Source organism: Pedobacter sp. GW460-11-11-14-TSB4 (assembly GCF_059423705.1).
In genome coordinates, this window is record NZ_JBWKYI010000022.1 from 1 (window position 1) to 57,671 (window position 57,671).

Annotated in this window: 36 protein-coding genes, 1 tRNA gene and 1 riboswitch (1 of these 38 running past the window's edge); of the genes, 29 read left to right on the forward strand and 8 right to left on the reverse strand. The window is 40.2% G+C overall.

All coding sequences use genetic code 11. The annotated features are described in order from the left end of the window. Nucleotides 1–157: 157 nt before the first annotated feature. The 4 genes from AC07YT_RS18630 to AC07YT_RS18645 form a co-directional block, all read right to left on the reverse strand. Nucleotides 158–784: a carbonic anhydrase gene (locus AC07YT_RS18630; RefSeq protein WP_086544787.1), complete on the reverse strand. Its 627-nt coding sequence runs from the start codon at nt 782–784 to the stop codon at nt 158–160. Nucleotides 785–844: 60 nt separating this feature from the next. Next, the gene (locus AC07YT_RS18635) at nt 845–1,354 is read right to left on the reverse strand and encodes a flavodoxin family protein (protein ID WP_086544788.1); all 510 of its coding nucleotides are present in this window, start codon (nt 1,352–1,354) and stop codon (nt 845–847) included. Between the two features lie 295 nt (nt 1,355–1,649). Then, entirely contained in the window at nt 1,650–2,261 is a 612-nt protein-coding gene (locus AC07YT_RS18640; RefSeq protein WP_086544789.1) for a hypothetical protein, read from the reverse strand. Nucleotides 2,262–2,571: 310 nt separating this feature from the next. After that, nucleotides 2,572–3,213 (reverse strand): Crp/Fnr family transcriptional regulator, encoded by a 642-nt coding sequence (locus AC07YT_RS18645; RefSeq protein WP_086544790.1) that lies wholly within the window; start codon nt 3,211–3,213, stop codon nt 2,572–2,574. 78 nt (nt 3,214–3,291) lie between these two features. Here AC07YT_RS18645 and AC07YT_RS18650 point away from each other — a divergent pair, with 78 nt between their 5' ends. The 8 genes from AC07YT_RS18650 to AC07YT_RS18685 all read left to right on the forward strand — a co-directional run bounded on the left by AC07YT_RS18650 (nt 3,292) and on the right by AC07YT_RS18685 (nt 12,099). Further along, nucleotides 3,292–3,987 (forward strand): HAD family hydrolase, encoded by a 696-nt coding sequence (locus AC07YT_RS18650; protein ID WP_086544791.1) that lies wholly within the window; start codon nt 3,292–3,294, stop codon nt 3,985–3,987. Continuing rightward, on the forward strand, nt 3,984–4,628 hold the full coding sequence (locus tag AC07YT_RS18655) for a chloramphenicol acetyltransferase (RefSeq protein WP_086544792.1): 645 nt from the start codon (nt 3,984–3,986) through the stop codon (nt 4,626–4,628). The genes AC07YT_RS18650 and AC07YT_RS18655 overlap by 4 nt, the downstream gene beginning before the upstream one ends. Nucleotides 4,629–4,699: 71 nt before the next feature. Then, nucleotides 4,700–4,906 carry a hypothetical protein gene (locus tag AC07YT_RS18660; protein WP_086544793.1) on the forward strand — a complete coding sequence of 69 codons (207 nt, stop codon included), beginning with the start codon at nt 4,700–4,702 and terminating at the stop codon, nt 4,904–4,906. 82 nt (nt 4,907–4,988) lie between these two features. Continuing rightward, nucleotides 4,989–5,065: transfer RNA gene (locus AC07YT_RS18665), tRNA-Ala, on the forward strand. A gap of 220 nt (nt 5,066–5,285) precedes the next feature. Further along, a riboswitch (SAM riboswitch) is annotated at nt 5,286–5,385 on the forward strand. A 242-nt stretch (nt 5,386–5,627) separates the two neighbouring features. Further along, nucleotides 5,628–6,755 (forward strand): TlpA disulfide reductase family protein, encoded by a 1,128-nt coding sequence (locus AC07YT_RS18670; protein ID WP_086544794.1) that lies wholly within the window; start codon nt 5,628–5,630, stop codon nt 6,753–6,755. Between the two features lie 443 nt (nt 6,756–7,198). Then, nucleotides 7,199–10,189, forward strand: a complete 2,991-nt coding sequence (locus tag AC07YT_RS18675; RefSeq protein ID WP_086544795.1) for a SusC/RagA family TonB-linked outer membrane protein — start codon at nt 7,199–7,201, stop codon at nt 10,187–10,189. Between the two features lie 16 nt (nt 10,190–10,205). Next, nucleotides 10,206–11,654, forward strand: a complete 1,449-nt coding sequence (locus AC07YT_RS18680; RefSeq protein WP_086544796.1) for a RagB/SusD family nutrient uptake outer membrane protein — start codon at nt 10,206–10,208, stop codon at nt 11,652–11,654. Nucleotides 11,655–11,667: 13 nt separating this feature from the next. After that, the gene (locus AC07YT_RS18685) at nt 11,668–12,099 is read left to right on the forward strand and encodes a hypothetical protein (RefSeq protein WP_086544797.1); all 432 of its coding nucleotides are present in this window, start codon (nt 11,668–11,670) and stop codon (nt 12,097–12,099) included. Between the two features lie 166 nt (nt 12,100–12,265). On the opposite strand, the gene AC07YT_RS18690 is transcribed toward AC07YT_RS18685, so the two are convergent. The 3 genes from AC07YT_RS18690 to AC07YT_RS18700 form a co-directional block, all read right to left on the reverse strand. Then, nucleotides 12,266–13,261 carry a hypothetical protein gene (locus AC07YT_RS18690; protein ID WP_086544798.1) on the reverse strand — a complete coding sequence of 332 codons (996 nt, stop codon included), beginning with the start codon at nt 13,259–13,261 and terminating at the stop codon, nt 12,266–12,268. Next, nucleotides 13,258–14,337 (reverse strand): carboxypeptidase-like regulatory domain-containing protein, encoded by a 1,080-nt coding sequence (locus tag AC07YT_RS18695; protein ID WP_086544799.1) that lies wholly within the window; start codon nt 14,335–14,337, stop codon nt 13,258–13,260. The genes AC07YT_RS18690 and AC07YT_RS18695 overlap by 4 nt, the downstream gene beginning before the upstream one ends. A gap of 235 nt (nt 14,338–14,572) precedes the next feature. Then, nucleotides 14,573–15,889, reverse strand: a complete 1,317-nt coding sequence (locus AC07YT_RS18700) for a DUF5690 family protein (RefSeq protein WP_145954181.1) — start codon at nt 15,887–15,889, stop codon at nt 14,573–14,575. A 415-nt stretch (nt 15,890–16,304) separates the two neighbouring features. On the opposite strand from AC07YT_RS18700, the gene AC07YT_RS18705 reads away from it, so the two are divergent. From AC07YT_RS18705 to AC07YT_RS18800, 20 genes are all read left to right on the forward strand, one after another. Then, on the forward strand, nt 16,305–16,877 hold the full coding sequence (locus AC07YT_RS18705; RefSeq protein ID WP_086544801.1) for an RNA polymerase sigma factor: 573 nt from the start codon (nt 16,305–16,307) through the stop codon (nt 16,875–16,877). 105 nt (nt 16,878–16,982) lie between these two features. Beyond that, nucleotides 16,983–18,140: a FecR family protein gene (locus tag AC07YT_RS18710; protein WP_086544802.1), complete on the forward strand. Its 1,158-nt coding sequence runs from the start codon at nt 16,983–16,985 to the stop codon at nt 18,138–18,140. A gap of 146 nt (nt 18,141–18,286) precedes the next feature. Beyond that, the gene (locus AC07YT_RS18715; RefSeq protein ID WP_086544803.1) at nt 18,287–21,865 is read left to right on the forward strand and encodes a TonB-dependent receptor; all 3,579 of its coding nucleotides are present in this window, start codon (nt 18,287–18,289) and stop codon (nt 21,863–21,865) included. Between the two features lie 18 nt (nt 21,866–21,883). Beyond that, nucleotides 21,884–23,638, forward strand: a complete 1,755-nt coding sequence (locus AC07YT_RS18720; RefSeq protein WP_086544804.1) for a RagB/SusD family nutrient uptake outer membrane protein — start codon at nt 21,884–21,886, stop codon at nt 23,636–23,638. A 95-nt stretch (nt 23,639–23,733) separates the two neighbouring features. Beyond that, nucleotides 23,734–24,825 carry an alkaline phosphatase family protein gene (locus AC07YT_RS18725; RefSeq protein ID WP_086544805.1) on the forward strand — a complete coding sequence of 364 codons (1,092 nt, stop codon included), beginning with the start codon at nt 23,734–23,736 and terminating at the stop codon, nt 24,823–24,825. A gap of 556 nt (nt 24,826–25,381) precedes the next feature. Further along, nucleotides 25,382–26,350 (forward strand): metallophosphoesterase family protein, encoded by a 969-nt coding sequence (locus tag AC07YT_RS18730; protein WP_086544806.1) that lies wholly within the window; start codon nt 25,382–25,384, stop codon nt 26,348–26,350. 18 nt (nt 26,351–26,368) lie between these two features. Next, nucleotides 26,369–27,298, forward strand: a complete 930-nt coding sequence (locus tag AC07YT_RS18735) for a metallophosphoesterase family protein (RefSeq protein WP_086544807.1) — start codon at nt 26,369–26,371, stop codon at nt 27,296–27,298. Further along, nucleotides 27,298–28,050: a DUF2490 domain-containing protein gene (locus AC07YT_RS18740; protein WP_086544808.1), complete on the forward strand. Its 753-nt coding sequence runs from the start codon at nt 27,298–27,300 to the stop codon at nt 28,048–28,050. The genes AC07YT_RS18735 and AC07YT_RS18740 overlap by 1 nt, the downstream gene beginning before the upstream one ends. Nucleotides 28,051–28,135: 85 nt before the next feature. Beyond that, nucleotides 28,136–29,158: a LacI family DNA-binding transcriptional regulator gene (locus tag AC07YT_RS18745; protein WP_086544809.1), complete on the forward strand. Its 1,023-nt coding sequence runs from the start codon at nt 28,136–28,138 to the stop codon at nt 29,156–29,158. A 472-nt stretch (nt 29,159–29,630) separates the two neighbouring features. Continuing rightward, on the forward strand, nt 29,631–30,932 hold the full coding sequence (locus tag AC07YT_RS18750; RefSeq protein ID WP_086544810.1) for a M12 family metallopeptidase: 1,302 nt from the start codon (nt 29,631–29,633) through the stop codon (nt 30,930–30,932). 274 nt (nt 30,933–31,206) lie between these two features. After that, nucleotides 31,207–33,474 carry a catalase/peroxidase HPI gene (gene katG / locus AC07YT_RS18755; RefSeq protein ID WP_086544811.1) on the forward strand — a complete coding sequence of 756 codons (2,268 nt, stop codon included), beginning with the start codon at nt 31,207–31,209 and terminating at the stop codon, nt 33,472–33,474. Nucleotides 33,475–33,669: 195 nt separating this feature from the next. After that, a complete protein-coding gene (locus tag AC07YT_RS18760; RefSeq protein WP_086544812.1) occupies nt 33,670–38,808 on the forward strand; it encodes an FG-GAP-like repeat-containing protein in 5,139 nt (1,712 codons plus the stop codon). Continuing rightward, on the forward strand, nt 38,778–40,631 hold the full coding sequence (locus AC07YT_RS18765; RefSeq protein WP_086544813.1) for an NHL domain-containing protein: 1,854 nt from the start codon (nt 38,778–38,780) through the stop codon (nt 40,629–40,631). Before AC07YT_RS18760 ends, AC07YT_RS18765 begins: the two co-directional genes overlap by 31 nt. Next, complete coding sequence (locus tag AC07YT_RS18770; RefSeq protein WP_086544814.1) at nt 40,619–41,314, forward strand: fibronectin type III domain-containing protein; 696 nt, start codon at nt 40,619–40,621, stop codon at nt 41,312–41,314. Before AC07YT_RS18765 ends, AC07YT_RS18770 begins: the two co-directional genes overlap by 13 nt. 567 nt (nt 41,315–41,881) lie before the next feature. Further along, nucleotides 41,882–42,472 carry a hypothetical protein gene (locus AC07YT_RS18775; RefSeq protein ID WP_494945461.1) on the forward strand — a complete coding sequence of 197 codons (591 nt, stop codon included), beginning with the start codon at nt 41,882–41,884 and terminating at the stop codon, nt 42,470–42,472. Between the two features lie 231 nt (nt 42,473–42,703). Beyond that, nucleotides 42,704–43,084 (forward strand): hypothetical protein, encoded by a 381-nt coding sequence (locus AC07YT_RS18780; protein ID WP_494945462.1) that lies wholly within the window; start codon nt 42,704–42,706, stop codon nt 43,082–43,084. An 88-nt stretch (nt 43,085–43,172) separates the two neighbouring features. Next, nucleotides 43,173–47,537 (forward strand): CusA/CzcA family heavy metal efflux RND transporter, encoded by a 4,365-nt coding sequence (locus AC07YT_RS18785; protein ID WP_086544817.1) that lies wholly within the window; start codon nt 43,173–43,175, stop codon nt 47,535–47,537. Nucleotides 47,538–47,543: 6 nt separating this feature from the next. Then, nucleotides 47,544–48,677, forward strand: coding sequence for an efflux RND transporter periplasmic adaptor subunit (locus AC07YT_RS18790; RefSeq protein ID WP_086544818.1), 1,134 nt, complete (start codon nt 47,544–47,546; stop codon nt 48,675–48,677). Between the two features lie 693 nt (nt 48,678–49,370). Next, complete coding sequence (locus AC07YT_RS18795; RefSeq protein ID WP_494945463.1) at nt 49,371–52,571, forward strand: SusC/RagA family TonB-linked outer membrane protein; 3,201 nt, start codon at nt 49,371–49,373, stop codon at nt 52,569–52,571. 26 nt (nt 52,572–52,597) lie between these two features. Next, entirely contained in the window at nt 52,598–54,154 is a 1,557-nt protein-coding gene (locus AC07YT_RS18800) for a RagB/SusD family nutrient uptake outer membrane protein (protein WP_086544821.1), read from the forward strand. A 289-nt stretch (nt 54,155–54,443) separates the two neighbouring features. Here AC07YT_RS18800 and AC07YT_RS18805 read toward each other — a convergent pair whose 3' ends face one another. Then, nucleotides 54,444–55,427 (reverse strand): aldo/keto reductase, encoded by a 984-nt coding sequence (locus AC07YT_RS18805; protein WP_086544822.1) that lies wholly within the window; start codon nt 55,425–55,427, stop codon nt 54,444–54,446. Between the two features lie 520 nt (nt 55,428–55,947). Here AC07YT_RS18805 and AC07YT_RS18810 point away from each other — a divergent pair. Next, on the forward strand, nt 55,948–57,671 hold the 5' portion of the coding sequence (locus AC07YT_RS18810) for a SusC/RagA family TonB-linked outer membrane protein (protein WP_086544823.1). Its footprint extends 1,420 nt past the window's final position; the window shows 1,724 of its 3,144 coding nt (coding positions 1–1,724); the start codon lies at nt 55,948–55,950; the stop codon falls past the right edge of the window.

Genomic DNA, 57,671 nt, shown 5'->3' on the forward strand with positions numbered 1-57,671 from the left:
GTGAACGTTGCAATTTTTTTAAATTATTATTGACCATTTTGTTAAGATTTGGTCAACCTTTTTTAGGACTCCACAAAGATAATAAAACCCCGCAAGTTTTAAACCTGCGGGGTTTTTATGTCATTAGGACTAAAGACTTCGCACTTATGACTATGGACTAATAAAGGTTATAAATCTCCTTAATGTCTTTCAAAATCTTTTCAAAATCGATTTTTAGATCAATTAAACGACCGGTGTGGATGTCAAATACCCAACCATGAACGGTTAAGCCGCGTCCGGCAATTGCTTCCTGCACGGCTGCGGTTTTTAACAGGTTAACACATTGCTCCTGAACGTTAAGTTCTACCAATCTGTTGTAACGAAGACCTTCGTCCTCAATGGCATTCAGCTCTTCTTTGTGGATACGGTATACATCGCGGATATTTCTTAACCAGGGATTTAATATGCCCAAATCTGCAGGTTGCATGGCTGCTTTAACACCGCCACAATTGTAATGGCCGCAAACAACAATATGGTTTACTTTTAAATGGCGTACGGCATAATTTAAAACCGTCATTACATTTAAATCTACGTTGTTTACCAGATTGGCCACATTTCGGTGTACAAAAGCCTGACCTGGCTGTATGCCCATTAAATCTTCTGCGGTAACACGGCTATCTGAACAGCCGATGTACAAAAACTCAGGGCTTTGACCTTTCGATAATTCAGTGAAATAATCAGGATTAATGGCCAGTTTCTCGGCAATCCATTTTTCATTATTCTTAAAAACTTCTTCTACATTCATGCTTTTGCTTTAAATAGAATTTTTGGATATATAAATTATGATGCGTGCTAAACAAGGTGTTTATACAGCTATAAAACTAAAAAAAGATTTCCTGATTTCTGCATGTTCTTCCTCGCTAATTGTTAGATCCGAATTGAAATAAACATGGCCTTTAAAATCCATCTCCATGTAATTGGCCGTCATAAAAAATGGTGTTGTAAAACCGTCGGGTAAATCGCCATCCGTTCCTACGGCAATTAACTGTACTGTTTTTCCTTTTAGATTTCGGCCCACTTCTTTATTCAGGGTTACCCAATCTGTCAGGCGATCGAACAGGTTTTTCATTCGCCCGCTCATGCTGTACCAATACACAGGTGTTGCAAAAATAAGGTGTTTATGATATAGGATTTCTTTTGCAAAGGTTTCGAAACCATCTTCAACCGGATATTGGTTTTCGTAATTATACGGCAGAAAATAATGCTCCACTAAATTTAGCTGATCAAATGCAATTTCCTGAGTGAGTTTGCTGATAAACTTTTGTGTATTTCCATTCAATCTGGCGCTACCGTTTATAATTAAGATATCGGGCATACTGGTGTTCGTTTAATTAAACAACAAGTTTTAAGCCTTAAATGTTTAGTGTCCGCTCAGGCATTGAGAAACAAAGCGCAGTTGGGCGTTTGTGGAGAGATGTAGCTTAGATATCTCGCAGGAAAGCTATTAATCCTAAAGATTTGAGACTGTGTGATGACGCGTTAAATATTGATAACGACCAATAACTCCAGGGAGCGTATTAAAGTGATGATGAAGGTAAAAAGAAAAGCCAATATCAATATCTTAAGATATATAAGAAGCATTGATATTGGCTTTAGAAATTTAATTTTTTTTAGCTCGCAACGGCTACCGCATTTTTGTTGATGTGGTTAGGCAGTTCTTCAAGTGTATATAAGTTTACCAACGATTCTCTTAGTGCGTTTTTAGCATTGTACCACACATTCTCCTGGGTAAAATGACAAACGCCATTGGTTAATTCTGTAATAATCGCACCAATTAAAGTTGCAAAATGGTTTTCAAAAACATCACCTGAATGATATTTTAAAGAAAATACTTTATTGTACTGCTGTAATTGTGTTTCAACCTCTGCACTTAATTTTACAGGTTTGGCTACTTTCTTTTTTTTCTTCTTCTTAAATAACCCAAATATTTTTTGAACAGCGCTTTGTTTGATAATTTTTTCTTTAAAAAGCTTTTTCTTGTATTCTTTAAGATCGAAAGATTTTAGTGAAACACTAAAATTTAATTTCAAATTATTTTCGTTGAATATTTCCAGGCTTGGCTTGTCCCACTTAAAAACAATTGGAAGAGTCCCGTTTGTATTTCGAAATGAAAAGGATGAGTTAATGTCCAGAACATTTTCATGTTCGTTTAACCGTTTTAAAATTGTTGGAATTAGATCGTCTGTTAAAGAATTGGTGTAGATGTTAATATAAGCACTCATGTTTAATTAAGATTAGCTGAATCAATGTAAATGGCAGAGGTGTTGCCTGCGCCTTATTTAAATGATAATTAAGGATATCGTTTTATTGCAGAGTAAGCTGGTACTCCAGAATATCGATTAACTTGGGAATCTTAATGTGAATTGACGTTTGCAGTTTTTCATTATATATGTGGTTTTTTTGTGTGGCATTGTTTTCCGCAAAAATGCGGCCTTGTTAAATTTCAATTACTTAAACGAATCAAATTGCCGAAACGTTACAGTTAATTTTTAAATACCTTCGAAGCAATAATTATACCACAAATAACGTTGGTTATTTTAATCGTTCGAGTAGCTTTTTCATATTGGTGAGCTGGAGTACATGCTTAAATTCGGGGGTATCAAAACCTCCTTTATCAATCACTTGCTTTAAGCTTCTGTTAAAGCTTCTTACGGAAATGCCCAGATAGGCAGCCATGTCTTCTTTCGAGATGGAGATGTGCTCATCGGCCTGCAGTTTGAGCAATTTTAAAAGCGCATATTCTAAGGTATATAGCTGCTGGAAGGATGCCCGTGTACTGGTTTGTATAATTCTGGTAGACAATTCCTGGAGTAAGATTGTAGTAAATTCACTACTTTTATGAATCAGTGAAAGGAAAAGATGATCGGGAATAACGTAGGCCGAAACATCACTTATTGCCGCTACATTACATAAGCAATCTATCTTTTTTAAAGCCTCCAATTCGCCTACCACTTCGCCTTTACCTAAAAATTCGATAATAAAATCTTTACCGTTTTCTTCAGAAATAAAACACTTGCTAATGCCATCCTTAATGATGTAAATATTGTTGATTTTTTCACCCTGTTCAACAAAACGATGTCCTGCTTTAAAGTTTTTAAGTGTTATGGCTTCTCCTTTATTTTCGGAAGAAAAACGTTCGATAAAGGATAAGAAAGTAAGATTGGTGCGAAGCATATTTATTTAATCGAGACAAATGTCCTTTTTTAACGGTATCTGTTGCTTTACTTTTGTGCTACTAAAGTAAGCATAACCATGAAAAATCAAATTACTGTAATTGCTTTTGATGCTGATGATACCCTTTGGGTAAACGAACCTTATTTCCGCGAAACCGAAGAGCAGTTTGCAGGTCTTTTAGAAGATTTTATGCCCCGGCACAGCATCTTGGCAGAACTTTATAAAACAGAAATAGCCAATTTACCGCTTTATGGTTACGGGATTAAAGGTTTTGTTTTAAGCATGATCGAGACCGTTTTAAGGATAACCGAAGGTAAAATAGATCCTGTTGTGATTAGTAAAGCGATAACACTTGGACAGGAAATGCTCAATAAACCTGTTGTATTGCTTGATGGGGTAGAAGAGGTATTAAAAACCTTACATGGGAAATACAAACTGGTGGTCGCTACCAAAGGTGATTTACTCGACCAACAACGAAAACTGACCAAATCAGGGCTGGACCACTATTTTCACCATATCGAAATTATGAGCGATAAACAGGAAAAAGATTATCAAAAACTGATTAAACATCTGGATTGTAAACCTGAGGCCTTTTTAATGTTGGGCAATTCTCTAAAATCGGATGTTTTACCCGTATTGAATATTGGCGGCCATGCTGTTCACATTCCTTTCCATACCACCTGGGTGCACGAAAGTATCGATCATACCATCGAACATGCAAACTTTTATCAGATGGAAAATCTATCTGAGGTTTTACCAAAATTAATTGAATGAAAGAAAAAATAGATATAAACACCTGGATCAGAAAAGATCATTTTAAATTTTTTAGCGCCTTTGAAGAACCTTTCTTCGGCGTAACCGTAGAAGTTGACTGTACGGCTACCTACAAAGAAGCAAAAGAACATCAAGTTTCTTTTTTTCTGCTTTACCTGCACAAATCGCTTGTTGCTGCCAATCAGGTAGAACCTTTTCGTTACCGCATTATTGATGGCGAGGTTTGGAAGTATGAAAGCGTGCATGCTGCAGCCACAATTAACAGACCAAATGGCACATTTGGATTTGGCTACATGGATTTCTATAATGACTTTGAAGATTTTAGAACAGCGGCCAATAAAGAGATTGAAAAGGTGCAGGCCAGCACAGGTTTAATCCCTTCCTCATCAGGCGGAAATGTAATTCACTATTCGGCACTACCCTGGTTAAATTTCACTTCTTTATCACATGCCCGCAATTATGCTTATCACGATAGCTGCCCTAAAATATCTTTTGGCAAGGTTAGAGATGAAAACGGGAGAAAAATAATGTCGGTTTCCATACACGTAAACCATGCCTTGATGGATGGCTATAACGTGGCCCAATTTGTAGATTGTTATCAGGAGCTGTTAAACAAAAAAGAAGTTAACGAATATATTTAACTCACAACTTTACGCAATTAAACCTAAAGCATATTTAATGTTCGGTTAATATTAGGAATTTATTTTCGGCGATGTTTATAGCTGCCGTTATTATTCCTTTTTACCTTTTGGCTGTTGTAGCCATGTGTTATATGGATACCGCTTTTAAGGCCATTATGTTTTTTGTACTGTTGCTTATTGCCACATTTGTACTTTTTCTGTTCATCAATTATCCTATGCAATCGGTGTTTGCGGTAATCTGTTTAATGGCCTTGTTTGCTTTTAAACCTAAAGATTAATTAAAAAGTGAATTATCATTTGCATTCGAGAAAGTATTTGCTATTTTTGCTGCTCGGGCAGGAAGCTTGAAAATTTAAAATTGGGGGATTAGCTCATTTGGCTAGAGCGCTTCGCTGGCAGTGAAGAGGTGATCGGTTCGAATCCGATATTCTCCACCACATTAAAGGCTACCTGTAAGGTAGCCTTTGTCATTTAAAGGGTTTCTTCCCTGGCATAGTAGCTTAAATATCCACCAAAGTTTGTTACATCAACAGTCATAGATATGCAATTTTCATGAGTGTTTTTACAGGTATAACCACTTTTTTTAGACTTTAAATAAAAAGACTACAAAATCTATAGGAATTATATATATTTGCTCCTGCAAGGAATAATTTTGCAGACTTATCCAGAAAGACTGAGGGAAAGGCCCTGTGATGTCTTAGCAACCTGTTGCCAAATAAGGTGCTAAATCCTTCCTCTAACCAAGGAAAGATAAGAAAGATTTCGCTAAAGAATCTGAATGAGCCTGTGGTAAATTTTAAAGATTAAAAAATGAACATTTATTTAAACACCAGCGCTGACGATATCACTCCCGAAAAAGTTTTTGTAGGGATGAAACCTGATATCTTCCAGCTGAAAGGCAACAACTATTTCGAGCGTGTTTTCAGGTAGTTGAGCTTACATGCTGTTTCAACTTTGAACTTAATTATTTTATAAAAAGAACCCATAAAACCAAAAACCATGAAAAAATCACTACTAATTGCCATTAGTATCCTTCCGGTTGCAGCAATAGCACAGAAACCGTTCTCCATTGAGGGAACCCTGAAAAAATCATCAGCCCCCGAAAAAGTATACCTCAGTTATGCTCAGAATGGACAATCGCTTACCGATTCTACAGAATTAAAAAATGGATCATTCTCCTTTTCTGGCCATGTAGCCGATCCGGTTAGGGCATCGCTCTATAGAAAACCAGTTGAAAAAAACGGAAAAAGGGATGTATTGTCCTTTTATCTCGAAACAGGTACCCTTAAACTTGCCACGGCAGATTCTTTAAAAAATGCTTCAATTTCCGGATCGAAAGTAAATGCCGATAATGATAAGTTAAAAGCGTTAACCAAACCTGTACAGGATAAACTTGCAGCCATAAGCGGCGAATTTGGTAAACTTAGTCCTGAACAGAAAAAAAATAAGGCACTAACCGATTCGATTTATAAACGTTATGAAGCAGCAAGTAAGGCGCTGGAGCCAATATACCTTGATTTTGCAAGGAAAAACCCTAAATCTTACATAAGCTTAAACGCAATTCAGCAGATTGCCACCAGTGAATCCGTACAGGCAGAAGCGGAACAGGTTTATGCTGGATTAGATGGGACGGTAAAAGAGAGTAAAGCTGGTAAAGATGTTTCAATTTACTTCAACGCGGTAAAGAAAACCAAAATTGGACTTCAGGCAATCGATTTTACACAAAATGATGTAAACGATAAACCGGTAAAATTATCTGATTTTAAAGGAAAATATGTTCTGGTTGATTTTTGGGCTTCATGGTGCGGACCTTGCAGACAGGAGAATCCTAATGTAGTAGCAGCCTATAATCAGTATAAAGATAAAGGGTTTACCATATTGGGTGTTTCTTTAGATCAGCCTGGGAAAAAAGAGGCCTGGTTAAAAGCCATTGCCGATGACCAGTTGACATGGACACATGTTTCTGACCTAAAATTTTGGGACAATGCGGTAGCAAAACAATATGGAATCAGATCTATCCCGGCAAACTTTTTAATTGATCCAGATGGAAAGATTATCGCAAAAGGACTTCGTGGAGAAGCATTGAAAGAAAAACTGGCGTCGCTTCTGGAGGCTAAAAGTAAATAGATAAGAATACGGTTCAATAAAAATTAATTAATAAGTTTTAGAAATAATAAGAGAAAAAAGACAGCTGCCCTTTTATGCAAAGTGTACAAAAGGTTACCAGATAAATAATAACAGGGGCGATTGAGGCCGCCCCTGAATCAAGTGATTTATCACGGTATGTGACCAATAATGCGACTTAATGTTTAACCACTCAAACAAATATAATGAAAATATCCTAAAAAATTAGTTCGTCAATTAAATGGATGTCCCTTAGCCGTAAACGATTGTATTACTGCTTAAACTATCCTATTCTCCCAAATTACCCCATTTTTCTTCTTAAAGCATTGTGTTGATTTAAGGCTAGGCAGTTTTTCTGTTAGCAATGAAATCGCTGTGGGTAAAATTTCAATATCTGCCATGAATTGGGAACTGGCATCAACATTCATTAACTAAAACCATCATAAATGAAACGAAAGTTATTTTCGCTTATTATACTGTGCCTTTTTGCAGTCTTTAATGCAAGGGCACAAACCAAAGTTATTACAGGAAAGGTAATAGCTGTGGCAGACGGGCTGCCCATTCCTGCTGTTTCTGTAAGAATATCGGGCAGTAAAATTGCCACGCAAACTGATGCAGACGGGAGGTTTTCCATCGTTGCTCCATCATCGGCAAAAACAATTGAGTTTAGCTACCTCGGTTTTGTAACGCTAAGGGAGAATATTGGTGACCGTAAGGCAATCAATATCAGCTTACAAGCCGATCAAACAGGTTTAGAAGAGGTTATCGTAACTGGTTTCGGCCAAACGGTTAAAAAAAGAGACATTACAGGTGCGGTTTCCAGTATTTCGGCAAAAGAGATTGAAAAAGTGCCTTTAATAAGTTTCGATAGGGCCATGCAGGGTAGGTTACCCGGGGTTAGGGTAACCACCAATTCAGGAACACCAGGTGCTTCGGTAAGTGTATTGATCCGCGGAACGGGCTCATTTAACGCCAGTACTGCACCACTTTACATCGTGGATGGTATCCAGATCAATTCGGGAGATTTATCCAGAAGCTTATCTACATCTAATATTTTAAACAACCTGAATCCCGATGATATCGAAACTATTGATGTATTGAAAGATGCTTCATCTGCATCTATTTACGGCTCACAGGCCGCAAACGGCGTAATTATCATCACAACAAAACGAGGGAAAGCAGGGAAAACCGAATTCGATTTCAGTAGTTACTTTGGTTACGCAGAAGAGGTTAACAGACTTGATGTACTTTCTGGACCTGAGTGGCTATCGGTGTACACAGAAGAATATGTTAACCGGTACGGTGCCAATAGCAGCCAGGTTGTTGGTCCTTCTGGTATCAAAACGGTTTTTGGTTCTGATCCGTCTGCCGCACCATCTTATAGCTGGTATGATGCCGCCTACCGGAAAGGCCAGACACAAAACTATCAGTTAACTGCCCGGGGAGGTGACGCCAAAACCAAATTTTATATTTCTGCAGGTCTGTTTGATCAAAAAGGGCAACAGATTCAGCAGGATTTCAAAAGAGGTACCTTTAAAACCAATCTTGAGCACAATGTAAATGACCGGTTATCGCTGGAGGCAAATTTAAACCTGAGTACCTTTACCCAGAATGGAACGCTGAGTGGTTCAACATTTGCAAACCCTTCATTTGGAGCAAACTTTCTGATTCCAACCCAGGCCATATACACCGCCTCGGGCGATTACAATGAACCTTTGCTCGGTGCAGTAGCCACCAATCCAATCAAATCTGCAAATTACGATATTAACAAAGGGACTACCAACCAGCTTCAGGGGATTTTTGCCTTGAATTATAAAATTATTGATGACCTGAAGTTTAGGGCAACAGGTTCGATCGATTATGGAGATATCAAAGAGGACCGTTTTCAGGATCCAAGAACAAGAGATGGTGCCGCACCAAACGGAAGATATACCTTTTTAGATACCGAGTTTAAAAATTACCAAACCAACGCAACTTTAAATTACAGCCACCTGTATGGAGCTAAGCATAAAGTATCTGCTTTGGCAGGTTTTGAGTATCGCCATCAGGTAAACAACTCCGTAACTACCCAGAAAACAGGTTTTCCAAACTATTTATTCAGGACATTGAACGGAGGTACTGTTCTGGCTTCTATTTCGTCGAGCTTTACAGAGTTTAAAAACCTGGGATATTTTGCCCGGGCAGAATATGCTTTTGATGATAAGTATATTGTTAACGGAACAATCCGTTACGATGGAAATTCAAGGTTTGGTGAAAACCAGAAATTCGGGCTCTTTGGATCGGGATCACTTACATGGCGACTTTCAAGAGAGAACTTTTTAAAGGATGTTAAATGGCTGAATGACTGGAAAATCAGAACCAGTTATGGTAAAGTTGGGAATTCGGGTATCGGAAACTTTGCCTCTCTTTCCACCTTTGGTTCGAACTCAGGTTATAATGGTGTAGGCGGGATTTCGCCGGGCGGCCTTCCGAATGTAGAACTTACATGGGAAGACAGTTATACCCTGAATCTTGGTACCGATGTGTCAATATTGAACAATAGGTTAAGTTTTACTGCCGAATATTATAATAAACTGAATAAAAACCTGCTTTTAACGCGTACACTGCCCAGTACAAGCGGTTATAGCGGAGTGAGCGATAATGCCGGTAAAATGCGTAACCGGGGTTTCGAATTTCAGATAAATTCTGAAAACCTGGTCGGTAAATTTAAATGGAGCAGTTCATTCAACGTCTCGTTTAATAAAAACAAAGTACTCGAACTTATTACCGATGATCTTGATCCACGATTCCAGTTGGTTGGCAACTCCGTAAGCAGGATTCTTTCTTACCAGTATGCGGGGGTAAATCCGGCTGATGGAAGACCGCTTTGGTTAGATGCAAACAATAACCTGACCTATAACCTCACCACCAACGACAGGAAAATTATAGGCGACAGCCAGCAGAAATATTTTGGTGGGTTTACCAATAACTTTTCATACGGTGGAATTGGCCTTGATATCTTCTTCCAGTATGCTACAGGCTTTTTGCTGATCGATCAGAATAAAAACTTCCTGGATAGTTATGCAAATGCATCAAACCGGAGTACGGATGTTTTTAGAAGATGGACAACACCTGGGCAGATTACAGATGTGCCGCTTGCCTATACCGGAGGAAATTATGTAACCGGGGGAATTGCCTCTACTGCATACAGTACGCTATCAACCCAGTGGTATAAGCCAGGAGATTACCTGCGACTAAAAGAAGTGAGGTTGTCTTACAAATTTTCTAAAAATTTCATTTCCAAAGCAAAGCTTAATAATGTACTTCTTTATGCGACCGGTACCAATCTGTTAACCTGGACCAAATATACAGGGACTGATCCGGAAAGCGTACTTTCTGATAATGGGGGAGTACCGCAGGCGAGAACTTATACTTTAGGATTCCAGATCGGATTGTAGATAAAAATAAATCAAAATGAAAAAATACTTATATATACTTATACTAACCGGGCTGGTTGGGATTTCAGGATGTAAAAAAACACTGGAAACGGCGCCCAGAGATACTATAGCTGCGGCTGATGCCTTATCCAGTCTTACAGGCGTTAATAGTCTGCTCAATACCGTTTACAGTAATTTAAGGGGAACCGGATATTACGGGCAGTCGTTTAAAATCAATCCTGATATCATGGCTGATAATATTTATCCGATTCCCGGGCTTAATTCTAACCGTTTGATCACCAATTCGGTTAATGCAGCGGGCGCCCACATGAGCCTTTGGGGACTGTATACTTCGGGTATTAATCAGGTTAACCTGGTTATCGAAGCAACAACTAACCTGGCTGGTGCGCAGGCAGACAAAAATAAGATCTTAGGTCAGGCATATGGCTTACGTGCTTTATTTTACTGGGATCTGGTAAAGTTGTACGGCTATAATCCTCAATTTATCGTCAATGGATTTGATAAAGGTGTGCCGCTTGTTCTGAAGCCGACACCTACACTCGCAGCAGTTACTTTTCCTGCAAGGAATACAGTAGATGAGGTTTACAAACAAATTGAATTGGATTTATTGGCTGCAGAAAGTATTCTGGATAATGCCGCCGGGAACAGGTACATTACCAAAACGGTTGCACAGGCTATTTTGTCTAAAGTTTACCTTTACTGGGGTAAGTATAGTCAGGCCGCCACTTATGCAGATAAAGCAATTGCTGCAGCAGGCTCAACCTTTGTGAGCAATGCCGCATATACCTCCAGTTTTTACGCTGACAATAATCCGGAAGCCATCCTGAATATTGTAATCACTTCCGAACAATCTAATATCAATGAATCCTTACAGTCTTATTACGCCCAGTTTCCCGCTGATTACGGTAAGCGCCAGGATCAGACTGCTTTTGATAACAACAGTGAGCCAAAGGTAGGATATGGCGATTTTACGCCAACACCCGAGTTACTGGCATTGTATGAAACGGGAGATATAAGAAGAGGTACCATTACAACAGGCAAAAAAAGTAATGTAACGGTTAATTATGTGCGCAAATGGGTTCCGACAAATGGGGTTAACTTTTTACAAAATATACCCTTACTTAGGGTTTCTGAACTTTACCTGATTAGGGCGGAAGCCAATTTTAGGGCAGGTTCGGCCATTGGTGCAACTGCCCAGAGTGATCTGGATAAGATTAGAATAAGAGCAGGTTTAGGCAGTGTTCCCGTTTCAATAGCTGCAATTCTGAAAGAAAGAAGGATTGAACTTGCATTTGAGGGGGACAGGTGGTTTGATCTGGTCCGCCTTGGTTTAGATGTTCCAAAATCTACGGCATTGGGAACTATTGCGCCTATTGCCTATAATACCGATTATAGAATCCTTGCCCCCATACCACAGGCCGACCTGAGTGTGAACCCGAATCTTGTTAAAAACCCAGGCTATTAAAATAATAAATCATATGAAAAAAATAATATTTCCAGCCGCTATATTGGCAATACTGCTGTTTTTTGGATGTAAAAAATACAGGATAGAATACGACCAGCCATCGCAGGTAGAATTTAAGCCGGTTACCGTAACACTTGCGAAAGGTACAACGGCTGCTCCCGGAAGCACTACAGTACTTATCCAGCTGGTAGGGCCACAACAGGGTTCTGATATCAACATCGACTATTCGATAGATCCTGCAAGCACAGCTGTAGCAGGTACGCATTATACGATTTCGGGACCGGCAGGGAAAATTACGATTCCTGCCAACAGCAGTTCGGCCCAATTGGTCATCACTGCTATTCCTGCAAATCTGGCAACGGCTAAAAAGCTGATATTGACCTTGAAGGACGGTACCCTGCCGGTGAGCCAAAACTATAAAACCTCAACCATAACGCTTCAATAAATACCCGCGGGCAGTGTTATCTGTGCTGCCCGCATTTTTTGAGTTCCGATTTTATGTTACAGAAATCAACTAGATGGGACTCCAGAGTCAATTGATAATGTTTTTACTTGAAAAATTATAGAGTAAAATATTTCATCAAGCGCTCACAAGTTTGGTATTATAAGGTTTATTCTGCCCTGCCTGTAACGGTTATAGCCAATTTTGCCTTATCCCGACTTATTTTCCAGTTTCCTGAATAATCTTTTGCAAAAAATGTAGCCTCCCCATCTTTGATCAGCTCAAGTCCTACAAAAGGTTTGAAACCAGTTAGTTTGGTAGTGGAAAATGTGTTGTAGGCGATCTGACTTGCGTTTTCAATGTTGGGCAGCCATTGTATGGCGACAAAGAAATCGCCCTTTGGTATGATAATTTTATATTTTGAAATATTCGCCACGATCTTATATGAGTTTTCCGCAGTTACATTGATTTCCTCATTGCATAGATCTTCAGCAGGAAAACCGGCAGCATCGGCGCGATAGATCCTGACCCTGAAAGTGGCATTTTGCAAATCCTCGTATTTGTAAACTCTGCTGTTATCTCCGCCAGGAGCATCTCCATCTTTATAGTTTTTAGTTAAAAAAAGATTTTTATTCTCAGTAATCGCTAGCTCTGAGTTAAACAGGAGCTGGGCAACAGAAATTTTTTCCAGCATATAACGTTCTGCCGGATTATAGAAACGTTGCGCCACCTGTTGGTATGGTAACGGATGAAATGGGTCTGGAAAACCCACGTAATGTTTCACATGATCGATGTTAAACTCGTTAAGCGTTATTTTTTTGGTGCCTTTGATTTCCTTAAAAACGATACCTGTTGCCATTTTTAGCACCAGTTGCACCTTGCCGTTTTCTACGTCGGCTATCCTGATTTTTTTTGATATATAGTTTTGCTTCTCGAGATAAACCGAATCGCTTTTGGCAGCTAATAGGTCCACTTTCCCCTGCGTATTGGCCATGGTATAGGTCTGTCTGGTTTTACAGGACACCAGGGCGCCAATAATCGGTTTTTTTGTCGTACTGTCTGTTATAAAAATCGTAACGCGGTTGATTTCCTGTCCTTGTAAGGTTGGTATCTGTCCAAACAACCCATAACAACAGAAAAGAAGCAGGTGTTTAATCATTTTCATTTGTAGTATGAGATATTTATGGACAGTGCAATTTCCCTGGAAGCATCACCTGCGGGTTTATCCAGGGCATACCACTTTCCGTCTTGTCTGATAAAACGGTTACTCGTTTTATCAGCGGATTGTGGATATAACGCAATAAAAGGTTCGTAGCCAATGGTATATTGTGGGATGAAAACGTTCTGACTATTATATGTCACCATTTTATGGCCGATTTTATAGGTCTGGTTCTGGAGTTCATACAACCATTCTATAATGACAAAAAAACTTGAACCGGGAGGACGGATGTTCAGTTTCCGCAGATCAATCTGGTTCAAGGTCTGATAACTATCCAACATTACTTCTATCTTTTTGTAGTAAAGTAATGTGTCGGGACCATGGCTTATAGAATCTATTCCCGTTACATAAATATTGATCTTCGATGTATCGAGGTGCTTATTCCGGTTAAAATAAAGTTCGTCGTTAATTGGAAATAAAGTAGTACGACCATTTGGTGAAAAAAGTGGTTTGCTTGGTGGAGAATGTTTTTGCGCAAAACGGCCAAGGGTAATATACTCCAGTTTAAAATCGGTAGCCGTCGTCTCAAACATTTTTGCAATAGGCAGGGGTGAGGAAACGAATAGCTCCTGTATTTCCTTTTTAACGCTATAGTTGACCTGATCATAAGAAAATTTACCTAAAACCTCATATTGTTTCTTCACGCTGATCTGTACTTCGTTTAGCGTATAGTTATCTTCTTTCAGCAGTACAGTTTGCCCATTTTTAAAGTTAGCGGTAGGTATCTTTTGAATATTATAACCAATATAACTAAAGGTCAAGGTATCCGGTTGTTCATTGGTATGGATCTCGAAAATTCCTTTTTCGTTTGAAACGGTATCTCTTTGCTGTTGTTGAAGTTTTACCGTTACCAGTGCAAGCGGCTTCTTTTCGTTTTCGCTAATCACAATTCCCTTATAAGTTACCTGCGAGCGTGCAGTACTAAACTGAAATGAGAAGCAGAATAATGTTAGTACAAAAACCAGCTGTTGTAGTGAAAGTTTATTTATGAAGCCAGAGTTGAATGATTCAAGATTTTTCATATCCCTTTAGCGGAAAAGTTTTTAGGAAAAATGAGCTTTTTGGGATCAAGTTTGACCAAAACTAGATTATCCTGAGTGCTGATGTTTTTGAATAAACGATTAAAAATTTTGGCTAAATTCATGAGAGGTTCAGAAATGTATGGTTATCTAATATATATAATTCTGTTTTTAGATTGAAATAAATCTGCTAATCATTCGCTTCTGATGGAGTAATGACTATCCAGGTCTGGAGGAGTTAATCGTGGAGATTTATGGGTAGCTTATCTAAAATTCCTGTTATCGGCCCTTTTGCCCTTATTTTTCGGTTAAAGAAAATAGCGACGAAGACCAGCAGTAAAAGACATATTCCTGATAGCAGATAGCTGAATTGCATCAGTACTTTTGCCCAGCTGACGTTTTTCATGAAAAATTCTTTGTACAATAAAAGGCCTACACTGCCCAGGTAGCCCACAGCATCACAGATGTAAACAAAAAATCCGGCATTTGCTTTTATTTTAAAAAGGGCGATCATCCGTTCAAATAGCACGACCTGGATAGGCGTATAAGCCATAAACATCCCCATTCCTACCAGTAACATCCACCAAAAAGGACTGATGAGGTTAAACTGGAAACACAAGGTGCTGCCTCCACTCAGTATTAAACCTAAAGCAATCAGGTATTGAGTACCCCAAAAACCCTTAATATTATTTCTGATCAAAGATAAGCTGCCAATAAAAAGCAGTACGATCGTCCCTGAGATACCTTCAGTAATAGAAAAAACAGCCTTGTCCCACTGACTGTCAATCTCAGTCCAGATCTCGACCGAAAAATTATCCCGAAAGTCTCTCATCGTAGTAAGCATGGTGTAGATAATGCCAATGCCTATGATCGCAATGCCGTATTCACGCAGACATAACTTTTTGTCTTCCGTATTCATGGGTAAGCGCTCTACGCGGAGGAGTTTATCGGTTTCATTGGGTTCAGGAATAACATTCAGCATCCAAACGAACAGCAGGAAGAGGGGTAGAAAAAACAAGCCTACGGTAGCGGGCATCCAGAATTCTGAAACCCAGGGAAGCCACTCATGTATGGTGAAATATATGGTTTTAATTATTCCGGAAGATACAATAAGGCTAATGCTTAGCCCCATGGCCAGCATTTCTGTAAAACGCCTTCCTTCCAGATAGCTGAATATGATTCCCCAGACCATGCCGAGGGGAAGACCGTTTAAGCATAGAAAAATGAAATTGAAAGGGTATGGAACCAGGCCAAAGAGCAGCAAAGATGCTTCAGCAAAAAGGATAAGGCCAATAATGAGTTTTTTTCTGCCAGATTTTTTAAGCTCTGAGATCACTTTTATGCCAATAAATTTTGAAATCATATAGCCGAGTACCTGCGAGATGATTAAAACAGCCTTGTAATCAAGATTAAAAAACGTTAAACCTGTGTAGGTACCGCTGGTGAAGGGTTTTCTGAAAGCGTACATGCAGAAGTAAGTGCCAAATGCAGCTAACATACACCAGATAATGAAAAACAGCTTAGAACTGACGAGAAGGTGTTTAAGTTTGTTCATGCACGTATCAGTTTATTCGCTTCTAATTGGCTTTCTTAAGGCATATTATGCGCTTCGAGTTTCCGCTTATGGAGTTGAAAAAGTAATTCTGTTAGTTTAATTATACTGTACTTAGTTTAGTGTTTGTACAAACATAAGTGCTAATTATTAAATGAATTTATGTTATACGAAACTTTTTTTAAAATTAGGCGAATATCCATAATTTTAATACTATTGTTTGTTATTGGCGTATTTTCGAAATATAAGTTTACAGTTGCGTTGGTATGCAGATAAAGGTAGTTAATGGATTATGTTGCTGATAAACCATTATTGAAGAATAAAAAAGTATTTTTTTTGTTAAACTTTGTTTAGTATTTATATATTTGGTGTAGCCAAATATGCTGATCATTAGCAGGATTTTAACTTTACTGATGTCATGAAATTAAGTCTAGCCCAAGGTAGAAGTGATGCAGAATTATTAGCACTGATTAGCGTTTCTGATAATCTGGCTTTTAATGAGTTGTACGACCGTTATTGGAAACAGGTTTTTAATGCAGCATACAAACAAATTAAAGACATCTCTTCTGCACAAGACATTACGCAAGATATTTTTACTCAATTGTGGCTAAGGGATAAAGATTCCAAAATTGAAAACCTCAGCGCCTACCTTTTTACTGCCGTAAGAAATCAGTCTTATAAACTGATGGCCAAACAGAAACGCAGCAGCCCCATTCTGGATGTATTAATGGAATCGGAGGTATCTTGCTACCAGGCTGATGATCAGATTTTGTATAAAGAATTTCTCTGTGCTTATGAAGCCCTGATCGATAATTTACCCGAGCAACAAAAAATAATTTTCAAAAAGCGCTTTAACCAAGGCCTAAATACGCTTGAAATCTCCACTCAACTTTGTTTATCTCCTAAAACAGTACGTAACCATTTAGGAAGAGCCCTTGCAAAACTCAAAACAGCTTTGCTCATTATTCTTGTTTTATTCATGCTGGTTTAAGCACCAGGACTCATTTTCTTCCAAACCATAGGATTTAAAAAAATATTTTTATCCTGACTGGGCTTTTTCTCTTTTCGCGGGTCATACTGTTAAAGCAGCCACCTGATGAAACATATAAACGAAAAGCAACTTTTAAAGATTTTAGACAGATACAACAAAGGAACCGCATCTGATGAGGAAAAAAAATTTTTGGAAACATATTCGATGCTGGTTAATAATGAAACCGATATCACAGATGTGCTGGATGAGCAGGCAATTAAAAGTAATATCAAACAGCTTATAGATGCAAATGTAGGGGAGGGAAAGCTGAAGCAGAAGAAGGTTGGGAAGAAAATAGACTATAGATGGCTTTCTGCCGCTGCTGCGATCCTGCTCGTTGTTGCTATCGGTTATTTAAAACTAGATAAAAAACCAGCGCTCGCCGGCAGGCCTCAGGCCAATCCTCAAACCATTACACCAGGTGGTAACAAGGCATTTTTAATTTTAGCTGACGGCAGCAGAATCAATCTGGATGCTGCAGGCAATGGAAAGGTTGCCCAACAGGCAGGAATCAGTATTTCCAAAACGGCCAGCGGGCAATTAAGTTATACGGTTAGCGGTGCATCAAATCAGGGTTCAGCCAGTGCTTATAATACCATCGAAACACCTAAAGGCGGACAGTATCTGGTGAAATTACCAGATGGGACACAGGTTTGGCTAAATGCAGCCTCATCTTTAAAATTTCCACTTGCCTTTTCAGCTAAGGAAAGAAAAGTGGTGTTAACCGGTGAAGGTTATTTTGAAGTAGCAAAAGATAAATCTAAACCATTTAGGGTGATGAGCGGAAATCAGATGGTGGAGGTGTTGGGTACACATTTTAATATTAACAGTTACGCCGATGAAGGTAACATTAAAACAACCCTGGTTGAAGGCCGTGTAAAAGTTCATTCAGCTGCAAAAACCAATACAGATCTGATACTGGTTCCAGGTCAGCAGGCTATAAATACCGGACAACTGATGAGTTTAAATGCCAACCCCAATATTGAAGAAATCATATCATGGAAAGAAGGTTCTTTTCAGTTTAACGATAGCAGTTTATCATCCATTATGCGCCAGCTTTCCAGGTGGTACGATGTAGATGTTGAATTTGTGGGGCAGGTTCCCGATTATCATTTCCGCGGACGGATTTCAAGGGATACCCCGATAACTCAAATTTTTGAAATACTAAAAACCGGAGGCTTAAACTTTACGATTGAAGGAAGGAGGATTATAGTAAGAGACTAACTTGAAATAAAACTGCCAGGCAGTTTTAACCGGATTAAGCCAAAAAAACCGAATGTGTTTCGACCACATCCGGCAATAGTTTAGGCTGAATCTGAAAGAAAAATATTGGATTAACTTTTTACAAAACAACCAAACCAAACAAAAATATGGATTTTTTTACTCCGTACCTACCTATTTATAAAAATAGGCAGGCAAACAGAATTGCCCAGGCTTTTTTTGCCTGGTACATGGGGATAGACCTCGATAAAAAAAGAAGATTTATCATGCGAATCAAACTGACAGCCTTGATCTGTTTTATAACCTGCCTTCATATTTATGCAGCAGGTTATGGGCAAAGCATTACTTTATCCGTAAAGAATGCATCACTGCAACTTGTGCTGGATAAGATTGAAAAGCAGAGCGGATACAATTTATGGGTGCAAACCGAATTGCTTAAAAAAAGCAATAAAGTATCTTTAGCGGTTAAAAACAAACCGCTGGACGCCGTACTGAAAGATGTTTTTAAAGACCAGACACTTAGTTATGCCATTGTAGGCAAAACGATTGTAGTCAAAAACAAGGTTGAAGAGCAAAACAACATCTTCGGTGGCCCCTTGATGGTTTTTGTAAATATTGAAGGTAAAATAGTAGATAGCAAGGGAGCACCGCTTCCCGGAGCATCGGTGAAAGTGAAGGGCACCACAAAAGCCACTACTGCAAATACGGAAGGAAAATTTTCCCTTGTGGCAGATAAAAACGATGTCCTGCTGATTTCTTTTGTGGGTTACAAAACCAAAGAAGTTCCACTAAATGGACAAAGTACGCTAACCATACAACTTGAAGAAAGTGCAGCAGAGCTGAGCGACTTTGTGGTGGTCGGTTACGGATCGACCAAAAAAGTAAATTTAACAGGCGCCGTAAGTACTGTTAGTGGTGATGTATTAAAAGACCGCCCGATTTCAAACATTGCACAGGGCTTGCAGGGTGTGATTCCCAATCTAACCATCACCAATTTTAGCGGGCAGCCTGGCCGTACTTCTGATTTAAACATCAGGGGATATGAGTCCATCAATGGCGGATCTCCGCTTATTGTAATTGATGGCGTGCCAACCACATCAAACAGCAGCCTTTATTCCCTTAATCCACAGGATGTAGAAAATATCACGGTATTAAAAGATGCGGCCTCGGCGGCTATATACGGGGGAAGGGCAACCTTTGGTGTGATCCTAATCACGACTAAAAGTGGCAAATTTAATTCTGGTTTGAATATAGAATTTTCTTCTAATTTTTCAGATAAGCGATTGACCGAATTACCCAATATCGTAACCGATCCGGCAACTGTAATGCGGGTTAAAAATGAGGGTTATAAAGCTTATTACGGAACCGATTTATACAACCAAACTTTTATGGATTATGCGAACAAACGTTCAGCCGATCCGAGTTTGCCTCCTTATTATATAGATCCTGCTGATCCGACAAAATACGTATATGTTGGTTCTACCAACTGGTTTGATGAACTTTTCAGAAAAAATACGCCAACCTGGGATAATAATTTATCCATCAGGGGAGGCACAGAAAAGGTTACTTATAATGTCTCTGCCGGCTATCTGCGTCAGGAAGGATTGTTTGAAGGAAATCCGGATGTGTACAGCAGGTATTCATTGCGTAGCAAAACAGAATTTAAAGCCACTTCATGGTTGAAATTGGGTAATACCACACAGTTGAGCAGGACAGGTTACAAATATCCTACCCTGTGGAATGGCCCTTCGAGAGGTGATTTGTTCCACGCTATTGGTAGAATACCAAGCTTTGAGATTGTAAACAATCCAAATGGCTCCTATACCGCAAATGGCGTACTACTGGGCTATTTAAAAGATGGTGGACGCGGGGAGTCTCAGAAAAATGATTATTTAACCACCTTTGAGGCACAGACAAATTTTTTCAAGAATAGCCTGAGGGTGACCACCAATTATACTTTCCAAAGTGTAAATGGAAATTTTCTAGACCCATATATTCCTTTAGAATATCAGTATGCCAACCCAAATGTAAATATTCAGGATGGACAGAGCGGGCTTGGCCAGGGATATAATACCAGTAAATACAATGTATTTAATGTATTTGGAGAATATGAAAAGAATTTTGGCAAACACAATGTTAAAGCCATGGCTGGTTATAGCCAGGAAGGTTATCATGAAGATAGCAATTCGATATTCCGAAATGACCTGATCAGCTCAAATACACCAAACATTGGTCTTGCATTGGGCAATCCATCCTATACTTCAACAGCAGGTGAATGGGCCTTAAGAAGTCAGTTTTTCAGGGTAAACTATGCCTATGATAACAAATACCTGTTAGAGGTTAATGGACGGAGAGATGGTTCATCCCGTTTCCCTGTTGATGACCGTTATGTATTTCTTCCTTCAGGATCAATAGGATGGCGCGTATCTGAAGAAAATTTCTTCAAAGGATTAAAACCTGCCATCAGCGACTTTAAATTAAGGTTCTCTTATGGTTCTTTAGGTAACCAAACGGTAAGTAAAGCGGGTAGCAGTGACCCGGATTATTATCCATACATACCATTAATGTCAAGTTCATCTAAAATAACCAATATTTTAGGGGGTAACCAGCCACCTGCGGTATATGCGCCAGGTTTGGTTTCACCAAGCTTAACATGGGAAAGACAATACACCAAAAACTGGGGAACGGATATTGCCCTGATGGGAAATAAACTGAATATCTCTTATGACTATTACATCCGGGATGTTAAAGATATGCTAACCTCATCAAGGCAACTTCCCGCTGTACTTGGTACACCTCCCCCTAGAACCAATGCTGCTGATTTGAGAACAAGGGGATGGGAACTCTCCTTAAATTATAATAATAAGTTCAACCTCGCCAGTTCTGATTTTAAATACAATTTCAGATTCGTTCTGGCGGATAATTATACCGTGATCACCAAATTCGATAATCCTAACGGCAATATTGGAGAATATTATGTAGGTAAAAGAATCGGAGAAATATGGGGAATGGAAACTGAAGGATTATTTCAGTCTGATGCTGAGGTAGCTGCACATGCCGATCAGTCTGCTGTAGACGGTTACTATGGTTTTCATGCAGGTGATCCAAAGTACAGAGATTTAAATGGCGACGGAAAAATCAATATTGGAAAACTGACCCTTGGCGATCATGGCGATCTGAAGGTGATCGGAAATAGAGAAGCACGTTATACCTACGGTATTAGCGGTGGTTTTAACTGGAAAGGATTCGATATGAGTTTTTTTTTACAAGGTGTAGCTAAAAGAGATTTCTGGTTAGGTACATCAAGTTATTTCTGGGGTACCTATCGTGCCCCGTGGGAGCATGTTTATCAGCATCAGCTGGATAACATGTGGTCGCCGGAAAATCCGGATGCCTACTTTCCAAGGTATGCGGCCTGGAGAACAGGTGATATTGCAGAATGGCGGGATCTAGATGTCGTGCAGACCCGTTACCTGCAGGATGCTTCTTATCTGCGGTTAAAAAACCTGACCATTGGCTACAGGTTGCCGGAGAAGCTGGTAAAAAGAATCGGACTGAAGAGCTTTCGCTTCTATTTGAGTGGAGAGAATATTGGAGAAATCAATAACATTAAGTTCAAGGTGCTTGATCCCGAAACACTTGGCGGAGACGGCTCATCGTCATGGGGAACTGGAAAATCATATCCTTTCCAAAGAAGTTATTCAGCAGGTATTAATGTAACACTTTAAGATATAAAATTGAAGATCATGTTAAAGAATATAGGTATTTATTTAAGCATTGTTATAATTTTAATATGCTTTGGAAGTTGCAAAAAAGACTTTCTTGATAAACTCCCGATTACGGATATCGCTCCGCAAACTTTTTTTAAAAATGAAAAAGACCTGGAGTTATATTGTAACGGTTTGTACAGTCTGGTTCCTGGTGCAGGCATCATGACCGATGATACACAAAGCGATAATATGGAAACCCTACCTTATGATAAAGTAGTGGCCGGCGAATATCTGGTGCCAAGTACAGGTGGTGGCTGGAGCTGGAGTTATTTGCGGAGTGTAAATTATTTTCTCGAAAACTATGGTAAAGCAAATGCTGCTGCTGAGGCAAAGAACCATTATGTTGGCGTGGCCCGTTTGTTCCGTGCCTGGTTCTATTTCGATAAAGTAAAGCGGTTTGGAAATGTGCCCTGGTATTCGGGAACAATGAACATTAATGACGAGGCGCAGCTGTATAAACCACAAGACCCGCGTACGCTGGTAATGGATTCTGTATTAAAGGATCTTGATTATGCTTCAGCAAATATTCGGACATCTAAAACCCCGCTGTGGACAATAAACCGTTATGTGGCACTATCCTTAAAGTCGCGAATTTGTTTGTTTGAAGGTACCTGGCGCAAATACCGTGGAATTGCCGATGCAGATCGTTTTCTTATTGCCGCAAAAGATGCAGCTAAAAAAGTGATCGATGAAGGAGGTTATTCTTTGTACACTACAGGAAAGCCCGACGTAGATTACCTCAATTTGTTTGCCATGTCTGATGCGCCTCAAAACGAAGTCATATTGGCTTACGAATATAGTACAATATTAAACTTAAGGCATGCATTTAGTGCCGAATCTGGCGCTTATGGCAGGGGTTTTACCAAAGAGATGGTCAATTCTTACCTGATGAAAGACGGTACTCCATTTACTTCAGTTGCCGGTTATGCAACAAAAACCTATATGGATGAATTTGAAAACAGAGATCCAAGGTTGATTCAAACGGTGCTGAATCCACTTTATACCCGTACAGACAGAACAGATGCAAGCAAAAGATTTAGTCCCATTCCTAAAATTCCCGGAGGCACACCAACAGGCTATCTTCAGGTGAAATTTTACCAGGATGATCCGATTAAGGAGATTTACGGTCAATCTGATAATGATGCTCCGGTAATCAGGTATGCAGAAGTGCTGCTAAATTATGCTGAGGCTATGGCTGAGTTGGGAACAATTACCCAGGCGGACCTTGACTTGACCATCAATAAACTACGCGATCGTGTTGGAATGACCGGAGCTGCCCACCTTAACATGGGCGTGGCTATAGATCCGGTTTTGGCTGCGCAGTATCCTGATGTAAGCAGTGCCCTGATTTTGGAAATTAGAAGAGAGCGCCGTGTGGAGCTTGCAGGCGAGGGTTTTAGGTACAGTGATATCTTACGCTGGAAAGCTGGAAACCTGCTCGCAAAGAAGTTTTACGGAATTTATTTCCCTGGACTTGGGGAGTACGACCTGACTAAGGATGGCAAACTCGACTTTGCGATTGTTGCCGCTATACCTGCAGTAAAAACACCAGGCGTTACTTATGCTGTGATTAACAAGGATATCTACCTTTCCAACGGGAACTCAGGCAATATCGTTCCTTATCCAAATCAGACCAAAACATTTAACGAAAATAAAAATTACTTATTTCCGATCCCTACTTCAGAGTTATTACTGAATAAAAACCTTATTCAAAACCCTGGGTGGCAATAAAATTGGTTACCGGTTAGTTTGAGATAGCCCTCCTTCGGGAGGGCTTTTCTACAATTGTTTAAAAATGATCGTATACGATCGATAGAAAAAATAATATGAAAAAAGCAGGTATTCTATTCTTGTTTATAAGTTTGGTTAATCATTTTGCTATTGCACAGCATAGTAATAAAGCCGGGAACCTCATCATCATTTCAATAGACGGATTGCGGTGGCATGAGGTATTTCAGGGAGCCGAACAGCAACTTTTAACAAATAAAAAATACAATTCTCAGGATTCTACCGAGCGGATTAACAAGTACTGGGCCGATAATGAGCAAGACCGGCGGGTTAAACTCATGCCATTTGTATGGCGTACAATAGCAAAGCAAGGGCAGCTTTATGGCAACCGAAAAGAAGGAAGTTTGGTTAACGTTAAAAACACTTTTTGGTTTTCTTATCCTGGCCGAAATGAAAATTTAACAGGTTACCCTGATCCTAAAGTAAACAGTAACGACTATCCTGATAATCCGAATAAAAATATACTCGAGTTTATAAATCAGCAAAAAGGCTATAAAGGCAAGGTGGTGGCCTTTGCTTCATGGGATGCCGTGGCCAGAATTATTAACCGCAATAGAAATGGATTAATGGTGAATAACCCATTTGAGGATGTTAAAGGAAACAACCTTACAGAGGCCCAAAAACTGGCTAATGAAGTACAACATTACGAGCCGCAGTTATGGGGCAGTGGCGAGCGCTGGGATGCAAGTACTTATGCTATAGCAAAATCATATATCACAGCCAACCACCCTAAAGTAGTATATCTGGATCTGGCAGATACTGATGATCATGCACATGATGGTAAGTATGATTTCTATTTGGATGCCACCCATAATATTGATGCCATGATCGGCAGTTTATGGAATTACATTCAGAAGGATCCGTTTTATAAAGATAATACAACAATCATTGTTATGCCAGATCATGGCCGGGGCGAAGGAAAACAATGGACAAGTCATGGTTCCGGTACGCCACATTCTAATGATACCTGGTTTATGGCTTTGGGACCAAATATAAAACCGCTGGGCGAAGTGAAAAATAACGGACAGATTTATCAGGATCAGTACGCTAAAACAATTGTCAGGTTATTGGGCTTTAATTTTACTTCGGTAAACCCTATAGGCGATGTGATTGAATCTGTTGTGAAATAACAGGAACATGAAATGATAAGCCATTTTTTCGCTGTAGATACCCATTTGTCAAAAACCAGGCAAATGCACAGTTAAGCTTTAAAATATCGGCAGCCTACCATTGGCAGGATATTAGACCTCATATCAGCTTTATTTTCTATATGGGGAAAAACTTAACCCAATCCAATTAATGTTGATGCACGAGCTTCTATTATATTTTCATCAGATCAGGCAGCAGTAATACCCGGTTTTCAATTATAAGCTGACAGATTATTAAGCGCAAATTAAAACAATCGTCATTCTGTTTACCGGCTGATGTTTTTTTGTGTATAAGTTATTGTTAATCACGCAGGTAAGCAGGAGTGTGCATCATAAAATAAAATAAAAAATAAATTAATAGTTATAAACTTTGTTTAGTATTTGTATATTTGGTATGACTGAATATTAACTGATAGTAGTCGTATTTTAACTTGTTGATGAGGCGGGCTGGTTTTGAATAAATCCGCTTATCTCCAAAGATAACCCTGCGTTTGCAGCAGAAAAATATACCTAACAACTAAGCCATAATCTAAAAATAATGGACAGGAAAGAATTTTTAAAAACAACAGGACTAGCGGGTGGAACTATGCTTTTTGCCCGGTTTCCTGACTTAAGTCCGGCCAAAAAGAAAGTCAGGATTGGTATGATCACCGATCTTCATCATGATGTAATGCATGATGGCATATCGCGCCTATCTGCATTTATTGATGAAATGAACAGGGAGCAGCCCGATTTCATTATACAGGGTGGTGATTTCTGCTATCCAAAAAAAGCAAATAGTCCACTAATGGATGTTTGGAATCAGTTTAAAGGTCCTAAATACCATGTAATTGGTAATCACGATACCGATGGCGGATATACACGCGATCAGGTCGTAACCTTTTGGAATGCCAAAGCTAAATATTACGCTTTTGATGTTAATGGTTTTCATTTTGTCGTGCTGGATGGAAATGAGCATAACGAAAGTGCCGATCGGCCAAAAGGTTATGCCCGTTTTATTTCGCCTACACAACTCGACTGGCTCAGAAAAGACCTTGAATCAACTGATTTAGAAACCGTGGTTTTTTGTCATCAGGGACTGGATAATGATGCAGGTGGACTGGAAAACGGCACATTGCTGCGGTATACGCTGGAGCAGGCCAATAAAAAAGCAGGGAAACAAAAGGTAATTATGGTCATCAGCGGCCATCATCACCAGGATTACTACAATTACATTAATCACATCCATTATGTGCAAATCAACAGCGCATCATACCAATGGCTTGGCGATAAGTATAAAGAAAGCCGTTATTCGGAAGAGGTAGATAAAACACATCCATACATTAAATATACCGTGCCCTATAAAGATCCGATATGGGCGATGATTGAAATTGACCATAAAAACAGAATTACAATTAAGGGTAAAAAGACTGTTTTTGTAGGTTCCTCGCCCGAAAAATCAGGGGTAAATATGGACGATTACATATATCCGATCGTACCCTATATTTCAGACCGAAACTTAGGATAAATAAATTTAAACACACAAATGAAAAGAAGAGATTTAATTAAAACACTTGGAGCTACGATAGGAACGATTGCTTTGACGAGTGTTGCAGACACATCAGTTGCTGCGCCAATCAAGAAAAAGAAGGCTTTAAAAATTGCACACATTACCGATGTGCACATCAGACCTGAGCACAATGCTGTTGCCCGCTTTAAGAAATGCCTCGAAATGATTAAAAAGGATAAAGTAGAGCTGATTCTTAATGGTGGCGATTCTATTTATGCGGCTGATTACGATCACATTACCAAAGATCGGGTAGAGCAGCAATGGGCCTGCTGGAACGAAAGTGTGCAGGTTGTAAAAGGTATCCCCATGCACCACGTGTTGGGAAATCATGACATGTGGTGGAAAGGTAAAGATGATGAGTTGGGCGGTAAAGCTGGGGTATTAAAGATGCTGGGCATGAGCAATAATTATTATAGCTTCGATCAAAAAGGCTGGCATTTTATCATGCTGGATAGTAACCATCCAACAAATCCGGGTATGCTGGATGACGAACAATGGAACTGGTTTGTAGAAGATGTAAAAAAGAACAGTCAGGATAAGCCTACACTAATCATGTCGCATTACCCATTGTTGAGCTGTACCGGTATTGTAGATAACAAAGCAGATTTTAGAGGGCCATTTAAGGTTAGCGGGAGTTACAACCACCTCGATATTATGAAGTTTATTGAAGTGTTTAACCAGAATAAGAACATTAAACTTTGTTTAAGTGGCCACATTCATTTACTGGATAAGGTTTGGTACAATGACGTTGCTTATTTATGTAATGGCGCAACCAGTGGTTTCTGGTGGGAGCCGGGAGATGATGGTAAAAGTGCCTATAAACAAACCGTGCCAGGTTATTCTCTTCTCAATCTGTACGATGATGGAAGTTTTGAGCATGAATACATAAAGTACGAATTGAAGTAATGAAACGGATATTTACATTGGTTTTAGGTTTAAAGCTGATTTTAATTTCTGCTGATCTTTGCGCACAAGTTACCACTTACAATCAGTTTTGGAACGATTTCCAATTTGTAACACCGATAAAAGGCAGGTGGAGCAATGAAATAAATCTTGGCCAGGTATGGACGGGTGTGCCCGCAAATAACAATCCTTTTTATGCCAATGCACAACTTTATGCCAGAGTATGGATTCATTATTCACTTTCAAAAGCTAAATTTTCGGTGTTTACCGGCTATAACCATAACCCCGAAATTATACTTGCCGGACAGGATGGTCTTCCGGAAATCAGATCTGCCATTCAGGGTATTTATTATTTCAGAAAAACGCCTTTTACCTTATCTGCCCGACTGAGGTTAGAAGATCACCGTGACAAACGAAGTTTAGGTGGTTTTGATGAAAGTTACCGGGTAAGGAGTCAGTTGAAGCTGGTAAAGCCCATAAATGCATCACAAATAGTTAAAGGAGCAGTTTACATGGTCGCTTCTGAAGAAGTATTTACGCAAACTGCGCCCAATGTGTTTAGTCAGCCAAGGCTGGGAAGTAATAGACTGACCATTGGGTGTGGATATGCACTCACCGATGATTTTTTAATCGAAGTGGATTATGCTAATGATTACTACCCTGATAAAATACAGCAGCTTTCTTACCACAGTATGCAACTGAATTTAAGCTGTTATAATTGGGTGAAAAACCTAAAGGATGCTTTGCTGAAGTGAGATGAAATATGATACCAATAAAAAAATAAAATATCCAGTCTGGCATGCTGGAGTTACAATCAATTTACCTTCTAAATAAAATAATATGAAGTCGAAACCTGCAACATTAAAGGAAATTGCTGATTTACTTGGTCTTTCTATCAGTACTGTTTCACGGTCCTTGATTGATCATCCAACCATTTCTCTGGTGACCAGAGAAAGAGTGAAAAAATTAGCAAAGAAGGTTAATTACAGGCCAAACCATTCGGCTCTTTCTTTTAGGTCGGGACGTACATTTACCATTGGACTTATCCTGCCTGATCTTTCCGAAACCTTTTTTTCTACGGCAATGACTGCTATAGAGGAAATGGCAATGGCCAATAATTATGCGGTTTTTGTAGCCCAGTCTATGAATAGTGAAGAACAAGAAATAGCCCTGGTAGAAAAAATGATTGATTTTAGGGTAGATGGCTTATTGATTGCGCTGGCAAAAGAAACGCAGACTTTTGGTCATTTTTCCAGGCTTAAAGATAATGGTATTCCAGTTGTGTTTTTCGATCGCGTTCCCCCTTATTTCAGCATCAATTCAGTATGTTGTAACATCGAATTAGCCACCCAGCAGGCGGTTGATTTTTTATTAAAGAAGGGGCACCGGCGAATAGGCATGATTAACGGACCCGAAAGCCTGCTTTCGAGTACGGAGCGTAAAAACGGTTATATCAAGGCGCTGGAAAGAGAGCAAATCTCTTTTGATCCGTCCCTGTATACAGAATGCGACCTAACAGAAAGTGGCACCGAAAAAGAAATGGATAGGCTTTTAGCAGTACCCGGCAGGCCAAGCGCAGTGCTTGCATTTAACGACTATGTGGCCATTTATGCAATCAGGAAACTTAGGGCACAACACATTACTGCTGCTGAAGCAATAGACTTTGTCAGTTTTTCAAACCTTTCCGTTTTACGGTTTATGGATTACAGACCCATTGCCACGGTTGAGCAATCACCAGCCCTGCAAGGCAAAACCGCAATGCAGATCTTAATGGACCTCGTCAATTCCAGGTACAATGGCTCGGTATCAGAACAGCGGTTCAGAAATGTTGTTCTTGAAGGAAAACTGGTGCTTGATCAATAATTTTACATTACCATCTTAAAAGAATTAAAGTTCTGATATGCATTGGTGCATGTTAGATTAAAAGCCCTGCAAATTAATTGCAGGGCTTTCTGTTTATCTACGTTGATTCTATTAAACACCATCATTAGTGCGCATTTCGGCCAAATTTTATTTTGTATGTTTAATAATATTTGTCAGACTTATTTATTTGTATTTTAAAATCAAAATCCGGTATAATTTGGTTAATAAACGGCCGTTTTTGTGTTTAGCATTTGTTAACTTCGGTTATGTTATTTTATAAATTATTGTAAGGATTTTTTTTCGTGTTTTATAACGGTGAAAATGAATTGGAGGTTTCTTAAACACTGAATGGCTTTTTAATGGCGTAAAAACAATTAAAAGCAGATAAATCTTGGTTTGGGGCTTAACAGAGGCGTTAGGCAAAATATGCTGTCGCATTAAATCATTCAATCTAACCATAAAACAAAAAGTAATGAAAACAAACAAAAAGATTTACCTGGGCGTATTCACAGCCATCCTACTCAGTATTTCAGTTATAAGTTGTAAAAAACAGGGCATCGAAAACAATGCTGAAACCGATGTGAAAAAGCTAGACAACATGCATGAGTTTAATTTCGGAGGAAATAAAATCCTGGTGAAAGAAGATAAGGGCATCTATTACCTTTCAGACGATGTTATCTTAACCGAACAACAATTTAACTTGTTGAAAGCCAATAACAATGCCGCAATGTCTTCCACAGCAAGGGCGTTAATTATGAATTCGCTGGTTAAACGCTGGACAAATTCCATCGTATATTACAGTCTGAGCAATCTGGGGGCAGATACCGCTTCTTCGCTAAAAGCCATGCAATATATCGCCAGGGTATCGCCACTTACTTTTGTACAAAGAACATCGCAAACAAATTATATCAATTTTGTTAAATCTACCGGGAACAGTTCTTCAGTAGGTATGGTTGGGGGTGCTCAAAACCTCAATTTATACAATTATAATACACCTGGCATTATCATTCATGAGCTGTTTCATGCACTGGGCGTAATGCACGAACAATGCAGAACCGATCAAAGCAGTAATGTAATTATCCATCCTGAAAACATTCCCGATGATAAAGAATTTAACTTTAATCAGGTGTCGGCTACCAGTTATACCAATCATGGTAACTTCGATTTCGAGTCGATTATGATGTATGAGCCTTATGCTTTTTCGAGCAATGGTCAGCCTACCATTACCAAACTCGATGGTTCTACTTATCAAACCAGTTATCCGGCAGCTAACATGTCGCCAACAGATATCGCAGGTATCAACCAGCTTTACACGGGCTTTACATACGTAGGTTTACCGGCAAATACCAGTTACGAAATTGCTTCAGCATTGGATAATACCAAATTGTTAAATGTACCTGGCAGCGCTACTGCTGATGGGACACAGGTAATTATTTACACCGATGGAAACTCTAATAACGCAAGATGGAGTGTAACCAAAAATGCTGATGGATATTACAGGCTATCACCTTTACATGCACCTACTAAAGCGCTTACGGTAGTAGGCAGTGCTACAGCAAACGGAACCAAATTAGAAATCAGGACCCACACTGGCGCCACTTCGCAACAGTTTAACATTACACCTGAGGCTAGCGGTTATTATATTATTTCGCCTCGTAATGCCCCTTCAAAAAATGTGGATGTTCCGGGCAGTGCTACCGCCAATGGTACATTACTTAATATCTGGAGTTACGGTGGTGCCAATAACCAAAAATTTAAGTTTAATACTTTCTAACAAGTCATCTCCATATATACCTGTTTCATCCTGCCCCCCTAAAGTTAATGCTTTGGCGGGGGCATTTTATTTTAAGCAGGAATTAACCTAAGATTAAATTTTAGTGATTTAAACCCCATCACCCTTCTAAATTGCTGATATAGCACATTAATAGATTCTAACTATTCCATTATAGAATTAAATGATTGTGATTAGTTATTTCAATTCTCTAAATTTATAATTATCCGGTCAATCTGTTAAAGGATCAGAATTTCACTAACAAAATAGTATACATATGGAAAAAGAATCGAACGATATTAGCAAGTGCCCGTTTCATAATGGCAGCATGAAAAGTAATGTAGGTGGTGGCGGTACCAGAAATGGCGACTGGTGGCCAAAGCAGTTAAAGTTGAGCATTTTACGCCAGCATTCTAATTTATCCAATCCAATGGATGGTGAATTTAATTATGCCGAAGCTTTTAAAAGTTTAGATTTAGCCGCCTTAAAAGCAGACCTACATGCACTGATGACCGATTCGCAAGATTGGTGGCCGGCAGATTTCGGTCACTATGGAGGTTTATTTATCCGCATGGCGTGGCACAGCGCCGGAACTTACCGGGTAGGGGATGGTCGTGGTGGTGCCGGTGCCGGATTACAACGTTTTGCACCGCTGAACAGCTGGCCAGACAATGTGAGCCTTGATAAAGCCCGCAGGTTACTTTGGCCAATTAAACAAAAATACGGGCGCAAAATTTCGTGGGCAGATTTAATGATTTTAACCGGGAATATCGCTTTAGAATCGATGGGTTTTAAAACCTTTGGTTTTGCCGGTGGGCGCGAGGATGTCTGGGAAGCAGATGAATCGGTATATTGGGGTTCAGAAACAACCTGGCTGGGTGGCGATCTTCGTTACGCACATGGTTCTGACGGCGCAAATAAGGCACATGGAGTAGTGGTTACTGATGATGATGCCGATGGCGATGTGCACTCCCGTAATTTAGAAAAACCATTGGCAGCAGTGCAGATGGGATTAATATATGTAAACCCTGAGGGACCGGATGGAAATCCAGATCCAATTCTTGCCGCTAAAGATATTCGCGATACTTTTGGCCGCATGGCGATGGATGATGAAGAAACGGTAGCATTAATTGCAGGCGGACACACCTTTGGTAAAACCCATGGTGCAGCTTCGGCCGATCATGTGGGCAAAGAGCCTGAGGCCGCTGGTATCGAAAGCCAGGGTTTTGGCTGGAACAATAGTTATGCTTCTGGTAAAGGTGCAGATGCCATTACGAGTGGATTAGAAGTAATCTGGACCACAACACCAACGCAATGGAGTAATAACTTTTTCGAAAACCTGTTTGGATTTGAATGGGAATTATCGAAAAGCCCTGCTGGTGCACATCAGTGGAAAGCTGTAAATGCAGAAGCCATTATTCCTGATGCATTTGATGGATCAAAAAAACACCTGCCAACCATGCTGACCACCGATCTTTCTTTAAGATTCGACCCGGCATATGAAAAAATATCAAGACGTTTCTTAGAAAACCCCGATCAGTTTGCTGATGCATTTGCAAGAGCGTGGTTTAAATTAACCCACCGCGATATGGGACCGCTGGCGCGTTACCTGGGACCAGATGTACCTCATGAAGAATTGCTTTGGCAGGATCCAATACCTGCGGTTAATCATGCATTGGTCAATGAAAGTGATATTGCCGCATTAAAAGCAAAAGTACTGGCTTCGGGATTGAGTGTGGCCGAACTGGTTTCTACCGCCTGGGCATCGGCTTCTACTTTCCGAGGTTCTGATAAACGTGGTGGTGCCAATGGTGCACGGATCCGTTTGGCTCCGCAAAAAGATTGGGCTGTTAACAATCCTCCGCAATTACAAAAAGTATTGGGCGTATTAGAAGGAATCCAACAAGAATTTAATGGAGCACAAGTTGATGGCAAAAAAGTTTCGCTTGCCGATTTAATTGTACTGGCGGGTGCTGCTGCAGTAGAAAAAGCTGCAGGGCATTCAGTTACCGTTCCTTTTGCACCAGGCCGAATGGATGCTTCGCAAGAACAAACCGATGTAGAATCTTTTGGTTATTTAGCGCCTGTTGTTGATGGTTTCCGTAACTACCGTAATTCAAAATCTCCGGTTCCTACAGAAGAATTCCTGATTGATAAAGCCCAGTTGCTTACTTTAACAGCACCTGAATTAACGGTGTTAATAGGCGGCTTACGTGCGCTCGATACCAATTTCGATGGTTCTAAAAATGGGATCTTGACTATAAGACCAGGTCAGCTGACCAACGACTTCTTTGTAAATCTATTAGATATGGAAACCGCATGGAAAGCCATTGCTGAAGATAAGGAACTTTACATTGGAAGCAGTCGTGCTACGGGTCAGCCAAAGTGGACCGCAACCCGTGCCGATCTGGTATTTGGTTCTAATTCAGAATTAAGAGCAATTGCAGAAGTATATGCCAGTGCAGATGCAGCAGGCAAATTCGTAAAAGACTTTGTGGCTGCATGGAATAAAGTAATGAATTTAGATCGTTTTGATTTGAATTAATTTTAAATACAACGCAACATTTAAAGGCACCGGAAATTTCGGTGCCTTTTGTTTGAAATGGGAATCGCAATTCTTAAAATATTCGATCATTAAATTAGCTTATACCTAGTAATTTACATTGTTCGTACTATTGTTTTATTGGGGTAATAACTTTATTTTCGTCTTACCAAACAAACTGACACAGCGCTCCATTTAATGAAGAAATTTCTTATTTCTATTTTAATCTGCATTCTGCATTTTAATTTATCCTATTCGTTTGCCCAAGTACCTGTAATCAATAGCTTTAATCCCAAAACAGGGCCAGTTGGTTCTGATGTTGAGATTTTGGGGACAGATTTTAACCCTAATGCTGGATCTAATACCGTTTTCTTTGGAGCAACGCAGGCGCAGGTTAAATCAGCAACAGCAGGCAAACTTATTGTTAGCATTCCTAGTGGGGCCAACAATAAGCCGATAACGGTCCTCAACCGATCAAACGGTCTTCTTGCGCAAACCAAAACTTCCTTTATGGTTACTTCACCGTTTAATGGGAGCATTACAGCCGATGATTTTTCGTCAGGACAAAATTTTACCACAGGGAATGCCCCGAAAAATTTTGCCATTGGAGATTTTGATGGCGATGGAAAACCTGATGTAGCAGTTACCAATACTGAGCAGGGAACCATTAATGTTTTTAGAAATACCTCAAATAAGAATGAAAACATTGCCTTTGAAATGCAGCAATCTTTGTGGCTTGCTTCAACAAATGTAATCGTTGCAGATTTAAATGGCGACGGAAAGCTTGATATCGTTGCTACCGGGCAATACAACATAAATATTTTTGTTTTTATCAATAGATCTGCCCCTGGCAATGTACGTTTTGATTCTTTGTCAAGTTTTAGAGCAGCAGGCGAATGCACCCACATCGATGTAGTTGATTTTGACGAGGACGGAAAACCTGATATTGTAGCTACAACAGTTGCATATTATAACAAAACAATATCTATCCTTAAAAATACTTCAATAAACGAAATATTGTCTTTTGATAGTTTTATGGATTTTAACGGGACAGACAATGGTTATTATTTAAGCTGTAAGGATTTTGATGGTGATGGAAAGGTCGATATATCAGTAAGCAACGGAGGCTCGGTAATTTTTCTCCGTAATACCTCCAGTATAGGTAAGATAAATTTTGCTGCCAAGGTTAGTTTTAAGGCCGAAGGCTGTTATGATGCAGGCGACATCGATGGGGATGGAAAGCCTGATTTTATTAGTGTAACAAGAGAGCCTGGTGTTGTTAGTATTTTCAAGAATAGTTCTTCAGCAGGTAATCTGAATTTTAGCTTGGCGAAATCTTTTTCTACTTCTCCTTATCCTAGTACTGTGTTTATTCAGGATGTTGATGGAGATGGTAAGAATGATTTTTTTACCTATGATGGTATTGGAAAGCCTCGGGTCTTTCGTAATATCAGTTCAACAGTTATCGATTTTGACCTAACGAGTGGAATAGTAATTGACGGTATTGATATTGCTGTTGCAGACATGAATGCAGATGGCGTAGCAGATATTTTAACTTCGAAATGGTCTTCGGGTGTAATTTGTGCTTATTTAAACGTTAGTCAACGGGTAGTTAATACTTCTGTCCCCAAAATCACTTCCTTTAGCCCTCTAGCTGCCTCTAAAGATGCTTCAGTGCAGATAAAAGGTTCCGGTTTTTCGGCCGTTGCCGCAAACAACGATATTTTTTTCGGATCAACAAAAGCTGTTGTAACCAAGGCAAGTGGCAATGAGCTTACCGTTAAGGTTCCGCAGGGAAGTGCTTACGAACAGATTTCTGTATTGAACAGGGAAAGCCTGAATACCGGAAGATCTGCTTTTCCGTTTACTTATTCTCCATTCTTATCAAAGAAAGCTATCTATAGCTCAGATTTTGACCCAGAATTCAAAATATCTGGACCACAGTATTTCAATAATTCAAAGTTTGCCGATCTGGATAATGATGGGAAACCTGATTTAATTGTCTCAAATTCTAATACAAACGGAAACGGCATTTCAATTTATCGCAACATAGCTAGCCCTGGCGCTTTAAATGCCAGTTCCTTTGCTTCCAAAATAGATCTTGGTGTTAACGGAAAGGTTTACTTTGTGAGTACAGGAGATGTTAATGGCGATGGCAAAATAGACCTTTTGTTAACTATTGATCATAGACTGTTGATTTTTATCAATACAACAACCAATGGAAACATTTCATTTGTCAATAAAATCAATTTGGAATACAATAGCTCGGCCGAGGAAGTTTTGGTGAATGATGTTGATGGTGATGGGAAGGCAGATCTAATAGCTGTGGGCTCGGGTTATATAGCAATGGTTTTTAAGAACACCTCCATTATGGGGCAAATCGAATCAATATCATTCGCAAGCCCAGTAACACTTTACAGTAAAACCCGTATACACGATCTTAGGTTAGGCGATATCGACGGCGATGGAAAGATTGATCTTACATTTCTAGAAGAATACGTTGGCAACATGCCAGCAGGTTTTGTGATCATGTTGAACAAGTCTGTACCAGGCAATATCAGTTTCGATTTAGGTACAAAAATTACCGTTTACAATAATAGCTTATGTTTTAATCTTATTGATATTGATGGGGATAACAGGTTGGATGCTGTGGTAGGATGTGGCTCTGGTTCGGGCTTTCTCCTGTTTGCCCAAAATGCATCCACACCTGGTAATGTGAGCTTTGGCGGCCTGATGGTAAAGCCTTTGGAAAACAGTCTTTCAAAAATTGATATAGCTGATATTGATGGCGATGGCAGACCAGACCTTGCTTTTGCAGATAATAGTAAGAATTTTGTGGCGATTTTCAGGAATGCTTCGGTGAATGGCACATTTGATAAGGATGTTTTCGGACAATTGGCTAAAATACCAGTTAGTGCTGAAAACCCAAAAATAGTGCTTGCAGATATCGATGGTGATGGCCGGGTCGATATCCTCACAACCGGTTATACTTCGCTGTCGTTTTTAAGAAACAATCCAAACCCCTTACAGGCACCGCCAACTATTACCTCCTTTTCGCCTTTAAATGCAAAAACGGGCGCTTTGGTAAGCATTACAGGTAAATTTTTAAGTAATGCCACAAATGTAAGTTTTGGCGGCAAGGCTGCCCTGAGTTTTAAGGTTGTTTCCGATAACCTGATCGAGGCCACTGTAGCCAATGGTTTGTCTGGTGTAATACGTGTGGTAACACCAGATGGTGCTGGAGAAATCGATGGTTTTAAATATGATGCGCCACCGGTTCTGTCCTCGTTTTCTCCCGTACTGGCATCAGCGGGCGAAACCATTACCATAACAGGGAGCAATTTAACAGGTACAACCGCTATAAGTTTTGGTGGAGCCCCGGTAAAATCATTTAACGTAATTTCCGATCAGAAAATAGAAGTTGTGCTGGCTGAGCATACAAACTCAGGTAGTATTATCATCACAACACCAAATGGAACTGGAGCGATTTCCGGTTTTAAATTCCCCTTACCCAATATTTCTATCGATGCAAAAAAATCTTTTTTAGCTGGAACAAAAATTACACCTATCGAAATCAAAAATTCTGGTGGGCGTATTCCAAATGCCCTTTACTCTGAAGTATCCACTCATGCAGGAAGTGGTAACGAAGGACTCATCAACGGTACTGGACTGGCCGCATTCTTCAATCTTCCAAGCTCAACTGCCACAGATAAAGATGGAAATGTATATGTAACAGATAGTAAGAACAATGTCATCAGAAAGATTACGCCTGCAGGGCTAACTTCAACTTATGCGGGGAACGGTAAAGCAGGATCGGCAAACGGTACAGGTCTATCTGCGAGCTTCAATTCACCAATGGGTATAGCCGTAGATCTTAACAACAATGTATATGTAAGTGACTATACCACCAGCCTGATCAGGAAGATATCTCCAAGTGGCGAAGTATCTATTTTAGCTGGCGGGGGAGCAAGCGGTGCTGATGGACAGGGAACTGCAGCTGGCTTTAATAATCCCGCTGGTATTGTAACCGATTTTAACGGAAATATATTTGTTTGCGACGTTTCTAATCATAAGATCAGAAAGATAACGCCGGAGGGTTTGGTAAGTACCGTTGCAGGTAGTGGTATTGGCAGTGCAGATGGCGTTGGAAATGCTGCAAGTTTTAATAGGCCATACGGAATTTCGACAGATGGAATGGGCAATTTTTATGTTGTCGAATATACTGGGAATCTTTTGCGTAAAGTTACCGAGAATGGGATTGTGAGCACGATCGCCGGAACAGGCAATAGTTTTGCTACACTTGATGGGCAGGGAAAAGATGCCCGCTTTAATCAGCCTGCAGGGGTTGTAGTAGATGGCGGCGGCAATATTTTTGTATCAGAGAATTATAATTTTATCAGAAAAGTAAGTCCTTCCGGTTATGTAACTACTATTGCCGGTAATGGTAAGCAGGGCAATCAGAATGGGATAGGTACATTGGCCATGTTTAAACTGCCCTATCAGATCAGCGCCAATGGTTTTGGCGATATTTTCGTGGCAGATATGTATAATCATCAGATTAAAAAGATAAGTACTGTGGGCTACCAGGTTACGCCTACATTGCCACAAGGTTTAGAACTCAATGTTGATGGAACCATAACAGGTACTCCAACAGAAGAGGCTACGCTAAAAGAATATACTGTTACAGCCTATAACGTTTCTGGATCCAGTTCTGCAAAAATTACGATAGAAGTAACCATTCCAGGCGCGCCCATTATAACAGCATTCAGTCCGTTAACTGCAAAAGATGGCGAAACAGTCAAGATTTCGGGAACTGGTTTTACCGGAGCAACAGAGCTCTCTTTAGGTGGCATTTCAGTTGCTTCATTTATTGTAGATTCTGATAGCCAGATTACTGCAATTGTAGGCATGGGCAGATCGGGTGATGTGAAAATTATTACTCCCGGAGGAGAAGTAAGTAAAACTGGTTTTGTTTATTCTGGTCCGTATATCGAATCGTTTATGCCACAGGCAGCTGCTTCCGGACAAAGTATTACCATATCCGGATCTGGATTTTTGGGAACAAACCAGGTAAGTTTCGGTGGAAGGGCAGCTGCCAGCTATAATGTAGAATCGGATACCAAAATAGTAGCTGTACTGGGCATTGGAGGAAGTGGTGATATTTTGGTTAAGAACAGTATCGGAACAGGCAGAAAAATGGGATTTCTTAAGATCAAAGCAACCCCGGTTACGATCAGCTATGAGAATAAACATATTTTTAATGTAAACCGTACCGTAAAAGTATTGCTCCTACGGTTCAGGGAGGTGTGGTACCCGAAGAGATATATACAAACGTAACGACCTACGCCGGAACCTTTGAGTATGGCGCTACTGATGGCCCTATAAGCCAGGCATCATTTTTTTACCCATCTTATATGGCCATCGATCAGGCTGATAATATTTATTTGGTTGCTGGCCAAACTTCAGCCATACGCAAAATTTCGGCAGATGGGGTAGTTAGTACCTTGGTACCAACTGCAGCACTCAGTTTTCTCGGAAGTTCATACGTTAGTGCAATTGCGATTGATGCCAGCGGAAATCTGTATGTTGCTGTAGGTAACGGACTGATGATAAAAAAAATCAGTCCATCTGGGATGGTTACCCATTTTGCCGGCAGCGGTAATGTTGGTTCTAATGATGGAAGTGCCAACGACGCGAGCTTTAATAACATCATGGGGCTGGTGGTCGATTCACATGGCGACGTATATGCAAGTGATAATGGGAATAATATGATCCGCAAAATTTCCCAGACAGGGGTTGTAACAACCTTTGCCGGTAGTCCTTTTGGAGGAACCAGGGACGGCAACATTTCGCAGGCGCAGTTTTTAGGCCCTGCGGGTTTAGTCATTGATCCAATAGGGAATATTATTGTTTCGGATAGCAAAAACAATCTGATCCGGAAAATTTCTACCACTGGTAACGTAACTACGCTTGCTGGTAACGGAACAGCTAGCTATGCCGATGGCTTAGGCAACGCCGCTGCATTTAATAGACCAAACGGTATATCGGTAGATGATTTAGGCAATGTTTATGTGGCAGATTTCCTGAACTACCGTATACGTAAAATAAGCCCTGCGGGGCAGGTTTCTACATTGGCTGGAATGGGCACCTTTACCTCAAAAAACGGCGTAGGCACTGCTGCGGGTGTATTGACGCCGATGGGTATTGTGGTCGATCAAAAAGGAAGTGTGATTTTCAGCGAATATAACGGTTCGATGTTAAAACGGATTTCGCTCAACGGTTACACTATCAGTCCGGCCTTACCGATAGGTTTAGTGCTTGATAGCAAAACCGGTATCATAAGCGGTACACCCACCAAAGAATCTGCTGCTGCAGATTATATTATTACTGCAAACAACCAGGGCGGGGCAGGTACCTCAATAATTAATATTGCGGTAACCGCATTCAATTTGCCAATGGACAATTTTGTTATAAAAGGTACCTCTTCTACCTGTCCCGGTGCCAACAGCGGTTCAATTGAAATTACCGCAAAAGAGAAATTGCCTTACCGCGTGGCCATCACAGGATACGGTCCAATAAGCGGCCAATTTAATGATCGTATTGTTTTTAATGATCTTCGCCGATTTATATATACCGTTTGTATTACCATTGATGGACAACCTGATTTTAAACGTTGTTTTACCATTGCTATCGATGAACCACCACCACTAACCGTATATTCTGCTATTAACAATGATAATAAAATAGTGAAACTCCAACTTGCGGGAGGTGAAAATTATCAGATTACACTTAATGATAAAACTTATAGTACGTCCCAGTCAACGTACAATCTTAAACTGGTAAATGGTATAAACAACTTAAAGGTACAAACAGATATGGCTTGTCAAGGCATTTATACTGATAAGATACTGATAAGTAATAAATTAATGGCTTATCCAAATCCCTTTAGTGATGAGTTAAATATATTACTGGAAGAAGCAGAAACTGGCAAAGCCAATATAGAGATAGTAGATGCCTCTGGAAAAAAGGTTTACAATAAACAACACGATATTAATTCAGGCACCACTACATTACAGCTTTCACAAATGGTGCCTGGGGTATACGTGGTAAAGGTTCGTTTGGCGGCAAAAACAACAATATTTAAAGTATGGAAAAAGTAAGAATAGTAGTAATAGTTTTGGTAATTGCCATTTTTGCTGGATGTGCTAAAAACCCTGGCGAGCCTGATGTTTTGCTTGGGAAGGCAAATTTACTTCTTCCTTTAAAAGATCAACCATGTTTAACCGGAACCAATATTACTGCCACAGAAAGTACTGTTGCCTTTAGTTGGCAGCCAGCAGAAAATGCAGAAGGTTATGATTTGATCATAAAAAATCTGCTTACCAATCAAGTTATTACAATGCGTACGGCTTCGGTATCGCAGAACATAAATTTATTATTGAATACACCATATTCTTGGCAGGTAAAATCATTGTCGACAAGATCAAGTGAAACACCATTAAGCGAGGTTTGGAAATTTTTTAATGCCGGTCCCGGTCAGATATCCTTTTCACCTTATCCTGCAGATATGATTTCGCCTTATATGAACCAAAAAATCACAGCTGTTAATGGAAAAGTAAACTTAAAATGGTCTGGAGCAGATCCCGATAAAGATATTGTGGGCTATAGTGTTTATTTCGGTACAATTGCCAATAACCTGAATACGATTATCGACAATAAGATGGTTACGGAAGCTTCTGATATCAGCGTAGTTCCGGGAAATGTGTATTATTGGAAAGTAATTACCAGAGATGCAAGAAGCAATATTTCAGATTCAGGTACAATAAGTTTTACAGTAAATTGATATCAGCTTTCTGATGGATATAAAATCTGGTTTTAAATTTGGTGTAGGACTAAAACATATAGAATAAACTTACCTGGGCTACATTATTCTTTAGGTTAGGGCTTATATTGCCAGTGGTTTTTGCGCCATGAGTATAAAACAGAATTTCTTCTTTCTGTTAAATTCCGAAAATTTATTAACTTTGTGTCATCCTAATGAACAATCTTTTTAATGTTTAGGAATTATGACAGCATATATCTACATATCTTCCCCTTCCCAAATTGCCTAATAGGCGATAAAATACTATAATTTGTTTTTATTTGATTGGCTGCCTCAAAGGTATTCAATTTGCTATTGCACAATGTTTTATTTTCCAATCAAGGGGTATATCCTTACTCAAGGACGAATTGAGACCCACATTCAAGTTAAAGGAAATTAAATGGAAGTCCGATGGACACACATGAACTGCCATGCAAGATTAGAAGCGCACGGCAGAAAAAGCGGTTGGTAAAAACAGATCGCGACAAACAACTTATCCGGCTGAGTAAAAGAAGATCGGAGCTTTGGATACAAAGGCGTGCACTGCCGATGGTACCTCTAGATAAACCCTATCAAAGAGGCTGGAAAAGATATTTTGTACTCAGAGCAGATATTGCATTTAGCGTAAGAGCAGAGTTTTATACCGCATTACTTGCTAAGATCAATACAGTTGAATACCACCACGATAAAACATTCCAACGAAAAAAACGCCGTAAAGGAAGGTATGGATATGAAATCAAAAAGCAATTGCTGCGCGAACTCTCGTCATATTTATGGGAGAGCAGCAATTTAGACCTTACTGAACAGGAAAAAGCTTGCTTTAGCCAAGTTGAAATGTACAATGTTAAAACACGTCAACAAGAAATTAGGTATGTTTTTAACGAACCGTGGCGGTATAAGTTAAAAATCGCACCCAATATGGTTACACATAAAAAATTATTGGATACCGATCTTGTAAGGGAATTGGATCTTATTGATAGCCATATCGAACGCAATAACTTAGAGGGGCGCATACATTTGTTAACTAATGGCCGGAAGAATAATTTTTGGCGGTATTACCAAGGGTTGGCTAAATACAATATGGTGAAGAAAATCCCGAAATACAGATCGAAGGAAGCATATTTGGAATTATATTTTTAAAATTTAATCAATATTTAAAACAAATCTCAAACTTATTTGTCTTTTAATTTCATTAGTTTGTTTGGTTTGGTCTTATCCGTGGATGCTGATAAGACAAAATAATTGGCCTCATAGAAATATGGGGCTTTCTCATTTCTTAACCCGGCATTAATGAAAAGTGTTAGTGGTTTGGTAACAGACATGATAAACATTGCAGTTTGTTTTACACCAGCTCATCATTATATTTGCAGCGTGAACAAAGTTATCCTTTTCTTACTGTTCCCCATATTGATCTTTAACACGTCTGTTCGTGAAGTTATAAAGGCACCCCAACTTATTGTACATTTTATCCAGCATCATGATATCGATGCACAGATCAGTTTTATCGATTTTTTGCAGATGCATTATTTTGGACAGGATCTGAATGATAATGACGAAGAAGAGGATATGAAACTGCCGTTTAAAAAAATAGATGGCCACCATATCATCTCAATTGGTGTGCCGGCAGAAAAGTTTATTTTATTAAAAGCGGTGTGTCTGAGTCTTTTAGATGATTTTGCTTTCAGCTACCAGCGTATGCACCACAATCCTACATTCGGAAGCCTTTTCCGTCCGCCGATTCTTTCGGTTTAATCCCTACCTATTTTTATGCTAGTTTTTCCCTTGCCCTTTTTAAAACGGCTTTATGGGATAATATGTCGATCCTTTTAAAATAATTATCATGTTGAATAAGATCATTGGCTTTTCCGTTAGGAATAAGCTGATTATTGCTTTATTCGTGCTCTCGCTTGTAGGCTGGGGCGCATATGAAGTTACCAAATTACCTATTGATGCCCTTCCCGATATTACCGATAACCAGGTACAGGTCATCACCGTTTCGCCTTCATTGGGCGCGCCGGATATTGAACGTCTAATTACTTTTCCTATAGAACAATCCTGTAGCAGTATTTCAGGATTAAAACAGATCCGAAGTTTTTCACGCTTTGGACTTTCACTCGTTACTATTGTCTTTAACGAAGAAACTGATGTGTATTGGGCACGGCAACAGATTGCCGAACGCCTGCAACAGGTTCAACAGGAAATTCCGCAGGGTATTGGGTCGCCGGTAATGGCGCCTGTTTCAACCGGTTTGGGCGAAATTTACCAATACGTAGTAAGGCCCAGGAAAGGTTATGAAGGTAAGTATGATGCACAGGCACTCCGTACCGTTCAAGACTGGATTGTAAGAAGACAGCTTTTGGGAACACCCGGTGTTGCTGAGGTTTCTAGCTTTGGCGGACGGTTGAAACAGTACGAAGTGGCTGTAAAACAAGATCAGCTTAAGGCCTATGGATTAACTATTGCAGAGATCTTTGATGCCCTGGAGAAAAATAATGAGAATACCGGAGGGGCGTATATTGAAAAAGGCCCGACTGTGCTCTACATCAGGAGCGAAGGACTGACGACAAGTTTGGCTGATATTGAGAAAATTGTAGTGAAAACCCTTGATAACGGAATGCCCGTGCTGATGGGGCAGGTAGCCAAAGTACAATACGGCTCGGCAATACGTTATGGCGCAATGACTTATAACGCACAGGGTGAAGTGGCAGGCGCTGTAGTCATGATGCTGAAGGGCGAAAATTCTTCGGTTGTAGTAAAAAGAGTAAAGGATAAGATAGCCGAGATCCAAAAAATGGTGCCCGAAGGTGTGGTGGTAGAGCCTTTTCTCGATCGGACCAAGATGGTAGATAATGCCATTAGTACAGTGGAAACCAATTTAATGGAAGGTGCACTGATTGTAATATTTGTTCTGGTTTTTTTTCTAGGCAATCTGCGTGCTGGGCTGATCGTTTCGTCGGTCATCCCACTATCCATGCTGTTTGCCATTATACTGATGAACACCTTTGGGGTTGGCGGCAATTTAATGTCGCTTGGTGCTATTGATTTTGGGCTCATTGTTGATGGATCGGTTATCGTTGTGGAAGCTATTCTCCACCGGTTTTCGCACAGCAAACATTTCAGAACCCTTAACCGGATCGATCAGAACCAGATGGATGCAGAGGTTGAAAAATCAACTGGCTCAATGATCAAATCGGCCGTATTCAGTCAGATCATTATCCTCATTGTATATCTGCCTATTTTATCATTGGAAGGCATTGAGGGCAAAATGTTTAAGCCTATGGCCTGGACCATTGCTTTCGCTATTCTCGGTGCTTTTATACTCTCGATTACCTATGTACCCATGATGTCTGCATTGTGCCTGAACAAAGTAATCAGCCACAAAAAAAATCTAACCGATAAATTAATGGCATGGATAGAACGCCGGTATCAGCCTGTACTGGGTAAGGTGCTTTATTTCCCCAAAACCATATTGGCCGTTACCTTATCCCTTTTCGCCATTTCTGTTTTCATTATGGGCACACTGGGTGGAGAATTTATCCCACAGTTAGAAGAAGGCGATTTTGCAGTAGAAACACGTTTATTAACCGGGAGTAACCTGAACAATACCATCGAGACTACCCAGAAAGCTTCGAAAATTCTATTGGAAAAATTTCCTGAGGTACAGAAAATAGTGACCAAAATTGGAAGTGCTGAAGTGCCAACAGACCCTATGCCTTTCGAGGCCGGAGACATGATGGTTATTCTAAAACCTAAAAAAGAATGGACATCGGCCAAATCTTTCCCAGAACTCAGTGCAAAAATGACCGAAGCAGTGGAAGTTATCCCCGGGATTACCGTTGGCTTCCAATTCCCTGTGCAAATGCGTTTTAATGAACTGATGACCGGTGCACGGCAGGATGTAGTGTGTAAGATTTTTGGTGAAGACCTCGATTCGCTGGCCATTTATGCAAAGCGGCTGGGCGCTATTATCGGTACGGTAAACGGTGCCATTAATGTTTACGAAGAACAGGTTACCGGAATGCCCCAGGTGGTTATTAAGTACAACCGTGATGGAATGGCCAAATATGGTATAAATGTAGGCGATGTAAACCGTGTAGTAAATACGGCCTTTGCCGGACAGATTGCCGGGCAGGTGTATGAAGGCGAAAAAAGATTCGATATGGTAGTGCGGTTGGATGAAGCCGCCAGAAAGGATATGCGTGATGTAGAAAATCTGATGGTACTCACCAAATCAGGTAACCAGGTTCCCTTAAGTATGGTTGCCAATATCGAAGAAGTAGAAGGCGTAAACCAGATTCAAAGAGAAAATACCAAAAGAAGAATTATTGTCGGCTTTAATGTTAAGGACAGAGATGTGCAGTCTATTGTTGAGGAACTACAGCAAAAAGCCGGGCAAAAATTAAACCTCTCTAAAGGCTACACCATATCTTATGGCGGCTCTTTCGAAAATATGACGGCCGCTAAATCACGTCTGGCCATTGTGGTACCCATTGCACTGTTACTGATCTTTTTACTTTTATATTTCGCCTTCAGTTCAGTAAAGCAGGGTTTATTGATCTACACTGCTATCCCCTTGTCTGCCATTGGCGGAATACTTGCCCTTTGGATCAGGGATCTGCCTTTTAGCATCTCTGCCGGGGTAGGCTTTATTGCACTGTTCGGGGTTGCTGTACTAAACGGGATTTTACTTGTTACAGAGTTTAACCGTTTAAAAAAAGAAGGCTGGACTGATGTTAAACGCATTGTAATACATGCCACCAAATCAAAACTCCGTGCGGTGTTAATGACGGCCCTGGTTCCTTCCCTGGGCTTTATCCCGATGGCCATTAGCACTGGTGCCGGAGGCGCAGTACAAAAACCCCTGGCTACAGTTGTAATCGGAGGACTACTGGTTTCTACCCTGTTAACTTTGTTTGTTTTACCCATGTTGTATATATTATTCGAAAAAGGTTTCAGTTATTTCCGTCAGCAAAGAAAATTGGCCGTTATCGCCATTTTTATAATTATTGGTTTGCAAAATGCCAATGCCCAGCAGCAGATCAGTCTTAAATCAGCACTAGATACTGCAATGAAAAACAATGTGTTGCTACACATAGCAAAAACTGAAGTGCAATATTATCAGCAGCTCGTTAAAACCACTTTCGATGTACCTAAAACCGCGGTAAGTTTCGACTATGGCAAGTTCAACAGTCTTGCAAACGACAATAAGGTTTCTGTGGTGCAAAGTTTAGATTTCCCTACGGTTTATGCCAGGCAGCATGCGGTACATAAAATCAATGTAAAAATCAGCGAAGAACAGGTAAATGGAAAAAAACTTGACCTTAAAACGGAGATAAAGTCTGCTTATTACAATCTTATTTTATTGAAAGAAAAACGTAAACTGTTAATCTGGGCCGACAGTGTGTATAGTGCTTTTCTGAATAAATCTTCCCAGCGCTTTAAATCGGGCGATGTGGATGTGCTGGAACTGCGAACGGCCGAAAACCAAAAACAACAGATCGCCAATCAGCTCGAAGTATTGAAAACGGATTATGCACAAAACCTCAACCACTTTAGGTTTTTGCTGGATAGTAAAAGTTTGTTAGAACCTGCAACAGACAGTGCCATTTATCACGCAAATTTCTTGTTAAAAGCTGAGACAGATAACAGTCCTGCAATTAAACTGAGCGAAGCCCAGCTGGAACTTGCCCAAAAACAAAAAGCACTCGAAAAAAGCAAACTTATGCCATCATTAAATTTTGGCTACAACAATTCAAGTATTGTGGGTTGGCAGAGCAATAATGCAGGCGCTGAGCAGTATTTTGATAAGAGCAAGCGGTTTTCATCGGTTAGTGTAGGTGTGGGAATTCCTATATTTTTTGGGGCGCAGCAGTCGCGGATCAAAGCTTCGGAAATTTTAATACAGCAGAAACAGCGGGAACTGGAGCTGACTAAAAAGTCCCTAGATAACGAACTGGAAAATGCCAGGGAACGTTACCAGCAGCTGGAACGGTTGATCGGATCTTATCAAAAGGTTTCACTGGCCAATGCAGGCGACATTATCAGATCAGCTACAGCAAAACTTAATGCAGGTGAAATTGCTTATCTCGATTGGGTGATCCTGATCAACCAATCGATACAGTTAAAGGCAGAATATTATGATAAAGTGCAACAGTTTAATGAAGCGGCATTTGCAATTGAAAGAATTACAGCAACAGACAAATAAGATATAATGAAAAATAAACTGATAAGTGGATTGATGTGCATCGCTATTTTGATCGCATGTGGTAGCCCGGAAAAAAATGAAAAGGCAGCAGAAACTCCAAAAAACCTAAATACGGATGAGGTGCAGTTGAGTGCCGAACAGGTGAAAAATGCAGATATCCAACTCGGAAAGCTGACAGAAAAAGTACTGCGTAATACCATTAATGTAAACGGGGTGGTGGATGTGCCACCAGAAAATACCTACTCGGTAAGTGTACCAATGGGTGGATACATTAAAAAAATGACACTCATTCCCGGTATGATGGTTAAAAAAGGGAGTTTGCTGGCTATTGTCGAAGATCAGCAGTACATCCAGTTACAGCAGGATTACCTCACTTCAAAAAACAAGCTGAAGTTTAGTTCGGCAGATTATACCAGGCAAAAGGGATTAAACCAGACCAAGGCCACCAGCGATAAAATCTTTCAGCAGGCCGAAAGTGAGTTCAACAATCAAAAGGTATTGGTTAAATCGCTTGCAGAAAAATTAAGGCTCATAGGAATTAATCCCCTAACCTTAAACGAAGATAATATCAGCCGGAGTATCCGGATTAATGCCCCCATCAGTGGCTATGTAACCAAGGTAAACGTAAATACAGGTAAATATGTAAATTCTGCAGATATTCTGTTTGAACTGATCAGTCCGGACGCATTGCATGCCAACCTTACTGTGTTCGAAAGGGATGCTGCACAACTAAAAATTGGTCAGGAGATTTTGTGTACAACTACCGCAAATCCAGATCAGAAATATGTGGCCAAAATCCACCTCATTACACCAAATATCGAAGACGACCGCACTACCAGTGTGCATTGCGACCTGAAAAATGGAGATAGCAAATTATTGCCTGGAACATTTTTAAATGCCGTTATTTCGGTTTCCAGCGCAGCTGTACAAGCTGTACCGGAAGATGCTGTCGTGAAATGGGAAAATAAACATTATGTTTTTGCAGATCTTGGCCGTAACCACTATAAAATGATCCCTGTTGAGATTGGTACCAGCCTTGATGGGTTTACAGCAATACATTCGAAATCCAAACTGGATAATATCGTGGTTAAAAATGCTTATGCCATTTTGATGAAAATGAAAAATAGTGGAGAAGAATAAGGCTGATTAGGCAATAGATACCATTCATGATACATAAAACTACCGGGTTTTCACTGATAAACAGCTGAAAGCCCGGTTTGCTATTCAGAATTTAGGTGGATGATTTTCATTCGGTCAAGCATTTTTCATCCCAGCAACAATTAAGCCTTTTCTAAACCTGCAGTACAAATATAATCCAGATAAAAAAGCAGGTTCCACCTGAAAAAAAGTTAAAAATTCTGATTAATTCTGGTGTTTTATATTTAAGTAATTGATAGATAGGTCGTTTATAACGATTTTATGCGGCTTGTTTTTAAATATTAATTCAAAAAAAATATTCCCTGTAAAAGTAATCATACTGTAATCGGATTTATACGATTAAGTATTTCTAATCATCAAAATATTATTCTTGATTTTGTGATAAAATATTTAATATTGAGTTGATAAATCGTTTTATCAACAACCGAATATGATGATGAGCTTAGGTGCATTTATGCCTTATGGTGTAGTATATGTCTGTGTAGTTTATTTGCGTGTAGTTTTTAACCAATTTAAAAATACGATCTCCCATCACGCAATGGCCTTTAACCCCAAGCCTTCTGATTAACATGATTATTTGCCGTCAATTGTTTTTTATTGAATAATTGATAAAACGTTTTAGCTTCTAGCAGTTGAATTATATTATTAACTAACCATTTACTAAACCTAAAACCGATGAAAATCAATCTACTAAAGATTTCAGGGCTTACCGTGCTTTTTTTGCTCAATAGCCCTGTTTTTTCGATGAATCTGGTTGCTGAAAAATCCGAAGGGTTTTCCAAGCTAAGTATGCCTTTAGTGCATATCCAAAACCGAAAAATAATTACAGGAACCGTATCAGACGAAAAAAACATGCCTATTCCAGGAGTGGGCATCAAAAACATTTCTTCAGGTAAAACTGCTGTAACTGATGAAGCTGGTAAATTCAGCATTGAGGCCAACCCAAACGATGTGATCCGCTTTTCTTATGTGGGCTATCAAAATAAAGATGTTACGGTAGGCAATGAAGCCAATATTAGCGTTAAAATGGTACCTGCCGAGGCCAATAAGTTAGATGAAGTAGTGGTAATTGGTTATGGATCCGTGAAAAAAACAGATCTTACCGGTTCTGTTGGTGTGGTAAAAGCCAGCGAACTACAGGAACGCCCCTCTTCATCGTTAAACCAGGCATTAGCTGGCCGTATTTCCGGTGTACAGGTAAATACCAACTCGGGTAGGCCAGGCGGTCAGACCAACATTAAAATCCGTGGATTTAGCTCCATCAACACGAGTAACAATCCGCTTTATGTGGTAGATGGTGTGGCTTTGCCAGTGGGGTCGCAAACGCAGAACAGTAACGCTATCGATTACATTAACCCCAGCGATATCGCTTCAGTAGAAGTGTTAAAGGATGCTTCTTCGACCGCCATATACGGCGCAAGGGGAGCCAACGGCGTAATTTTAATCACCACCAAAAAAGGATCTGCTAATGCACAGCGCATTACCTATGATGCAGATTTTGGCGTAAATACGCTTGCCGCACACCATGTGAAGATGCTTGATGCGTTCGAGTATGTTAAAGTGCAGGACCTGGCTTACGAGAACATTAAAGTTTACGATCCGGTAGGATGGGCAGCAGGAAATTATGCATCTACACCTGTTCCAAAAGCATCGAGAATAGCTTTACCTCAGTTTTTCGATGGCAATGGAAACCCATTATATAACACCGATTGGTTAAAAGAATCTACACAGAACAAACTTTCGCAAAATCACCAGCTGGGTTTTACAGGTGGAAACGAAAATAGCACCTACGGCGTTTTTGCAGGTTATCGCGATGACCAGGGACTTTTATTGAACTCTTATTTAAAACGTTATTCGGGCAGATTTAATTTCGATAGCAAAATTAAGCCCTGGTTAAAAGTTGGCGGTAATTTGAGCTACAATAACCAGGATGAAAACATAGTTGATCAGGGAACAGGTGGTTTAAACTCAGTCCGCATGATTACCGAAGCATTTCCTTTTCTCCCGATTAAACTGGCAGATGGCAAGTGGGGCGATAATAAACTGATTCCTTGGGCAGAAGGAGGCTCCAATCCGGTGCATATCTTAACCGATCAAAAATATGGAATGATCACGCAAACTGCTTTGGGAAGCATTTATTCTACCATTAGCTTTAATAAAGATTTAGAGTTTCGTACCCAGTTAGGGGCTAATGTTGTAAGCCGTAACATTAACGAGTACAATGCCAAACAATTATACGGCATATCTGACGGGCAGAACGGTACAGCAAATGTGACCAATGACCGTGAAACTTTCTGGTCGCTAGAAAATTATTTAACCTATAACAAACGTTTTGCCGAATCGCATGCCATTAATGCCTTATTGGGTATCTCCTGGCAGGCCACCAGTTTCTTCAGCAATACCAGTCATGCGGAGAATTTTGTAACCGATTTTTACGGGAACAATAATATGGGCTCTGGGAGTAAATCGATTACGGTGGGCTCCAGCCGCAACAGATCGGCTTTTAACTCTTATTTTGGAAGATTAAACTATGCCTTTAAAGATAAATACCTGGTGACTTTTACGGGTAGGGTTGATGGATCGTCCAAATTCGGAGAGAACCATAAATTCGCCTTTTTCCCTTCGGCAGCACTGGCCTGGAAAGCTTCAGATGAAGATTTTCTGAAAGGGAACAAAACCATTTCAAACTTAAAACTAAGAACCAGTTACGGTTTAAGTGGTAATTCAGAACTTCCTGCTTATCAGTCTTTAGCCACACTGGTTAATAACTCTGCCATTATTAATGATGGTAAGGTAACCGGTATTGGTATAGGTCGTTTAGCAAATCCTGATCTGGTTTGGGAAAAAACAGCACAGGTTGATGCTGGTTTAGAACTGGGTTTGTTTAACAACCGGATTAATTTAGAGGCTGATCTTTATTACAGAAAAACAACCGATATGTTATTGGATGCTCCTGTACCACGTACCACAGGATACTCAGTAATCAGAAAAAATATCGGGTCTATGCAGAACAAAGGTTTGGATCTGGGTATCAATACCGTTAACATTCAAACTGACGATTTTACCTGGAAAACCAGCTTTAACATCTCCCTTAACCGCAATAAGGTACTTTCTTTGGCTACGCCTGACGATATTTTTGGTGTGGGTAATCCAAATTTCACCAACCAAACGGGTATTATCAGGGTAGGTGAGCCTGTGGGCTCATTCTGGGGACTGGTGCGTTTAGGAACCTGGAGCGAAGCCGAAAGGGCAGAAGCAGCTAAATATGTAAGTTACCGTGGCGGTAAAACTTTGCTTCCGGGCGATATTAAATATTTGGACGTAAACGGCGACCATGCCATTACAGATGCCGACCGTCAGATTATTGGTAACGGAACGCCAAAAGGCTGGGGATCGTTTGGCAACTCATTCCGCTATAAAAATTTAGAGCTGATTGTAGAGCTCCAATACTCTTATGGTAATGATGTGTTGAATATGACCCATCACTCCGGTGAAGACAGACAGGTACAGGCCAATAGTTTTGCCAGCGTATTAAATGCCTGGACTCCTCAGAATCAAAATACACCGATTGCCGCCATCAGGGATCAATCTGCCGGATATGTAACCAACGTGGATACCCACTGGTTAGAAGACGGTTCTTTCATCCGTGGTAAAAATCTTTTACTCGGTTATACTTTTGATAAAACACTTGTCGAAAAATTACGCTTAAGCAAACTCCGCGTTTATGCATCTGTTCAGAATTTCTTCCTGGCCACCAAGTATACCGGTAACGACCCTGAGGTAACCACTTATGGAAATGCATTTGCACAAGGCCAAACATTTTTCGATTATCCAAAGCCCACTACTTTCATGGTAGGCTTAAACATTGGATTATAAACATTAACTAAAGAAAGGATATCAAAATGAAAATAAACATAAAAAATATCGCTGCTTTGTTGTTGCTAAGCGGTGCTATCATCGGGAACTCGGGATGTAAGAAGTTTTTAGATGAAACAGATCCCACCAATCTTTCGCCCAGCAGTTTTTATACTTTACCAGAACATGCAGAAGCAGGTATTGCCGCGGTTTATGCAGAAATCAGGTTTATCGGGGCCGGTGCTGGTATTTATTCCAACAACTGGCAAATGCTGGATGCACCAACGGGGATACAATCAACTGAAACCGCGCAAAACTCCGATCTGAACAATTTATATTCTCTGATTTATGATGGAACAAACCTTCATGTTAACCAAACCTGGAACGGTTTCTATAAGGTAATTGCGCAAACCAATCTGGTGTTGGATAAAGTTCCGGGCATTAACCCGATGGATAATGCACAGAAAAAAAGGATTTTGGGCGAGGCATCTTTCATCAGGGCCTGGGCCTATTTTTACCTGGTGCGTTTATGGGGTGATGTACCTTTGATTACAAAACCAATTACCAGTCCTAACGACCCCAATTTTTCTCCTTCCCGCACACCGCAGGAGCAGGTTTACAAACAGATTGTTGATGATCTGGTGACTGCAGAGGCAGCTGGTTTGCCTTTTATGGATGCAAGTGGACGTGTTTCTACAGCAGCCATTAAATCTGAACTGGCAAAAGTATATTTAACCATGGCCGGACAGCCCCTTAACAAAGGTGCAGCTTATTATAAATTAGCTGCAGATAAAGCGAAAGAGGTCATCGATTATTCAACCGGAAATCCGGCATTACTCGGTTTGTTTCCAGCTTACGGAGCGTTGCATGATGCAAAAAATGACAATAAAGTAGAGCATTTATTCGGCATCCAGTACAATGATGCTGCCGGATTTGGCAACCCCTTACAGTCGTCATACCTGCCATTGCACCAGCCATTGGTTTCTAAAATTGATGGAATTGGAACTTCTATCCCAACTGCCAGTTTTTATGGCTCGTATGAGGCCGGAGATTTAAGGGCTAAAAACAGAGATGGTTATTTCTTTACCGACTATTATACCGATGGCTTTAAAATGCCGCTGATTAACCGTGGTAAACCTTATGTTTTTAAACATTTCGATCTGATTGCAAATGGAACGTTAGGGGTGGAGGGTACCAGCAGAAGCGATTTGAATATTCCACAGATCCGTTATGCAGAAACACTCTTAATTTATGCTGAAGCGCAGAACAGGGCAGATGGTAGTGCGAATGTTGCGGCCTACGCTGCGGTAAATGCTGTGCGGAAAAGAGCACAACTGGCTGATCTGGCAGGTTTGGGCCAGACACAGTTTGAAGAAGCCGTATGGAGGGAACGCTGGCACGAGTTATGTTATGAAGGCATTACCTGGTTTGATATGGTGAGGTTGCGTAAAGTATATAACGAAACCACTAATGGTTTCGATAATTTTGTTGGCCACATTAATAAAAGTGTAAACCAGCCTTTGCAAACCAAACATTTGTTGTTCCCGATTCCGACTTCGGAAATCAAAAATAATCCTAACCTGACTCCAAATCCAGGTTACTAAGCAGGTATTAAAGTGGTTGGTGGTACATCGACCATAAATAAAAAAACGGGTGTCCGATATGAGGCACCCGTTTTTGTTTCAATAACGTTATTTATTGTCCTTTCATTTCCTAAACCTAAGAATTATCATCTATATCGTTGACTGGAAATGAATGGTTCCTTGTTTTTGGCACCTTTTGTCCCGCTTTTCCTCCTGCCAATTTGAAGGAAATTGGCATCCGTTTCAATCGGGTTTATTTAACTCAAACCAGTGCAAGAACTGAAACTTTTCCTCCGCAGATAGATGAATCTCAAATTTTCCCAAGCTCACCATCAATAAAGGCAAGCTCTTCCTTACTGATCTCAAAGTCCATTGCAGCTGCATTTGATACCGCTTGCTCAGCATTCCTGGCACCTGCCAGTACAACGGTGATGCCTTGTTGAAGCGTTGTCCAGCGCAGGACCAATTGCGCAATGCTGGCATTTTTCTCTTTTGCCAATGGCGAAATGCGCTCCAGAAATGTTTTAACAGCGTCAAGATCAAACTGACTAAAATATCCATTACGGTGGTCGTCAGCTTTAAGTTTTTCTTTTTCAAAATACTTGCCCGATAACAGCCCTCTTTCCATTGGGCTATAAGCAATAATGCCGATATTATTTTCCAATGTGTAAGGGATTAAATCATCCTGGATAGCCCTGTTGAGCATGCTAAATGGTACCTGGTTTGATGCTGGCAGATTTACAGCAGCAGCTTTTTCCAGCAATGCATGATCAGCATTCGAAAGCCCGGCGGCCAGTATTTTACCATCTTTAATGAGCTGTGCCATGGCCTCCATTACCTCATCTATCTCGGTTGTTGGATCGGGCCAATGTTGCTGAAGAAGATCAATATAATCCGTATGCAGGCGTTTAAGGCTGTCTTCAACCTCTTTAATAATCGATGCCTTTGTAGCGTAGCGATAAATGGGTACCGCTTTACCATCGTTTTGTGCATCAAAAAAATGTTCGCCTGCACCATTATTGCTACCGTCCCAAACCAGGCCGAATTTGGTTAATAATTGTATTTTAGTTCGGTCGTACCCTTTAATGGCTTCACCGATTAGCGCTTCACTAAGTCCAAAGCCATAAAAAGGAGCCGTATCAATTGTCGTTATTCCATTATCTATTGATGCTTTAACTGACTCGATAGAATCCTTTTTTTCGTTTCCTCCCCACATATTGCCACCGATGGCAAAGGCGCCATATGCGATTGCTGATAACTCCAGCCTTGTATTTCCTAGTTTTCTGTATTCCATGATATGTACTATTTTTTGTGAGGCAAAATTTCACAAATAGCTGCTATTATCAAAATAAGTTAAATTGCATGATGGTATCAGAAAAATGATAGTATTGAGCGCTGTTCATGAAAGGGAAAGGTACTAGGCTCTGCTTTTCATGACAAATGTATTCGGTGTTCGTTGCGCTTCCGTGGCTAAGTAAATCACACTAACAAGAGCCGTGTTTAGCTGTGCCATCTGTGGTTCATCGTGCCCATAAATATAAAACCCTAAATTAATTACATCGTTGTAAATTCAATCTGACGCAGATTTAGGGCTTATTCTGATTATAGTTTTTTATATCTGGCGCTGCGGGTTTTTATATTAGATAAAATAAGTCTAACCAAATCATCCATGTTCAAGAGTCAAGCAAGGCAGCCATTTGCCAGCGTTATTCCTTTTTTTTCAGGCTAATATCCATTTCAATTTCAGCAGCCGATTTGCTATTAACTTATTGTGATCTGAAATTTCACAGGTAATCATTAACTAAACTATAACTATGAGTAAAATTTACAACCAAAGAGGAGTATTGCTATACCTCGGGCGTATCTGCGCAGGTAAAGCAAAAATTTTAGCGGTTTTGCTGCTGGTGCTGTCCGGGAGTTTTAGCGCTTTTGCCCAAACCGTTATTGTGGGTACCATTAAAGATAATAAAGGGATCACGCTTCCGGGCGTAAGCGTAAGGGTAAAAAATACATCGGTCGGAACCTTAACCGATGCTGCGGGTAAGTATAGCATAAAGGTTCCTGATGGCAACCAAACCCTGGTATTCACCTTTATCGGTTTTACCACACAAGAAGTGACCTTAAATGGGCGAAGCACCATCAATATTACGATGGATGACGGTGCACAAGGCCTTAACGATGTAGTGGTCATTGGATACGGTACTGCACAGAAAAAAGATGTTACCGGTGCGGTTTCGAGCATTAAAGCCACGCAGCTGGAAAACGAAAATCCAAATAGTGTTACCGATATCCTTCGTGGTAACATCCCGGGTTTAACGGTTGGTTTTAACAATAGCGCTAAAGGTGGCGGAGATCTGCTCGTACGCGGAAAAACAACGCTAACGGGGACCACAACACCGCTGATTGTGTTAGATGGGGTTATTTTTATCGGTCAGCTGTCTGATATTAACCCTAATGATATTGAATCGGTTGATGTACTTAAGGATGCAAGTTCGCTTGCGGTTTATGGAGCAAAAGCAGCAACCGGTGTAGTCGCCATTACCACCAAAAAAGGAAAAAGCGGTGCACCAACCATTACGGTAAATACAAACTTCGGGATGGCTACCCTGGCTCAAGATCAACCTGTGTACGATGGTCCAGGTTTTTTGAACTGGCGTGCCGATGTACAACGCAGTGGCGGGGTAAATCCACCTTACATTTATAACGATCCCAATAACCTGCCAGAAGGCGTAACGCTTACCCAATGGTTAAACGGGCAAACCACCACCAATCCAACCGATCTTTGGTTAAGCCGTCTGGGTCTTTTGGCTAACGAAAAGGCCAATTATCTTGCCGGAAAAACAACCGATTGGTACGATATGCTTTTTGTTACCGGCCAACGCCAGGATCATACCCTCAGCCTCAGCGGGAAAAAAGAAGAGGTTTCCTATTACATGTCCTTAGGTTATCTTAAAAACGAAAGCATTATTGCCGGAGGAGGCTTCAGTACCTTCCGTACCCGGTTAAATCTGGAAGGTAAAGCGGCTAAGTTTTTAACGCTGGGTATGAATCTGCAATTTGCCGACCGCGATGAGGGAGCTATTGAAGCCCAGTTTTCGCAACTGCCAGATTTATCTCCTTACGGCGATTTTTATAATGCAGATGGCTCTTTAAGAAGAATCCCTACCGATGATAACGGCCTCAATGCCCGTAATCCTTTTCTCGACCGGACTTATAATTCAAGGTTGCAAAAACAAAGCACTTTGTTCGGTAGTCTTTATGCCAAAGTGCAATTGCCGTTTGGGATCACTTACCAGGCAAATTTTAGTCCGGGTTTAGATCAGTACCGCACCTTTAATCACCAGTCTTCTAAAAATCCAAATGTAACCATACCTGGTGGTTCAGCATCAAGGGCACAGGAAACCAGATACAACTGGCAGCTGGATAACCTCTTAAAATGGAACCGGACTATTGCAAGAGATCATAACATTGATGTAACGCTATTGGTCAATGCCGAGAAATATTCTACCTGGTATACCATCGCCAGTAATGAAGGCTT

Bases quoted from the DNA above. Each gene is read 5' to 3' on its own strand.
- AC07YT_RS18630 (WP_086544787.1), bottom strand. From the start codon at position 784: ATGAATGTAGAAGAAGTTTTTAAGAATAATGAAAAATGGATTGCCGAG.
- AC07YT_RS18635 (WP_086544788.1), bottom strand. From the start codon at position 1,354: ATGCCCGATATCTTAATTATAAACGGTAGCGCCAGATTGAATGGAAAT.
- AC07YT_RS18640 (WP_086544789.1), bottom strand. From the start codon at position 2,261: ATGAGTGCTTATATTAACATCTACACCAATTCTTTAACAGACGATCTA.
- AC07YT_RS18645 (WP_086544790.1), bottom strand. From the start codon at position 3,213: ATGCTTCGCACCAATCTTACTTTCTTATCCTTTATCGAACGTTTTTCT.
- AC07YT_RS18650 (WP_086544791.1), top strand. From the start codon at position 3,292: ATGAAAAATCAAATTACTGTAATTGCTTTTGATGCTGATGATACCCTT.
- AC07YT_RS18655 (WP_086544792.1), top strand. From the start codon at position 3,984: ATGAAAGAAAAAATAGATATAAACACCTGGATCAGAAAAGATCATTTT.
- AC07YT_RS18660 (WP_086544793.1), top strand. From the start codon at position 4,700: ATGTTTATAGCTGCCGTTATTATTCCTTTTTACCTTTTGGCTGTTGTA.
- AC07YT_RS18670 (WP_086544794.1), top strand. From the start codon at position 5,628: ATGAAAAAATCACTACTAATTGCCATTAGTATCCTTCCGGTTGCAGCA.
- AC07YT_RS18675 (WP_086544795.1), top strand. From the start codon at position 7,199: ATGAAACGAAAGTTATTTTCGCTTATTATACTGTGCCTTTTTGCAGTC.
- AC07YT_RS18680 (WP_086544796.1), top strand. From the start codon at position 10,206: ATGAAAAAATACTTATATATACTTATACTAACCGGGCTGGTTGGGATT.
- AC07YT_RS18685 (WP_086544797.1), top strand. From the start codon at position 11,668: ATGAAAAAAATAATATTTCCAGCCGCTATATTGGCAATACTGCTGTTT.
- AC07YT_RS18690 (WP_086544798.1), bottom strand. From the start codon at position 13,261: ATGAAAATGATTAAACACCTGCTTCTTTTCTGTTGTTATGGGTTGTTT.
- AC07YT_RS18695 (WP_086544799.1), bottom strand. From the start codon at position 14,337: ATGAAAAATCTTGAATCATTCAACTCTGGCTTCATAAATAAACTTTCA.
- AC07YT_RS18700 (WP_145954181.1), bottom strand. From the start codon at position 15,889: ATGAACAAACTTAAACACCTTCTCGTCAGTTCTAAGCTGTTTTTCATT.
- AC07YT_RS18705 (WP_086544801.1), top strand. From the start codon at position 16,305: ATGAAATTAAGTCTAGCCCAAGGTAGAAGTGATGCAGAATTATTAGCA.
- AC07YT_RS18710 (WP_086544802.1), top strand. From the start codon at position 16,983: ATGAAACATATAAACGAAAAGCAACTTTTAAAGATTTTAGACAGATAC.
- AC07YT_RS18715 (WP_086544803.1), top strand. From the start codon at position 18,287: ATGGATTTTTTTACTCCGTACCTACCTATTTATAAAAATAGGCAGGCA.
- AC07YT_RS18720 (WP_086544804.1), top strand. From the start codon at position 21,884: ATGTTAAAGAATATAGGTATTTATTTAAGCATTGTTATAATTTTAATA.
- AC07YT_RS18725 (WP_086544805.1), top strand. From the start codon at position 23,734: ATGAAAAAAGCAGGTATTCTATTCTTGTTTATAAGTTTGGTTAATCAT.
- AC07YT_RS18730 (WP_086544806.1), top strand. From the start codon at position 25,382: ATGGACAGGAAAGAATTTTTAAAAACAACAGGACTAGCGGGTGGAACT.
- AC07YT_RS18735 (WP_086544807.1), top strand. From the start codon at position 26,369: ATGAAAAGAAGAGATTTAATTAAAACACTTGGAGCTACGATAGGAACG.
- AC07YT_RS18740 (WP_086544808.1), top strand. From the start codon at position 27,298: ATGAAACGGATATTTACATTGGTTTTAGGTTTAAAGCTGATTTTAATT.
- AC07YT_RS18745 (WP_086544809.1), top strand. From the start codon at position 28,136: ATGAAGTCGAAACCTGCAACATTAAAGGAAATTGCTGATTTACTTGGT.
- AC07YT_RS18750 (WP_086544810.1), top strand. From the start codon at position 29,631: ATGAAAACAAACAAAAAGATTTACCTGGGCGTATTCACAGCCATCCTA.
- katG (WP_086544811.1), top strand. From the start codon at position 31,207: ATGGAAAAAGAATCGAACGATATTAGCAAGTGCCCGTTTCATAATGGC.
- AC07YT_RS18760 (WP_086544812.1), top strand. From the start codon at position 33,670: ATGAAGAAATTTCTTATTTCTATTTTAATCTGCATTCTGCATTTTAAT.
- AC07YT_RS18770 (WP_086544814.1), top strand. From the start codon at position 40,619: ATGGAAAAAGTAAGAATAGTAGTAATAGTTTTGGTAATTGCCATTTTT.
- AC07YT_RS18775 (WP_494945461.1), top strand. From the start codon at position 41,882: ATGGTACCTCTAGATAAACCCTATCAAAGAGGCTGGAAAAGATATTTT.
- AC07YT_RS18785 (WP_086544817.1), top strand. From the start codon at position 43,173: ATGTTGAATAAGATCATTGGCTTTTCCGTTAGGAATAAGCTGATTATT.
- AC07YT_RS18790 (WP_086544818.1), top strand. From the start codon at position 47,544: ATGAAAAATAAACTGATAAGTGGATTGATGTGCATCGCTATTTTGATC.
- AC07YT_RS18795 (WP_494945463.1), top strand. From the start codon at position 49,371: ATGAAAATCAATCTACTAAAGATTTCAGGGCTTACCGTGCTTTTTTTG.
- AC07YT_RS18800 (WP_086544821.1), top strand. From the start codon at position 52,598: ATGAAAATAAACATAAAAAATATCGCTGCTTTGTTGTTGCTAAGCGGT.
- AC07YT_RS18805 (WP_086544822.1), bottom strand. From the start codon at position 55,427: ATGGAATACAGAAAACTAGGAAATACAAGGCTGGAGTTATCAGCAATC.